Annotated in this window: 44 protein-coding genes and 1 tRNA gene (2 of these 45 only partly in view); 16 read left to right on the top strand and 29 right to left on the bottom strand. The window is 57.0% G+C overall.

Annotated features, from left to right (window positions below):
• The 3 genes from Z948_RS0113750 to Z948_RS0113740 form a co-directional block, all read left to right on the top strand.
• Nucleotides 1-388, top strand: partial view of a capsule biosynthesis protein gene (locus Z948_RS0113750; RefSeq protein WP_025060134.1) — the end only. Its footprint begins 905 nt before the window's first position; 388 of the gene's 1293 nt are visible here — the last part of the coding sequence; its start codon lies beyond the left edge, outside the window; the stop codon is at nt 386-388.
• A gap of 191 nt (nt 389-579) precedes the next feature.
• Entirely contained in the window at nt 580-1710 is a 1131-nt protein-coding gene (locus tag Z948_RS0113745; RefSeq protein ID WP_025060133.1) for a polysaccharide biosynthesis/export family protein, read from the top strand.
• A gap of 2 nt (nt 1711-1712) precedes the next feature.
• Nucleotides 1713-3737, top strand: coding sequence for a capsular polysaccharide biosynthesis protein (locus Z948_RS0113740; protein ID WP_025060132.1), 2025 nt, complete (start codon nt 1713-1715; stop codon nt 3735-3737).
• Between the two features lie 6 nt (nt 3738-3743).
• Here the strand turns inward: Z948_RS0113740 and ribD are convergent, their stop codons facing one another.
• From ribD to Z948_RS0113725, 3 genes are all read right to left on the bottom strand, one after another.
• Complete coding sequence (gene ribD, locus Z948_RS0113735) at nt 3744-4838, bottom strand: bifunctional diaminohydroxyphosphoribosylaminopyrimidine deaminase/5-amino-6-(5-phosphoribosylamino)uracil reductase RibD (protein WP_025060131.1); 1095 nt, start codon at nt 4836-4838, stop codon at nt 3744-3746.
• Between the two features lie 7 nt (nt 4839-4845).
• Complete coding sequence (nrdR, locus tag Z948_RS0113730) at nt 4846-5313, bottom strand: transcriptional regulator NrdR (protein ID WP_025060130.1); 468 nt, start codon at nt 5311-5313, stop codon at nt 4846-4848.
• A 217-nt stretch (nt 5314-5530) separates the two neighbouring features.
• The gene (locus Z948_RS0113725) at nt 5531-5941 is read right to left on the bottom strand and encodes a hypothetical protein (protein ID WP_025060129.1); all 411 of its coding nucleotides are present in this window, start codon (nt 5939-5941) and stop codon (nt 5531-5533) included.
• A 330-nt stretch (nt 5942-6271) separates the two neighbouring features.
• On the opposite strand from Z948_RS0113725, the gene Z948_RS18965 reads away from it, so the two are divergent.
• A complete protein-coding gene (locus Z948_RS18965) occupies nt 6272-6439 on the top strand; it encodes a hypothetical protein (protein ID WP_156023507.1) in 168 nt (55 codons plus the stop codon).
• Nucleotides 6440-6572: 133 nt separating this feature from the next.
• Here Z948_RS18965 and rpoD read toward each other — a convergent pair whose 3' ends face one another.
• The 10 genes from rpoD to Z948_RS0113670 form a co-directional block, all read right to left on the bottom strand.
• The gene (gene rpoD / locus Z948_RS0113715) at nt 6573-8561 is read right to left on the bottom strand and encodes an RNA polymerase sigma factor RpoD (RefSeq protein ID WP_025060127.1); all 1989 of its coding nucleotides are present in this window, start codon (nt 8559-8561) and stop codon (nt 6573-6575) included.
• A gap of 171 nt (nt 8562-8732) precedes the next feature.
• A complete protein-coding gene (gene dnaG, locus Z948_RS0113710) occupies nt 8733-10715 on the bottom strand; it encodes a DNA primase (RefSeq protein WP_025060126.1) in 1983 nt (660 codons plus the stop codon).
• Between the two features lie 61 nt (nt 10716-10776).
• Complete coding sequence (locus tag Z948_RS0113705; RefSeq protein WP_025060125.1) at nt 10777-11079, bottom strand: hypothetical protein; 303 nt, start codon at nt 11077-11079, stop codon at nt 10777-10779.
• A 31-nt stretch (nt 11080-11110) separates the two neighbouring features.
• On the bottom strand, nt 11111-11647 hold the full coding sequence (locus Z948_RS0113700) for a sarcosine oxidase subunit gamma (RefSeq protein WP_025060124.1): 537 nt from the start codon (nt 11645-11647) through the stop codon (nt 11111-11113).
• A complete protein-coding gene (locus Z948_RS0113695; RefSeq protein ID WP_025060123.1) occupies nt 11640-14561 on the bottom strand; it encodes a sarcosine oxidase subunit alpha family protein in 2922 nt (973 codons plus the stop codon). Before Z948_RS0113695 ends, Z948_RS0113700 begins: the two co-directional genes overlap by 8 nt.
• Entirely contained in the window at nt 14558-14827 is a 270-nt protein-coding gene (locus Z948_RS0113690; protein WP_025060122.1) for a sarcosine oxidase subunit delta, read from the bottom strand. Before Z948_RS0113690 ends, Z948_RS0113695 begins: the two co-directional genes overlap by 4 nt.
• Before the next feature lie 84 nt (nt 14828-14911).
• Nucleotides 14912-16165 carry a sarcosine oxidase subunit beta family protein gene (locus Z948_RS0113685; protein ID WP_025060121.1) on the bottom strand — a complete coding sequence of 418 codons (1254 nt, stop codon included), beginning with the start codon at nt 16163-16165 and terminating at the stop codon, nt 14912-14914.
• A gap of 118 nt (nt 16166-16283) precedes the next feature.
• Nucleotides 16284-16421, bottom strand: a complete 138-nt coding sequence (locus Z948_RS18960; protein ID WP_156023506.1) for a hypothetical protein — start codon at nt 16419-16421, stop codon at nt 16284-16286.
• Between the two features lie 5 nt (nt 16422-16426).
• Complete coding sequence (locus Z948_RS0113675) at nt 16427-16819, bottom strand: SH3 domain-containing protein (protein WP_025060120.1); 393 nt, start codon at nt 16817-16819, stop codon at nt 16427-16429.
• A 1-nt stretch (nt 16820) separates the two neighbouring features.
• On the bottom strand, nt 16821-18254 hold the full coding sequence (locus tag Z948_RS0113670; protein WP_025060119.1) for a Glu/Leu/Phe/Val family dehydrogenase: 1434 nt from the start codon (nt 18252-18254) through the stop codon (nt 16821-16823).
• 624 nt (nt 18255-18878) lie between these two features.
• Between Z948_RS0113670 and Z948_RS0113660 the strand changes: the two genes are divergently transcribed.
• From Z948_RS0113660 to Z948_RS0113650, 3 genes are read left to right on the top strand one after another with little or no spacing between them, the layout of a single operon-like run.
• Complete coding sequence (locus tag Z948_RS0113660) at nt 18879-20306, top strand: TadE/TadG family type IV pilus assembly protein (RefSeq protein ID WP_025060118.1); 1428 nt, start codon at nt 18879-18881, stop codon at nt 20304-20306.
• Nucleotides 20303-20839: a TadE/TadG family type IV pilus assembly protein gene (locus Z948_RS0113655; RefSeq protein WP_025060117.1), complete on the top strand. Its 537-nt coding sequence runs from the start codon at nt 20303-20305 to the stop codon at nt 20837-20839. The genes Z948_RS0113660 and Z948_RS0113655 overlap by 4 nt, the downstream gene beginning before the upstream one ends.
• A complete protein-coding gene (locus Z948_RS0113650; protein WP_052033117.1) occupies nt 20839-21432 on the top strand; it encodes a TadE/TadG family type IV pilus assembly protein in 594 nt (197 codons plus the stop codon). The genes Z948_RS0113655 and Z948_RS0113650 overlap by 1 nt, the downstream gene beginning before the upstream one ends.
• A gap of 52 nt (nt 21433-21484) precedes the next feature.
• On the opposite strand, the gene Z948_RS0113645 is transcribed toward Z948_RS0113650, so the two are convergent.
• The 3 genes from Z948_RS0113645 to Z948_RS0113630 form a co-directional block, all read right to left on the bottom strand.
• On the bottom strand, nt 21485-21994 hold the full coding sequence (locus tag Z948_RS0113645) for a hypothetical protein (protein ID WP_037951898.1): 510 nt from the start codon (nt 21992-21994) through the stop codon (nt 21485-21487).
• A gap of 152 nt (nt 21995-22146) precedes the next feature.
• Complete coding sequence (locus Z948_RS0113635; RefSeq protein ID WP_025060114.1) at nt 22147-23100, bottom strand: NAD(P)-dependent oxidoreductase; 954 nt, start codon at nt 23098-23100, stop codon at nt 22147-22149.
• A 200-nt stretch (nt 23101-23300) separates the two neighbouring features.
• Entirely contained in the window at nt 23301-23882 is a 582-nt protein-coding gene (locus Z948_RS0113630; RefSeq protein WP_025060113.1) for a TetR/AcrR family transcriptional regulator, read from the bottom strand.
• A gap of 101 nt (nt 23883-23983) precedes the next feature.
• Between Z948_RS0113630 and Z948_RS0113625 the strand changes: the two genes are divergently transcribed.
• From Z948_RS0113625 to Z948_RS0113590, 7 genes are all read left to right on the top strand, one after another.
• Nucleotides 23984-24280 (top strand): hypothetical protein, encoded by a 297-nt coding sequence (locus Z948_RS0113625; RefSeq protein ID WP_025060112.1) that lies wholly within the window; start codon nt 23984-23986, stop codon nt 24278-24280.
• A gap of 80 nt (nt 24281-24360) precedes the next feature.
• Complete coding sequence (locus Z948_RS0113620; protein WP_025060111.1) at nt 24361-25647, top strand: homoserine dehydrogenase; 1287 nt, start codon at nt 24361-24363, stop codon at nt 25645-25647.
• Nucleotides 25648-25675: 28 nt separating this feature from the next.
• Nucleotides 25676-27427, top strand: coding sequence for a single-stranded-DNA-specific exonuclease RecJ (recJ, locus tag Z948_RS0113615; protein ID WP_025060110.1), 1752 nt, complete (start codon nt 25676-25678; stop codon nt 27425-27427).
• A gap of 81 nt (nt 27428-27508) precedes the next feature.
• Nucleotides 27509-27583 (top strand) — tRNA-Glu (locus tag Z948_RS0113610).
• 351 nt (nt 27584-27934) lie between these two features.
• Nucleotides 27935-28681, top strand: coding sequence for a sugar transferase (locus Z948_RS18145; protein WP_025060109.1), 747 nt, complete (start codon nt 27935-27937; stop codon nt 28679-28681).
• A gap of 78 nt (nt 28682-28759) precedes the next feature.
• Nucleotides 28760-29677: a CpsD/CapB family tyrosine-protein kinase gene (locus Z948_RS0113595; RefSeq protein ID WP_025060108.1), complete on the top strand. Its 918-nt coding sequence runs from the start codon at nt 28760-28762 to the stop codon at nt 29675-29677.
• A gap of 178 nt (nt 29678-29855) precedes the next feature.
• Nucleotides 29856-31115: a GumC domain-containing protein gene (locus tag Z948_RS0113590; RefSeq protein WP_245604580.1), complete on the top strand. Its 1260-nt coding sequence runs from the start codon at nt 29856-29858 to the stop codon at nt 31113-31115.
• On the opposite strand, the gene Z948_RS0113585 is transcribed toward Z948_RS0113590, so the two are convergent.
• A complete protein-coding gene (locus Z948_RS0113585; RefSeq protein WP_052033115.1) occupies nt 31116-32471 on the bottom strand; it encodes an oligosaccharide flippase family protein in 1356 nt (451 codons plus the stop codon).
• Nucleotides 32472-32573: 102 nt separating this feature from the next.
• Between Z948_RS0113585 and Z948_RS0113580 the strand changes: the two genes are divergently transcribed.
• A complete protein-coding gene (locus Z948_RS0113580) occupies nt 32574-33770 on the top strand; it encodes a glycosyltransferase (RefSeq protein WP_025060105.1) in 1197 nt (398 codons plus the stop codon).
• Here the strand turns inward: Z948_RS0113580 and Z948_RS0113575 are convergent.
• The 7 genes from Z948_RS0113575 to Z948_RS0113545 form a co-directional block, all read right to left on the bottom strand.
• Complete coding sequence (locus Z948_RS0113575) at nt 33767-34603, bottom strand: glycosyltransferase family 2 protein (protein WP_025060104.1); 837 nt, start codon at nt 34601-34603, stop codon at nt 33767-33769. The genes Z948_RS0113580 and Z948_RS0113575 overlap by 4 nt on opposite strands.
• On the bottom strand, nt 34600-37143 hold the full coding sequence (locus Z948_RS0113570; RefSeq protein WP_025060103.1) for a hypothetical protein: 2544 nt from the start codon (nt 37141-37143) through the stop codon (nt 34600-34602). The genes Z948_RS0113575 and Z948_RS0113570 overlap by 4 nt, the downstream gene beginning before the upstream one ends.
• An 83-nt stretch (nt 37144-37226) precedes the next feature.
• On the bottom strand, nt 37227-37937 hold the full coding sequence (locus Z948_RS18140) for a 4'-phosphopantetheinyl transferase family protein (protein ID WP_025060102.1): 711 nt from the start codon (nt 37935-37937) through the stop codon (nt 37227-37229).
• A gap of 5 nt (nt 37938-37942) precedes the next feature.
• A complete protein-coding gene (locus tag Z948_RS0113560; protein WP_025060101.1) occupies nt 37943-42427 on the bottom strand; it encodes a MupA/Atu3671 family FMN-dependent luciferase-like monooxygenase in 4485 nt (1494 codons plus the stop codon).
• Nucleotides 42424-43398: a glycosyltransferase family 2 protein gene (locus tag Z948_RS0113555; RefSeq protein WP_025060100.1), complete on the bottom strand. Its 975-nt coding sequence runs from the start codon at nt 43396-43398 to the stop codon at nt 42424-42426. The genes Z948_RS0113560 and Z948_RS0113555 overlap by 4 nt, the downstream gene beginning before the upstream one ends.
• Nucleotides 43399-43404: 6 nt before the next feature.
• Nucleotides 43405-49812, bottom strand: a complete 6408-nt coding sequence (locus Z948_RS0113550) for a type I polyketide synthase (RefSeq protein WP_025060099.1) — start codon at nt 49810-49812, stop codon at nt 43405-43407.
• 270 nt (nt 49813-50082) lie between these two features.
• Complete coding sequence (locus Z948_RS0113545; RefSeq protein WP_025060098.1) at nt 50083-51540, bottom strand: membrane protein; 1458 nt, start codon at nt 51538-51540, stop codon at nt 50083-50085.
• A 196-nt stretch (nt 51541-51736) separates the two neighbouring features.
• Between Z948_RS0113545 and Z948_RS0113540 the strand changes: the two genes are divergently transcribed.
• On the top strand, nt 51737-52483 hold the full coding sequence (locus Z948_RS0113540) for a WecB/TagA/CpsF family glycosyltransferase (RefSeq protein ID WP_025060097.1): 747 nt from the start codon (nt 51737-51739) through the stop codon (nt 52481-52483).
• A gap of 1 nt (nt 52484) precedes the next feature.
• Here Z948_RS0113540 and Z948_RS0113535 read toward each other — a convergent pair whose 3' ends face one another.
• The 5 genes from Z948_RS0113535 to Z948_RS0113510 all read right to left on the bottom strand — a co-directional run.
• Nucleotides 52485-53426, bottom strand: coding sequence for a glycosyltransferase family 2 protein (locus Z948_RS0113535; protein WP_025060096.1), 942 nt, complete (start codon nt 53424-53426; stop codon nt 52485-52487).
• A complete protein-coding gene (locus tag Z948_RS0113530; RefSeq protein ID WP_025060095.1) occupies nt 53423-54463 on the bottom strand; it encodes a glycosyltransferase family 2 protein in 1041 nt (346 codons plus the stop codon). Before Z948_RS0113530 ends, Z948_RS0113535 begins: the two co-directional genes overlap by 4 nt.
• A gap of 35 nt (nt 54464-54498) precedes the next feature.
• Nucleotides 54499-55836: an NAD(P)/FAD-dependent oxidoreductase gene (locus Z948_RS0113525; RefSeq protein ID WP_025060094.1), complete on the bottom strand. Its 1338-nt coding sequence runs from the start codon at nt 55834-55836 to the stop codon at nt 54499-54501.
• Between the two features lie 115 nt (nt 55837-55951).
• Entirely contained in the window at nt 55952-57451 is a 1500-nt protein-coding gene (locus Z948_RS0113515) for an aldehyde dehydrogenase (RefSeq protein ID WP_025060093.1), read from the bottom strand.
• A protein-coding gene (locus Z948_RS0113510; RefSeq protein ID WP_025060092.1) for a dihydrodipicolinate synthase family protein crosses the window boundary here: on the bottom strand, nt 57451-57671 show its 3' portion. Its footprint extends 700 nt past the window's final position; 221 of the gene's 921 nt are visible here — the last part of the coding sequence; its start codon lies beyond the right edge, outside the window — the gene reads right to left on this strand; the stop codon is at nt 57451-57453. The genes Z948_RS0113515 and Z948_RS0113510 overlap by 1 nt, the downstream gene beginning before the upstream one ends.

The raw sequence follows: 57671 nt of genomic DNA, 5'->3' as shown, positions 1-57671 counted from the left end.
CTTTGTGCGCGGTGGCAAGCTAGCCCAGCTGCTAAACGATGCCCGAACAGCCGTGACCGTGAACTCAACCGCTGGGCAGCAGGTGTTGTGGCGTGGCATCCCGCTAAAGGTTTTTGGCGCAGCTGTTTACGCCAAACCGGAGTTCGTTTCGAATCAACCCCTACCCGAGTTTTTTCAAAACGCTTCGCGCCCCGACAACCGCGCCTACAAAGATTTCCGCCGCTACCTGCTAGAGACCAGCCAGCTTCCCGGTGGGTTTTATTCGGCCCGTGGCCGCCGCCAGTTGATGCGCCAAGTCGTCGATATGATGCTTGGGCCTGATGATCCCTACCAAGCACTGGATTCAGGCACAGCTCCGCCGCGCCAGCAATTGCGCCTTGTGAACTAAGCGCCACAACCCCTTGTGGTTGCTCACAAAGCCAAAGCCATTTCGCGGCAGCAAAGCCACACATTTCCGCCCTCTCGAAATTTAAATCCATCGCCCGAGTAGATTTTGGCGGGCAACTGGGCTACGACTGGAAACAATACGTCGAAATAATCGGCGATTTGAGGCAGAAAATAGGTCGAGGAGACCGGGCAGTGAAAACCCTTAGCATCCGGTGGGCGCACCCCATCGCAGTCGTTGCGGCTTGTGCCGTGTTGAGTTCTTGCGGATTGCCGCAGGTTGGCCCGAACAAACGCCAGATTTATTCCGGCTCTGTTCAACGCGAAGGCGACGCCTTTATTGTAGCAGTGAATGATCGTGTCACACGCGCAACCGCTGTTGTGCCTGCTCTTGGCTTTTCATCGGCGTTCAAAAATGCTGGCACGTTGGGGTCAGATACCATTCGCGCAGGCGATGTTCTGGGCATTACGATTTACGAAAACGTTGATGACAGCCTGCTGGGTACCGAAGGTGCCCCTGCCACCTTAGAAGAAGTTCAGGTTGATGGCGCTGGCTTTATCTTCATTCCATACGCTGGCCGGATTAAGGCCGCTGGAAACTCTCCCGAGGCGATCCGCCGTATCATTACCAACAAACTGGCCGATCAAACGCCGGATCCGCAGGTCGAAGTCCGCCGCGCGGCTGGTGATGGCTCAACCGTTTCGCTTGTTGGTGCTGTTGGCGGCCAAGGTGTTTACCCGATCGAACGCCCGACCCGTTCGCTTGCGACCATGCTTGCACGTTCTGGCGGCATTACCATTTCCCCAGAGATTGCGCAGATCACCGTGATCCGTGGCAAAGCCCGTGGCAAAATCTGGTTCGAGGACCTTTATAAGCACCCAGAGCTAGACATTGCCCTACGGGGTGGTGACAAAATTCTGGTTGAACAAGACACACGCGCCTTCACGGCTCTTGGTGCAACGGGATCACAGGCACGGGTTCCGTTTGAGACCCAAAACCTTTCCGCTATTGAGGCCATCGCCCAAGTGGGCGGCCTTCTGTCCTCTTCTGCTGACCCGACAGGCGTCTTTGTGATGCGCAACGAACCAGAAGATGTAGCCGAGCAAGTCTTGGGGCGTAACGACCTAGAGGGCGCTCAGCGTCTGGTCTATGTGCTGAACCTGACCGAGCCAAACGGCATGTTTATGGCGCGTGATTTTGTCATCCGTGACGGCGATACCCTTTACGTGACCGAAGCACCGTTCACCCAGTGGAGCAAAGTAATCAGCGCCATTACAGGCACGGCTTCTTCCGCCTCTAGCCTAACCTCGCTTACCGACGGCTAATCATGGGCTTTGGTCCCGAAATCTATAACACTCCCGCCGCCGGCCCTGAAAAGGACCGGCGGCTTTTTGTCTATAACGGTGGTTTTCTCACTCAGGGTCGCATCCGCCGCATTTTGCAACTGGCGGGGTATTCGATCCACATTGGCCTCCCGTCCGAGGACGGTGATGCCGTGGCCGTTTGGGGCAATTCGCCCACAGCGCACCGCGGTGAAGGTGTCGCGCAAAAGCGTGATGCGCCTGTGGTGCGGGTTGAAGATGCCTTGCTGCGCTCACTCTTTCCCGGTCGATCAGGCGAACCGCCCCTAGGGCTGGTTGTGGATCACAAAGGGGTTCACTTTGATCCCTCACAGCCTTCCGACCTTGAGACGCTGCTTGCCACGCACCCGTTGGATGACACCGCCCTGCTGAACAGGGCCCGCATCTGCATCGAGCGTTTGAAAGAGGCCCACCTTAGCAAATATGCGGCAATCCCGCTCGATACGCCCCCTCCCGCTGCGGGATATGTGGTGGTGATTGACCAAACCGAAGGGGATGCGTCGGTCACCGCTTCGGGCGCGGATCGTTCGCGGTTCCTTGAGATGCTATACTATGCCCAAGAAGAGCACCCAGGCGCCCGTATCCTGATCAAGACACACCCAGAAACAGAAGCAGGCCATCGCAAAGGCTATTTTCGGGACGAAGATCTAAACGAGCGCATAGAGTTTCTGACCGATCCGATCAGCCCCTACATGTTGTTTGAAGGGGCCATTGGCGTTTACACGGTTTCCTCGGGCCTTGGGTTCGAGGCGATATTTGCGGGGCACAAGCCACGTGTCTTTGGCCAGCCGTTTTACGCGGGATGGGGGCTGACCTCGGACGCGTTTGAGGTCCAACGCCGCCAGCGCAGCCTAACCCGCGCGCAGTTATTCGCGGCCGCGATGATCCTGTACCCCAAATGGTACGACCCATACCGCGACACACTTTGCACATTGGAAACCGTGATCGACACGCTAGAGGCACAAGCCCGCAGCTGGCGCGAAGACCGCCATGGCTGGGCCGCCGCAGGGATGAGCCTTTGGAAACGCCCGCATTTGCAGAAATTCTACGGCAGTTTCGAACCCGTGATGTTCAACGACGCGCCTTTGGATATTTCCGACCGTCCACAAATGATCTGGGCAGGCAAAACCGATATCGACACCCCGAACCTCACGCGGGTTGAGGATGGCTTTCTGCGGTCACGCGGTTTGGGCGCGGAACTGGTGCCACCGCTTTCTCTCGCGGCTGATGATCTGGGCATATATTATGACCCCTCCCGCCCCTCTCGTTTGGAGAAATGGATCGAGGCACGGGCAACCCTGCGGCTGGATCAAGAGCTGCGTGCAGGCCGCCTGATCCGCGCGCTGACAGATGCAGGGCTCAGCAAATACAACACGGGTACCGCGCCCGCCTCCCTGCCTGAAGGCCACCGTATTTTGGTATGCGGGCAGGTCGGCGATGACGCCTCAATCCGCACGGGCACCAGCGATATTAGCAGCAACCAAGCTTTGCTAGATGCCGTGCGCGCCGCCAATCCTGACGCGATGATCCTGTTCAAACCTCATCCCGATGTAGAGGCTGGTTTGCGTGACGGGGCCTTAACAAATCCGGATATCGCAGATCACATCGTTACCAAAACCGATCCTGCCGCCCTTTTGGCGCAAGTAAACGAAGTGCACACAATGACCTCTTTGATGGGGTTCGAGGCGTTGATACGGGGTTTACCCGTCACCACCTATGGTGCGCCATTCTATGCGGGCTGGGGATTAACTACAGATCGCTCAGACGTACCACCCCGCCGCCGCGCCACGCCAACCCTCGAAGGATTGGTTCACGCCGCGTTGATTGATTACCCTCGCTACCTTGATCCAAAGACGGGGCTGCCCTGCCCCGTCGAAGTCGCGCTGGAGCGCCTGTCACAGGGCGATATCCCCGCCCCCGGAACGGCAAACCGCCTGCTGTCAAAGCTTCAAGGGTTATTGGCCAGCAAGGCCCATCTGTGGCGCAGATAGCGCGGCCTAGGTTCTGACCCGCCGCCAGCGGTGCATGACATCAGGACCAACGGCTTGCGTGTCCATCAGCTCAAATCGGGGGGCGCGGGCCAGTTGCGATACGCCTAACGCCCCGATACCGGGCAAGCCCTCGGCGCCGATCACAACGCCTGCGGAAAACCCGATAAGGTGATCCACCAGATCGGCCTGTAGCAGGCTGGCCGCAACCGCAGAACCACCCTCCGAGAAAACCCGCGTCAGGCCAAGTGCCCCAAGCTGTTGCAACACATCGACCATATCCAGATGCCCCGCACGGGTGCCACAGGCGACCAGCTGCGCGCCGATCCCTTCCCAAGCTTGCACCAGCGCATCGGGCGCATTCTGCCCGTGGCACAGGATCAGAGGCACCTCACCAGCAGTTTGGGCAAGCTTACCGCTGAGCGGTAGATCAAGTTGGCGCGACAGGACAATTCGGGCAGGTTGTTGGCGCACGCCCATATCGCGCACTGTAAGCGAGGGATCATCCGCGCGCGCGGTTCCTCCGCCCACCATCACCGCGTCATGGTTGGCGCGCATGGCATGGACAAGTCGGCGCGCGGGGGATTGAGTGATCCACTGGCTTTCGCCTGTCGCCGTTGCGATGCGCCCATCAAATGAATTTGCCATCTTGAGGGTGATCATCGGGCGGCCCATCTCGACCTTGCTGAGGAACCCTTTTAGGTCTTCGCGTGCTTCTGCCTCGCAAACACCGGTATCGACCTGAATACCCGCCGCACGCAGCATCTCAAGCCCTCGGCCGCTGACGCGTTCGTCGCTATCGCCCGTGGCAACAACAACCCGCGCCACACCAGCATCAATCAACGCCTGCGCACAGGGGGGCGTCTTCCCCCAATGGGAACAGGGCTCTAACGTTACATAAACATCAGCCCCCCGCGCTGCCTCTCCCGCTTGGGCCAAGGCCTGAGGTTCAGCATGCGGGCGCCCTGACGGCGCGGTCCAGCCGCGCCCGACAATCCGCCCCTCTTTTACAATCACACAGCCCACTGCAGGGTTGGGCCATGTGTTGCCCAACCCGCGCCGCCCTAAAGACAGCGCAAGGGCCATGTAGCGGGTATCACTCATGTCACGCTTAGATATCTGAAGGCGTGTCTGGGCGCAGCTCTTGGACGAATTTGTCGAAATCATCCGCCGCTTGGAAGTTTTTGTACACGCTTGCAAACCGCACATAGGCGACCGTATCAATCCGCGCCAAAGCTTCCATTGCGATTTCGCCGATATGCTTGGAGCTAATATCGGTCTCGCCCATGCTTTCCAAACGCCGCACCAGACCGCTGATCATCTGATCAATGCGCTCGGGTTCAATCGGGCGTTTTTGCAATGAGATGCGAATGGAGCGTTCCAGCTTGTCGCGATCAAAATCTTCGCGTTTGCCATTTGATTTGATCACCACAAGGTCCCGCAATTGCACGCGTTCATAGGTGGTAAAGCGCCCGCCACAGGCAGGGCAAAAACGGCGACGGCGGATAGATACGTGATCCTCCGCTGGCCGGCTGTCTTTTACTTGGGTGTCGATATTTCCGCAAAACGGGCAGCGCATTGGCCAGTCCCCTTATTCTTGATCCGCCTCTATTGTGGGATCACCGCCCCACTTATCCACAGGTATACCCTAACCCCTAGGTTTTGGGTAGTGCAGAATTGCACCGCTAGATGATGCGGTACTGGGCGGCCCAGAACCCCTTCTGCCCCCTTGCTTTCAAACGAAAACATCTGTGAAAAGACGCCGCCCTAGGCAAGTTTCAGGGCGAAAGCGCGTACTAGCCTCGGCCCCCGCGGGTCAATTTATGATCGGCACAAAAGCCAATCGCATGCCCCACACTAAGGTTCGCGCCCTTTTGCCTTAGAGACGCGCCAAGGATGCTGGCGCTTACGGGCGTAAGACCTTGGGGGTTTAGCGTAAATGTGATCGGATCACGCTGGCCCAACCCCGGCTTGCGCGGTTTTGAGATATAGAGACGCTGCGCGTTACGCGCGCGTTCGTTCCTAAGCGCGTAATCAGCGGCGGCGCACCAGATACCGCGCGCCCCAAATCCACCATCACCCGTTACTGAAAATCCGTTGCCCGCAGGCCTGACAATGACCCCGTTTGTCGCTTTGAACGATTGGGCCGCAGCTGGTCCAGCCATCAACATCGCCGCGAAAACCCCTATGGAAATCTTGTTCATCATCTTCAGTTCCTCCGTAATTTGCGTTCGGAAAGTTCAAATTCGTCTTTGCGACAGAATTGTATGGCATGGTTAACGGGCAAGCCGATTCCGGTTTGCGATGTCGTTAGCGAATGCGATTGGCGTGGCCCATTGGGCAGGCGCCCAGCATCCGTTGTAAAGATCACAGACTTTCGCCCTGAGACCCTTTGCGAGGGGGCATTGGCCTTGAGAATGTAAATGCGCCCTCTCGCGCCCAAACGTTTCTTTGCAAACTCTGCACCAGCACACCAGAGCCCTCTTGGCCCTTCCCCGCGTGATTGAATCACCTCAAAAGCAGACTGCCCAAGCGGAATGACCGTCAGCTTATTCACCGACTTAAAGTTCTGGGCGCTTGCCGCCAATGGCAGGGTCGCTGCAACAAAGGTGGCAAATAGGATTGAGCGCATGATATTTCTCCTGCTGCAGCTACTTCTTGTGGATATGCCTTTTCGCACTCACTGGAAAATCAAAGCGCTGTGAACGGCTAAATACCGCTGCCAGACATTGGGATTTAGGATAGCGCGCACAATCAACCCGCCCTTGAGTTACATCAAACGAAAAAGGCCCACCCCGCATTTCTGCAGGATGGGCCCAAAGACGGTTTGTTTCGCTCTTATTGATCCAAGAAGCTGCGAAGCTTGCGCGACCGCGACGGGTGCTTGAGCTTGCGCAGTGCTTTGGCCTCAATCTGGCGAATACGTTCACGCGTAACGCTGAACTGTTGGCCCACTTCCTCTAGGGTGTGGTCGGTGTTCATGCCGATACCGAAACGCATGCGCAAAACACGCTCTTCGCGTGGTGTGAGGCTGGCCAAGACGCGGGTTGTGGTTTCTTTGAGGTTTTCCTGAATGGCGCTGTCCAGTGGCAGCACGGCATTCTTATCCTCGATGAAATCGCCCAACTGGCTGTCTTCCTCGTCGCCAATTGGGGTTTCAAGGCTGATTGGCTCTTTGGCGATCTTCATCACCTTGCGCACTTTTTCCAGTGGCATTTGCAGCTTTTCGGCCAGTTCTTCTGGCGTTGGTTCGCGGCCGATCTCATGCAGCATCTGGCGGCCTGTGCGGACCAATTTGTTGATCGTTTCGATCATGTGCACAGGAATACGGATGGTGCGCGCCTGATCCGCGATGGAACGGGTGATCGCCTGACGGATCCACCATGTTGCATAGGTCGAGAATTTATAGCCGCGGCGGTATTCGAATTTATCAACCGCCTTCATCAGGCCGATGTTACCTTCCTGAATAAGGTCAAGGAACTGCAAGCCACGGTTTGTGTATTTCTTGGCAATCGAGATAACCAAACGCAGGTTCGCTTCGACCATTTCCTTCTTGGCCTGACGGGCCTCTTTTTCGCCCTTTTGAACCTGTTGAACGATACGGCGGAATTCCGAGATATCCAGACCCACATATTGACCAACCTGCGCCATATCCGAGCGCAGCTCATCCACCTTGTCGGACGAGCGCTCGATGAACATCTGCCAGCCGCGGCCAGCTTTCTCTGCCATCCGCTCCATCCAGTTCGGGTCCAGCTCATAGCCACGGTAGGCATCAACGAACTCTTTGCGGTTGATACGCGCTTGGTCAGCAAGCTTTACCATGGCGCTGTCGATCTGCATGATGCGGCGGTTGATGCCGTACAGCTGGTCAATCAACGCTTCGATACGGTTGTTATGCAGGTGCAAATCATTCACCAGCGCAACGATTTCCGCGCGTAGCTTTTGATAGGTATCTTCGTCTTTTTTGGTAAAGGAGCCATCTTCGTTCAGCGTTGCGGAAATACGGCTGTCCTGCATTTCGCTCAGCTTGACGTAGTCATCAGCAATCAGGTCAAGCGCCTCTAGAACCTGCGGCTTTAGCGCAGCTTCCATGGCCGCAAGCGACATGTTGGCCTGTTCGTCTTCGTCATCATCGTCATCGTCATTCGAGATGGGGTTACCGTCAGCGTCCAGCTCTTGCTGGCCCTCTGCCTTTGCAGCTCCCGCTGCAGGTACGCCACCTGCGGGCACAACGGGCGTTGTCTCTTCTTCTTCGCCCATTGTGTTGCCGAATGTCGCCTCTAGGTCGATCACATCGCGCAGCAAAATGTCTTCGGACAACAATTCGTCGCGCCAGATCGTGATCGCCTGAAAGGTCAGTGGGCTTTCACAAAGGCCCGCAATCATCGTGTTGCGGCCCGCCTCGATCCGTTTGGCAATCGCGATCTCGCCCTCACGCGACAGCAGCTCAACGCTGCCCATTTCGCGCAGGTACATGCGAACGGGATCATCCGTGCGGTCCAGTTTCTCGGATGTGCCAGAGCCCAGAGTGATCTCTTTCGGGCCATCCGCGACAGCAATATCTGTGCTGCCTTTTTCTTCTTCTTCGGCTTCTTCGTCCTCGATGATGTTGATGCCCATTTCAGACAACATCGACATCACGTCTTCGATTTGCTCGGAAGAGACCTGATCAGGCGGCAGAACCGTGTTCAGCTGATCGTAGGTGATATAACCCTTTTCGCGCGCTTCGCCGATCATCTTTTTCACGGCAGCTTGGGACATATCCAGCGAGTGACCGGAATCCTGATCGTCGCGCTTGGCGTCTTCGTTCGTATCTTTGGCAGCCATCAAGAATTCCTCTACGTCCCTAAGCGAATCACCCAGAAGTGATTCGGTTTTGCGAATCATGCGGGGTTTGAGATGATTCTTAAACCCAGCTTCCTTATTTTTCCGCTAAATGCGGACAATTTGGTAACTACAGGGCCACAGCCCCATAATCCCTACCCCCAGCGCCAACAGTCAGTGGCTTTTCTTCCCCCCTTTGGAGAAGTCGATTTTCTCAAAGAAGTCCCTGCTTTTGCTGACTTCTTCGCGATCCAAACGCGCCCCATTATCAGCAATCACATACTCGGCCCTGTCTTCCTGCCCTGATCGCTGAGCAAGGTCGGCAGCACGGGCCGCTTCGGCCAAACGCCATGTAACCCCCTCATCCGCCTCGCCCGTCAAATCATCCGCCGCATCGCTGACTTCATCCAGCAATCCACGCACGGCTGTCAGCTTTGCCAGTTCTTCAGTGATCGTCATTGTTGTGATTTCAACATCGCCAGGTTTGCGGATACACGGCGTGATTGCTACGTGGCGTTGAGACATCAGATTTTCAAGGGTGTCATACCCCATCATATCGTCAATATTGCTGCGCAACACCTCTGCCCCTTCATGGGCATGGCGTAAAATCAGGTCCCGCAGGCGCGCATGGGCGTTATCCACACAGGCCATGCTTTCCAATCCGCTGTCAAAATGCTCGACCACCTCGGGGCAACTGATACAGGCCGCAAGGATGACCGCTTCGCGCAGGTGATCCGTTGCGCTATCGCTCCCTGCCTGTGCCAAAACGGATGATTTCGCGCCAGCTGATGGCCCTTGCGGAGCCTTATTGCCCCACGGCTTGGCGTTGCCACGCCTCTGAAACTGCGCCGCTCCCTTGCCCGCGGCAGGGCGCGAACGGAACAACTCCCACCGCAGGTCCTTGATTGCTTGTCCGTAATGGCTGCGAATACTTGGATCTTTGATCAACATGATCTTTTCGCGCAGCGCCTTGTCCAAGGCCGCCTTGCGTTCGGGGCTGTCAAAAACCTTGCCTTCGGTTTCACGCTGCCACAGCAGGTTTACCATAGGCACCGCAGCGTCGAGCAGGCTTTGCACGGCCCCTGCGCCAGAGGATTTCAGCAGATCATCAGGGTCTTGCCCCTCGGGCATCATGGCAAAGCGCAGGCTGCGCCCTGCCTCAAGCAGTGGCAAGGACAGATCAATCAAACGCAGCGCCGCCCGCTGGCCCGCCGCATCTCCATCAAGGGTGATGATCGGCTCATCGCTGATGCGCCACAACATCGCCAATTGGTTTTCGGTGATCGCAGTGCCCAGCGGCGCAACCGCCGCCTCAAACCCTGCTTCGCTCAGCGCGATGACGTCCATATAGCCCTCCGCAACGAGTAAAGGTTTCCCCTTGCCCGCCGCGACACGTGCGTCTTTGACGTTGTAAAGGCTGCGCCCCTTATCAAACAGCTCGGTCTCGGGCGAGTTCAGGTATTTCGCCTTGTCGTCGGGGTCCATCGCGCGACCCCCAAAGGCAATCGCACGCCCCCGCGCATCGCGGATCGGATACATGATCCGGCCACGGAAGGTATCATAGGGCTTGCCGCCTTTGGTTGATGGCTTGGCCAGCCCAGCGCCAAGGATCAGCTCATCAGGGATGTTTTTGCCCTTCAACGCATCCCACAGCCCCTGCCAGCTATCAGGCGCAAAGCCGATTTCCCAACGGTCGCAAACCTTTTGCGGCAATCCGCGGCGGTCCAGATAATCCCGCGCAGCGGATGCTGCACCAGTTCGCAATTGCAGGCGGAACCATTTGACCGCCAGCTCCATCACATCGGCCAGTTCGGTCCGTTTATCCGCCTTTTGCTGAGCACGCGGATCGCGTTCGGGCATCGGCATACCAGCCTCACGGGCCAGAATCTCAACCGCTTCCATAAAGCTGACATTCTCGGTTTCGCGCACAAATGAAATCGCATCCCCTTTGGCGTGGCAGCCAAAGCAGTAATAAAACCCTTTGCTATCATCGACATGAAAGCTGGCAGATTTTTCCTGATGGAAGGGGCACGGCGCCCACATGTCGCCTTTACCCTGATTAGACTTGCGCGCATCCCACATGACTTTGCGCCCGACAACCTGTGACAGGCTGGAGCGTGTACGTAGTTCATCAAGGAAACCGGGTGGCAGACTCATATCTATTCAATATGGGCAGCGCTTGGGCAGAGTCCAGTAAGCCGCCCAATTACCCGCGCAATTATTGCGTCAGGCACAGCTCTTTCCATGCCGCGGCAAGGTCGGCGGATTTCACTTCGGCCATTTTCATGCCGTACACCCAAGGGGCAACCAAAGGCACGATAGCGTTATATTTTTCAGGCCATTCAGGAGAGGTCTCGGCGATATGGGCCGCCAGCTTTTTTTCGCCAACACGTTCAATCCGCGCCGCCTGCACCGAGGCAACAACATCACCTTGGTACCCACAGTCCTTTTCTTTGGCCGTTTCTGCAACGGCAGGAACAGACAACAGGCCGAAAAGGGCAATACTCAAAACACGGATCATAACACACTCCACAAAACGTTTCGCGCCGATCTTACCCGCGCGCGGCGACAGCTTCCAGCGCCAGACGCAAATCGTGAACCAAGGTTGCCGCCATTGAGCGGAAAACCGCGATCAAATAGGTATCTTCAGCCACGCGCGTGATGCTTGCGCTCATATGACCAAGCTGGGTGCGCACCGTCGCATCAACCCCAAAGGCGCTGAGCCGCATGTCCACAGGCACCAACCGCGCCAACGCTTCGGCGCCGCCTTCCCCGCTGAGGGTCACAGTGGCCCAAGCATCAGATTGATCCACAACCGCTGCAAAATCCGCAAGCGCAGGATTAGGCGCGGCACCTGTCAGCAATGCTTCGCCCTGCCCCGCCCAAATACAGCGCGCTTTGCCTGCTGTTATCGTCTGGTTTGGCGCAGGGAACCCCATGCCCAACGCCTTAACAAAGCGCTTGTCAGCGGCATCCCCAAACGGCGCAATAGATGTGATCGCCCCAAGATCGACTTCCGTGACCGTCAAGGCGCCGATGGTCAGCGGCAACAGGCCCGCACATGGGGTGGTTGGCTTTAACTCATCCACGGACACGCCCTCCTTCTGGATCAACAAAGACGGGATCGCATATTTCCACCTCAACCGTCAGGTCACGCACGTGATCGCGAACAACCATACGTTCGCCCATTCGATCAGGGCCACCTTTGACAAAGCCAAGGCCAATCATGCAGCCCAATGTGGGCGAAAAACAAACCGACGTGACATAGCCCTGATCGTTTTCATGCACATGCGCAGCCCCTACATCAAAGATGTGCGCGCCCGCGGTCAGTTGTTTTACTACCCCGACAGGGCGCAGGCCGACCATACGTTCGCGATTGGCTTCAACCAACCCTTCGCGTTCTGACATGACTTTGCCCATACTATCCTTTTTGGCCGAGACCATCCGCCCCATGCCAATGTCATAGGCGGTCACACGGCCATGAATTTCGGCGTGGGTGATATGGCCCTTTTCGATCCGCAGCACGTTCAGGGCCTCCATCCCATAGGCGCCGCCGCCCATCTGCTCGGCCCGTTTCACCAGCGCCGCAAATAGCGCGGCACCATAGCGCGCGGGAACAGCAACCTCATAGGCATGCTCGCCCGAGAAGGAGATGCGGAACAAGCGCCCTGCAATGCCCATCACGCCAATCTCTCCACAGGACATAAACGGCCAGCTGTCATTGTCGATCGGCGCATCTAGAATGTCGTTCAGCAAGTCACGCGATTTTGGCCCCGCAACCGCAAACTGCGCCCATTGTTCGGTGACCGAAGTGAAGGCGACAGACCATTCAGGGTGCAACGCCTGCGTGACAAACTCCAGATGGCGCATCACCTCGCCTGCGGCGGCGGTGGTGGTGGTCATCACATAGTGGTTCGCCCCCATCCGCGCACAGGTGCCATCATCCATGACATAGCCATCTTCGCGCAGCATCAGCCCATAGCGCACACGCCCCTCTTTCAGGGTCGAGAACATGTTGGAATAGACAAAATCCAGCAGCTTGGCCGCGTCAGGGCCTTGAATATCAATTTTGCCCAGCGTGCTGACATCACACACGCCTACATCGTTTCGAACATAGCCCACTTCGCGATCACAAGATTGACGCCAGTTGGTTTCCCCCTCGCGCGGGAAATAGCTGGGGCGATACCATAGGCCTGCCTCGATCATTGGCGCGGCCATTTCAAGGCTTTGGCTGTGAGAGGTTGTAAACCGTTCAGGCGCAAACCCTTTGCCCTGCGCAACGCCCCCCATCGCGGCAATCGCCACAGGCGAGTACGGAGGCCTAAACGTAGTCACGCCCGTTTCCGGAATACCCCGCCCCGTTGCATCAGCCAGCACGGCCAAGGCCCCAACGTTTGAGTTTTTGCCTTGATCCGTCGCCATCCCCTGCGTGGTATAGCGCTTCATATGCTCAACCGAGCGGAAATTTTCGACCGCCGCTTGCTTGACGTCCTTGACGCTCACGTCGTTCTGGAAATCCAGCCACGCGCGCCCCTTTCCTGCAACCGCCCACAGCGGAGATATTCGATAGGCTGCATCCTCTGCTTTGGGCAGTACGCAATCCGCGGCCTTCTGGCCCAGCGCCTCAGCCGCGCGGTTCGCCGCTGCGGCCCCTTCGGCCAGACACGCCGCTGTTGAGAAGGTGCCGTTGCACGCGCCTGCGGCCTCCAACGTCGGGATCGTGCCCTCAGTGGGAACAAAGGCTGCAATATCCTCGCGCCACTGTGGGCGGCCGTTCATGTGGCAGGTCAGATGAACCGTTGGGTTCCAGCCACCAGACACCGCAAGGCAATCCGCCTCGATCTCTTGCACATCGCCACCTTTGCGCATCTTGATACTGCGCAGCGCCAACCTGCCGGACGAGCCGCAAACCTCGGCCCCCAAGTGCACGGGATATGGCACATCGCCAACTTCGGCATCTGGGCGGGAGTCGATCAAGGCACTTACCGTCACGCCTGCCGCGTGCAGATCGCGGGCTGTGCGATGGGCGCTATTGTTATTGCCAAACACAGCGACCGTGCTGCCTGCGCTCACGCCCCAGCGGTTTAAATAGCTGCGCACCGCGCCCGCCGTCATAATGCCAGGGCGGTCGTTGTTCTCAAATGCGATGGGGCGTTCTAACGCGCCTGCACATAGGACGGTGCGCTGCGCTGCGATCCGCCAGAAACATTCCAGCGGCGCGGTGCTGCGCGGAAGGTGATGGGTGACCCGCTCTAACGCGCCAAAGATGCCGCCATCATAGGCGCCTGTAACCGTAGTGCGCGTCATCAGCCGCACATTTGGCAAGGCTTGCAAATGCGCAACCTGCTGTGCGGCCCAGTCAGCCGCTGGCATACCGTCGACATCTTCGACCTCGGACAGCAACCGCCCGCCCATGGTGAAATCTTCGTCGCATAGGATCACATCCAGCCCCGCCTTGGCGGCAGTCGTAGCAGCCATCAAGCCCGCAGGCCCAGCGCCCACAACCAGCACATCGCAAAAGGCAAAAGCGCGGTCATAAGTGTCTGGGTTATGCTCTCCGCTTAACCGCCCCAACCCCGCAGCGCGGCGGATGACCGGCTCATACAGTTTTTCCCAAAACGCCTTGGGCCACATGAAGGTCTTGTAATAAAACCCTGCGCCCAAAAACGGCGCCGCCAGATCGTTCACGGCCATTGCATCGAACTTGAGCGAGGGCCACGCCGATTGCGAGAAAACCTCGAGCCCGTCAAATATCTCTTGAACGGTGGCGCGGATGTTTGGTTCTGATCCAGCCCCCTTGCCGACCGTGATCAAGGCGTTTGGCTCTTCAGAGCCCGCACTCAGCACGCCGCGCGGGCGGTGGTATTTGAACGAGCGCCCCATCAGGCGCACACCATTGGCCAGCAGCGCCGAAGCGACGGTATCACCAGCGCGCCCTGTGTATTCAGCACCGTCAAAACAGAAACGCACGGGCTGACCTGTTGTGCTGTCGGAGACCCTCATGTGTTTTCCCCCAGCTTAACGTCTGCGGCCAAAGCTGTATCAAGAACCGTGTGGGTCACTGTATCGCGCGTCACAACCAGCCATGCGCCGCATCCGCCCTCGTGATGCCAATACTCTTGCGTTGGCCCTGCGGGGTTATCACGCAGGTGCAGATAATCGTCCCATGCCTCTGGTCCTGCATCAGGATTTGGGCGTTCTAAAACAGCCCCTTTGTAATAGAACTCTCGTTGGTCACGCAGACCACAAATCGGGCACTGTAACCTCACAACGCCTCTCCTTGCCTGCTAAAGTCCTGATCCATCTGCACGGTGCATATACCCATGTCGTAAACGCGCGTCATCACATGCCCCTTAATGCAAATTATGCTGAGAGCCGGTGCCCTCTTCATCCATCAACCCGCGCCCTGTACGGAAACGATCCAGACGGAATTTTTCAGCGGGTTTATGGTGGTTCCCTGTCGCCATCAGATGCGCAAAGGAGTTCCCCGATCCTGGCACAGCCTTGAACCCGCCATAACACCAGCCACAGTTCAGAAAGAGCCCTTCAATCGGGGATTTATCGATAATCGGAGAACCATCTGGCGTCATATCCATGATCCCGCCCCATGATCGCAGTACCTTTGCCTTGCCGATCATCGGCATCAGGGTCATGCCCGCCTCCATCACATGTTCTTTTGCAGGAAGGTTCCCGCGCGCGGCGTATGAAGCGTAGTAATCAAGGTCGCCGCCAAAGACCAAGCCGCCCTTGTCAGACTGGCTGATATAAAAGTGCCCCATGCCAAAGCTGATTACGGAATCGATGACGGGCTTTAGCCCCTCGGTGACAAAGGCCTGCAAAACATGGCTTTCGATTGGCAAACGCAACCCCGCCATCGCGGCCACCTGCGAAGAACGCCCCGCCGTGACAATGCCAACCTTTTTGGCGCGGATCGGCCCCCGCGTGGTTTGCACACCGCGCACGACCCCGTTTTCAACATCAATGCCTGTCACCTCACACTGCTGGATCAGGTCCACACCGCGCTGGCTAGCCCCGCGTGCATAACCCCAAGCCACGGCATCATGACGGGCCGTGCCCGCGCGGCGCTGCATCAGCCCCCCGTAAATCGGGAAGCGCGTGTTCTCGAAATCAAGGAAGGGCGCAATTTTGCGCACCCCTTCAACGTCCAGCAGCTCGGCATCGTCGCCCTGCCCCACGATCGAGTTCCCCCGACGCGCATAGGCATCGCGCTGCCCATCCGAATGGCACAGCATCAGCTGGCCACGCTGGGACAGCATGACGTTATAGTTCAGCTCTTGCTCTAGGTTTTCCCACAGCTTGAGTGAGTGAGAGTAAAACTGTGAATTCCCATCAAGAAAGTAGTTGGCCCGTACAATCGTGGTATTACGCCCGACATTACCACCGCCAAGGTATCCTTTTTCCAATACCGCGATGTTGGTTAGCCCATGTTCTTTTGCGAGGTAATAGGCCGTCGAAAGGCCATGCCCCCCGCCGCCGATGATGATCGCGTCATATTCCGCCTTTGGCTCTGCATCGCGCCAATGGGGTTGCCAGCCCTTATTGCCCCGCAACCCTTCGCGCAGAACGCGCCAACCTGAAAACCGCATAAGGCCCCCTCTGTCCACTTCTGCCTACTGTGGCGAAGCTGGTCAGCCCTAGCAATCATCAAAACGCACAAAACAACATCCAGCCCTTCAGAAAAGGGCCAACGCCACTTGTTTAACCTTAGCGATACGCCACCTCAGGCTGGGCCTGAGCCGCCCGCCCATCACTGGCCGCATCATCACCTTTGGAATCAAACATCATGGCGACAGCCAAGCCAACGCCGCCATGATGCCCGCCCCCTGAGGGGCGTTTATTCAACAGTGCTAGTGAATAAAGCCGCACAGATAGCCATCATGCGCCCAGCCCTGCACCGACAAGGTTTTGAACGGGATGCCCTGCCCTTCAGGCGTTACCTCGCGATAGGCATCCACCACCCGAACCCACCGGCCACGCCGCTCAGTTGCATCGACGACAACGATCGCCAGCCGCTTTAATTTGCGCACAGCCTTAAAGTCGCTGCCCGGTCCGCTGCGGATGCTGAGAAAGCCATCAGGACCATTCACATTACAGACCATCGTGTTGTGGGTTTCGAATGTCGGGTTTAGCGGCCAGTCTTGCTTGGCCAACCCCGAGAGGTAGACCTCTCCGTAGGTTTTGTTTTCTGCGGCGCCTGTTGCCGCCCAAAAAACCATAAGAAGTATAGCAAGGATGCGCATATTAAAGCCCTTTAGCCTGATAGCTTGCTGCGACCTTGCCAATAGACACCAAATAAGCGGCTGTTCGCAGGTCTGTTACGTCGTCACGACCATGCCAGACGTTCGCCATCGATTCATATGCAATGCGCATCGTGTCATCCAGCCCCGAGCGCACCAGCTCTAACTCGCCAGCGCCGCGCAGGTATTTGTCTTTAAAGTCGGGAGACAAAGTCCAGTTAATAGAAGCATCTTGGCTGATCCGGTCCAATTCATCAACGATCAACTGGTGGCGGCTTTCTTCTTGGCGGCGGCCCATTCGGCCAAAACGGATATGGCTTAGGTTTTTAACCCACTCAAAATAGCTGACCGTCACACCGCCTGCGTTGGCATACATGTCAGGGATAATCACTGTCCCCTTATCGCGCAGGATTTCATCCGCGCCTGCGGTTACTGGGCCATTTGCAGCCTCGATAATCAGGTTGGCCTGAATGTTGCGCGCATTGCGCAAGTTGATCACCCCCTCCAAAGCGGCAGGGATCAGGATGTCACAATCCGTTTCCAACAGGCTGGCGCCATCTTCGATAAACTCGCCCCCAGCAAAGCCCTTGGGGGAACCTTCGGCAGTGATATGCGCCTTGAGCGCCTCAATATCGATGCCGTCTTTGTTGAAAATCGCACCATTATATTCAATCACACCGATCACAGGCGCGCCATCTTCTTCGCTCAGGAATTTTGCGGCGTGATACCCCACGTTGCCCAGCCCCTGAACAATCACGCGTTTGCCGTCCAGCTTGCCCGACAGCCCTGCTTTTTTCACGCCCTCGCTATCGCGGAAAAATGCACGCAGCGCATATTGCACACCGCGGCCAGTTGCTTCGGTGCGGCCCTGAATGCCACCAGCATTCGTCGGCTTGCCTGTCACACAGGCTGCGCTGTTAATGTCGGTCGTGTGCATACGCTTATATTGATCCGCGATCCACGCCATCTCGCGTTCGCCTGTTCCCATGTCAGGCGCGGGTACGTTTTGGCTGGGGTTGATCAGATCGCGCTTGATCAGCTCATAGGCAAAACGGCGGGTGATCAATTCCATCTCATGTTCGTCGTATTCGCGCGGGTCCACGCATAGCCCGCCTTTCGATCCCCCGAACGGCGCTTCGACCAAGGCACATTTGAAAGTCATAAGAGCCGCGAGCGCCTCAACTTCATCTTGGTTCACGCCCATAGAAAAGCGGATACCGCCCTTTACCGGCTCCATATGTTCGGAATGAACCGAACGGTAGCCCGTGAAGGTTTTAATGTCGCCCCGCAGGCGAACGCCAAAACGCACAGTATAGGTTGCGTTGCAGACACGGATTTTTTCGACGAGACCGGGCTTGAGATCCATGAGGTTAACCGCGCGGTTAAACATCATGTCCACGCTTTCGCGAAAGCTCGGCTCGTTTGTGTTTTGGGTCATGGGGATGGTCACTTTTCCTGGTGAGTTGATGAACAAAAACCGGCAGAGAGATTCTCAATGCCTTAGGGGCAGCTTATTCACTCCCGCGACAATCTGCCACTTTTTTAATCTGTTTGAAAACTTTTATAGTGCGCCGCCCAAAACAGGCGCGCAGGCAAATCAGCGAGGCCATTGGCAGTAACGCCCCCTTCGGACATCGTTCAGATCAGCCAACGTATATCCACCAGACCTTAAGGAAGCATCAAACGGTTTGGTGATGTTGATGGTGCCTCTGAAACCCTATCTGAAATTTCACCCACGGCTTCGGTTGCCGCAGCTGGGGGGGGGTGATTTTCGATCACGGATAAAAGGCCGCAAAAATGCTTCACCTTTGAATCACTTCTAGGACAACTAAAACGACTCACTTTTAGAAAAACACTTCGGAACCCCGCTTATTGGCGCGCACTGTTCACGGTCAGGAAACACTCCTCCCATTTGGCGCTGATTGACCCCCAAACCCCTTTAAAATATGGATTTTCGGCACTTCTTTGCCCCAATTTGGCCATGTTCATTCGCCATAAGGAACTCTGAATTTAGCCACAGACACGGTCACTGTGACAGGTCCAGGCTCGAAAGGTGACGATGATGAAAAATCTATTTTCGACGACGCGCATCCCGGTCTGCTCGGGATTTAAACAGTCTCCTCTGTTGCGCCACTTTAAGCAGGGCGAAGACGGCAACGTGACAGTTCTGTCACTTGCGCTAATCGCGATCCTAGGCATTTTGGCGAGTGTCGCATGGGACATGAACGGTAACGAATTCCACCGTGTTAGAATGCAAAACACAGCCGACCGCGCGGTACTTGCTGCTGCGGATCTGGATCAGACGCTCAGCCCAGATGAGGTTGTGCGCGATTACTTTGACAAAGCGGGCTATCCCACACTGGTTACAGGTGTGAACATTAGCGAAGGCCTGAACTTTCGCACGGTTTCGGTATCATCCGCCGGCATCATGGAAACCGACTTTATCAAAGGTCAAGGCGGCGAACGTGAGATGCTTGTAAACGTTTTCTCCGAAGCTGAAGAACGCGTCAACAACGTTGAAATCTCGATGGTTCTCGATATCTCGGGTTCGATGAGCGAAGGCTCAAAAATGTCCAACCTACGGGACGCTGCGAGCACCTTTGTTGACACCGTTATCACCGAAGAAACGAAAGACCTCGTATCGCTTTCGGTTGTGCCCTACTCCGAACACGTGAGTGCAGGCCCCGAAATCATGAGCAAATTCAACGTGGATTGGGATCACTCCTACAGCCACTGTATGGAATTCAGTGAAGCCGACTTTGATCGTAGTGATCTGCGTCGTGATAAAACCTATGATCAGGTCCAACACTTCCAATGGGGCTATAACGGTTACAACAATGACCGAAGCACCCCTGTTTGCCCAATTGGCGCAGATGAAGATGTTGTGGCCTTCAGCCAAAACGCATCCGATCTGAAATATAAGATTGGCCGTCTTGTGCCGCGCGGCAGTACCTCGATCTTTGCAGGTATGAAATGGGCTACCGGCCTATTGGACCCTGATTTCCGCACGATCAACCAGCAGCTCATCCAAGATGGCGATGCCGATCCTGCATTTTCTGCGCGTCCTGCCGCATTTGATGACCACGAAACGCTGAAAACCGTGATTTTGATGACCGACGGTCAGAACCACTATTCTTACCGTATCGATGATCGCTATTACGCAAACTCCAGCCATGTTGCGCACTGGAACCGGTACAACCTGAACTGGTACCTCAGCCGCTACGTGAGCAGCCGCTACCACGACAACTTCAAATACGTGAAGTACTGGCCTGATTATGGCGACACCCTTTTGGACAAGGTCTGTGACGCGGCAAAAGAGAAAAACATCGTTATCTGGTCAATTGGCTTTGAAGTCTCCGATCACGGTGCCGACGTAATGCGCAACTGTGCGTCTTCTCCCAGCCACTTCTTCCGGGTTGAAGGTGTCGAAATCAAAGAGGCGTTCAAAGCGATTGCGCGTCAAATCAACCAGCTGAGGCTCACACAATGATTATTCGTCTCAAAAACCGCCTAACCCAGTTCCGCAAAGAAGAATCCGGTGCGACAAACACACTTGAATTCGCTTTCATGGTACCGCTCGTATTTATCGCGTTCGCCTTTGGTGTAGAACTGACAACCCACTCGAACCGCCAGTTCCAGTTGGACCGCGGCGTGGAAGTAACGACACGGATCATCCGCCTGAATACTTCTGCTCAGTATACGCATGAGATCCTGAAGCAGGCGATCTGTGACAATACGGGAGGTTTGGACGATTGTTCTGAAAACCTGCGCCTAGAATTGTTGCCGATGGATCCACGTGACTATACTGGCCTTGACGCTTCGCCTTATTGCTCGGACAGCGCACAACCCGTCGATCCGGAAAGTGGTGTTTCCCTTGGCCAGCAACACGAATTGATGCTGATCCGCGCGTGTTACAGGTTCGTACCGTTCATGGGCTCTTTGGGTCTGGGTAAATTACTAGCAGGTCCCGACGGTTACGGGAAAATGGTCACAATGAGTGCCTTCGTACAGGAGCCAAGATAATGACTTTTCGTAAATTCAAAACCCTAATGCAGGCCGAGTTTGCTCGGGATGAAAAAGGCAGCGCCTCTATCGAAGCGGTCATCATGATCCCACTGATGTTCTTTGTGATGATCTGCGTTGTGACGCTTCTCGACCTGACGCGTTTGCATGGCATGCACCAAAAAGCAGCCTATACAATCAGCGATATGATCTCGCGTGAGACTCTTGCGATTGACGCAGACTATCTGGCCGGTTCGCATGCATTGCTAAACACGCTCACACGCGATCCTCAGGATAGCACCGTGCGGGTATCGGTCGTGCGCTATGATGCGACCAACAATATCTTCAAGCTGGATTGGTCAAAGACCAGCGGTTACGCAACACCTGTATCAAACCACGATGTACGTAACTGGACGACCAAACTGCCAAAGATGGTGCACAACGAGCGTATGATCGTCGTCGAAACCAACGCGATCTACCAGCCGCCATTCCAGATCGGACTGGGTAACCAAGAGATTGATAACTTCATCTTCACGCGCCCACGTTACGCCCCACAAGTTTTGTGGACTGACGAACCAAGTTCTGAAGAATACGAAGGCGACAACTACTCTTAAAACGAATTCACCCCCGGACGGTTATCCGCCCGGGGGTTTTCTTTTGACTGGACTATAGTTTCAAATCCCGCTGCGCCATGATCGCGGCAATGATTTCAGACATGAATTTGGTTTGGCTTGCGGGTGTCATCCCCCCCACACCAATCCGACGCCCCATGCGCCACCACAAACCCGGGCGCCATTCATTTTCCGCTTTTTCTTTTGTACGCAGCAAAAAACCGTTGGAAGGTTTGAACGCGAAAAAGCCCCGATCCATCCCGTCGATATCTGCGATCAACGCAATCCGCGTGCCATCACTATCGCGCAGCTCGGTTTCGGTTAGTTCGATCTGCGACCCCGTCGAGCGCCGCATTTTATCCGCCATCCAAAGGGTCGCGACCCCAAGGATAAGCAAAAACAGGCGCCATTCCAGCGCAGGCGATTGAACAATTGCGATGTAGATCAGCAAAATCCCCAGTAATCCCAAAGACCCCATTCCGATCATACGCCGCCCCATTCCAGCTTCTGCCGTGGCAAGAACCTCATTGGGATCCGTTGGAATTTTCTCAATTTCTTCGGTCATGGCAAATCTCCTTTGCCTGACCCCTAGTGGTAGATGCGACAACGGGCAAGCATGTCACATCATGCCTGCCCGCTTTAGCGCCCACCAGAAACAGGTTAGCTCCTTGTTTTTGAAACACTTAAGCGATCCGCAAGAAACCGCCTTTGGTTTGATTATTTAGCCAACCGCTTTGGGCGCACCTCATAGCCGCGCTCTTCGGGCTCATCATCAACCAGCTCTTGCGGGAACCCCTCTGCCAAAATCTCCAGCCCTGTCGCCTCTTCCAAACGTTCGATCATACGATCCGATTGGGCCCGTTCACCATATCGCTTCTGACCATCCGTCATCATCTCGATAATCAAAGGTGAGATTTCCAGCGGCACGCCTGAATCATCCGCCAACTTTTGGAACAGCCCGATGTCCTTTTGGATAAGGTCCATTGTAAAATTCACATCGCGAGAGCCGGATAGGATCAACTGGCTTTCCGTTTCATGGACAAAGCTGTTCCCCGAGGACATCGCCATCGCCTCATAGGTCATGCCAAGGTCCATGCCTTGCGCCTTCATCACGGTCAGGGCTTCGCAAATCGTCAATAGATTGGCCGTCGCCAGATAATTTGTCATGACTTTGAGAATGCTGGCATTGCCCAAATCACCAACGTGCAAAATGCGCCGCCCCATATGGGTGAGGATGGGCAGCACCTTTTCAAAGGTGTCGCGATCACATCCCGCATAAATGCTGATGTTGCCCGTATCGGCGCGGTGGCACCCGCCTGATACAGGGCAATCCACGGCCGCGCCACCTGCCCCTTGCACCAACGCACCCAAGCGTTTGATTTCATTGGCATCCGTGGTCGACATTTCGATCCATGTCTTGCCTGCACCAACTTCTGGCAGCATTTGTTCGACCACCGCAGCACTGGCCGCGGGGCTGGGTAGACAGGTGATAACCGCATCACAGTCGCGCATCATTTGCGCAGGGCTGCCCCCCGCTGTTGCCCCCGCTGCCACTTTGGCCGCTACCAAATCTGCATCCAGATCATGGACATATAAATCCACCCCGTTGCGCAGCAAACTCCCCGAGAGTTTCCCCCCGACATTTCCCAGACCGATAAAACCGATTTTCATACTCATCTTTCCCTATCATTTTCACCAACCTTGCCGCGCGATGCGACGCCGTCCAGTTCAAAACCGACGCCAAGCAAAGTTTGTGACGTTTTAGGACAATCGGCATAGCTCGGGCTGCAAGATACTTGCCCCCTCTTCGTTGGATCAAACGACGCTTTTGATTTACCAGATGGCGGCGGCCAAAAGGCCTGCGCGCCAGCCTAAGTTACTGCGCGGCGCACCATTTCCCAATATTGCGCTGTGACTTCTTCTAAAGACAGCCTGCCCCCTGCGCGAAACCACGTATTCACCCCCGTCAGCATCGCGATGATGGCCAGCGTAGCAATCTTTGTATCGACGATCTGGAATTCCTTGGCGGCCACCCCATCGCGCAAAATCCGTTCTAATCCGCCCTCATACTGGCCGCGCAACGCCTCGATCCGCTTAAAGTTGTCGTCGGTCAGGTTGCGAAGCTCCATATAGGCGATAAAAACCGCATCGGGGCGCGCATGGTGGAATCGGATGTGAAAGGCGACAAACTCTTGCAGGCGCGCGGTTGCAGACCCAGACAGGTCATCTTGCACAGCTGCCAGCAGGTCGCTCATGTGACCTTCCATCAAATCAAATAGCAGGCTCTGCTTGTCTGGCGTGTAATTGTACAGGGCCCCCACTTGCACCCCGACTTCGGCTGCAATTGCGCGCATGGAAACAGCCGCATAGCCCCCCCTTGCAAACAGCTTTAGCGCCGCTTCGCGCACCTTTGGGCCGGTGATGTCTGAATGTGATCCTGCGGTTCGTGCCATGGCGGGACTATCTGAACGTGCGTTCAAAAAGTAAACCCTTTCCCGCTCAGATAATCCTAGCCACTTGCACAAGACCTCCCTGCTGGTGCAAACAATTCCCTATGAAACCTGTGAAGTTCTCCTTTGCCCTTTGGGCCAGTGTTGCCCTTTTGGGCGCGTGCACCCAATTTCCCGCATTGGATCACACAATATCGCCCGAACTCGCCAATGCTGACTATCCAGAGTTGGTTCCCCTCCAGCCCGTTTTGGCGGCTGCCCAAAATTCACGCGTAGAACCTGTGCAGGCAGGCGCCGCGATTGACGGGCGTGTTGCCGCTCTAAAAGCAAGGGCTGCGCGGCTGCGCGGATCGGTTTTGACCGGTGCAGAACGACAGCGGTTGGCAAAGGGCTTGCGATAAGCACGCCGAGGTGCGTTGCACGGGCGCTGCGTTCGGGCTACATGCACGCAAAGAGCATTCATCTAAAAGGAACAACCGCCATGGCACAGCCTCTTCGTCTTGGGATTGCTGGATTGGGTACGGTCGGTGCTGGTGTTGTGCAAATCCTGCGCAAACAAGCAGCGATGTTAGAGGCGCGCACAGGCCGCCAATTGGTTATATCCGCCGTTTCGGCGCGCAGCCGCACCAAAGATCGCGGCGTGAACCTGTCGTCTTATGCATGGGAAGATGATCCCGTTGCCTTGGCCAAACGCGATGATGTTGATGTTTTCGTCGAACTCATGGGCGGCGAAGACGGCCCTGCAAAAGCCGCAACCGAGGCCGCAATTGCCCTTGGAAAAGATGTAGTTACCGCCAACAAGGCGATGTTGGCGATGCACGGGCAGTCACTCGCCGAAGCTGCCGAAGCGCAAAACTGTGTCATCAAATACGAAGCCGCCGTTGCGGGCGGCATCCCCGTCGTCAAAGCATTGGGCGAAGGCCTAGCCGGAAACGAGATCACCCGCGTCATGGGCGTGATGAACGGCACCTGCAACTATATCCTCACCCAGATGGAGGCAACCGGCCAAGGCTATAACGCCCTTTTCGCCGAGGCAGACAAACTCGGCTACCTCGAAGCAGACCCGAATCTGGATGTGGGCGGCATTGATGCGGGACACAAGCTGGCGATCCTGTCGTCGCTGTCCTTCGGCACTCAGGTGAATTTTGATGGGATCGAGCTGGAAGGCATTCAGCGCGTTACTTTGGACGATATCACCGCCGCAGCCGACATGGGCTATAAAATCAAACTGCTTGGCGTGGCGCAGATGACAGGCCGTGGGCTGGAACAGCGCATGCAGCCTTGCCTTGTGCCCGCGACCTCACCTTTGGGGCAGCTGGAAGGTGGCACAAACATGGTTGTGCTGGAAGGTGATGCCGTTGGCCAAATCGTTCTGCGCGGAGCAGGTGCTGGTGCTGGCCCAACCGCCAGCGCAGTTCTGTCTGATATCTGCGATGTCGCGCGCGGCTATCGCAGCCCCGTCTTTGGCCAACCTGCCGAAACACTAAAAGTCGCGACGCCCGCGCTTAGCCAGCGCCCTGCCGCTTATTACCTGCGCCTATCCCTCAAGGATAAACCAGGTGCATTGGCCAAAGTCGCAACCGTTTTGGGCGAAGCAGGTGTCTCGATTGATCGCATGCGCCAATACGGCCACGAAGATGACAGTGCCCCTGTCCTGATCGTGACCCATAAAACCACCCGCGCAGATATCGACCACGCATTAGACGCCTTTGAATCCACTTCCGTAATGGCTGGTGATCCAGTCGCCCTGCGGATCGAGGAAGTTTAACCCCAAGGCGCAATTTCAAGGATAAGACATGGACCAAGCGGCGGCATTTCTGGGGGTTGAGACCTCTTTAACAGGGCGGCGCTGGGTTGGTCCGGGTGTCGAAGCGGTGCGCGCCTCAGAGGCTTTGCACCAGCAAACAGGCCTGCCCATGGCGGTTTGTCAGGTTTTGGCCCGCCGCGGCGTTCCCGCGGCCGAGGCCGAGGCCTTCCTTGCCCCTGCCCTGCGCGATTTGTTGCCCGATCCGCGCAGCCTGCGGGATATGGAGATCGCCGCCAAAAGGTTCCTCCAAGCCGTCAAAACACGGCAGAAAATCGCTATCTTTGCAGATTACGATGTGGACGGTGGCGGCTCGGCTGCGCTGCTGCTGGTCTGGCTGCGCCAAATGGGGCGCGAGGCGACGCTTTATGTCCCTGATCGCATCGACGAAGGCTATGGCCCGAATGACGAGGCGATGGCCGATCTGGCCTCAAAACATGATCTAATCATCTGCGTTGATTGCGGAACCCTGTCCCATGGTCCGATTGCCGCTGCCGTTGGGGCAGATGTGATCGTGCTGGATCACCACTTGGGCGGTGAAACCCTGCCCGAATGTGTGGCAGTGGTGAACCCCAACCGCCAAGACGAAGACGGCGCGCTGGCCCATCTTTGCGCCGCTGGTGTTGTGTTTTTGATGCTGGTCGAAGCAGGTAGACAGTTGCGCGAAGTCGAGGTCAAAGGCCCCGACCTAATGGCCCTGCTGGATCTGGTCGCCTTGGCCACGGTCGCCGATGTTGCCCCGCTGATTGGGGTAAACCGTGCCTTTGTGCGCCAAGGGCTAAAAGTGATGGCACGGCGCGAACGTGTAGGCATCTCGGCGCTGTCTGATGTTGCGCGGATGGATACAGCCCCCGCCGCCTATCACCTTGGCTTTATGCTGGGGCCACGGATCAACGCGGGCGGCCGCGTGGGCAAAGCAGATTTGGGCGCGCGCCTTTTGGCCACCGATGACCCGCATGAAGCCGCCGCCCTCTCCGAAAAGCTGGATGCGCTCAACACCGAACGCCGCGATGTGGAAAACGCCGTTCGCGCCGCCGCATTGGCCCAAGCAGAAGAGCGCGGAACCGATGGGGCGCTTGTCTGGGCCGCTGGCGCGGGCTGGCACCCTGGCGTGGTTGGCATCGTGGCCTCGCGCCTGAAAGAGGCCACAGGCCGCCCCGCCGTGGTCATTGGCCTTGATGAGGGAATCGGTAAAGGCTCTGGCCGCTCGGTTTCTGGTATCGACCTTGGCGCAAGTATCCAAAAATTGGCGATGCAGGGCGTTTTGCAAAAAGGCGGCGGTCACAAAATGGCCGCTGGCCTAACGGTGGAAGAGGGCAAACTGGAAGAAGCCATGACACAGCTTAGCGCTTTGTTGGAAAAACAGGGCGCGCACCTGTTGGGGCCCTCCGATTTGCGTCTGGAAGGGATGCTGATGCCTGGCGCTGCGAGTGTTGAATTAACCGAAGCGGTCGAATCAGCAGGCCCATTTGGCGCGGGCGCCTCTGCCCCACGTTATGTTTTTGCAGATATGCGCATTTTTTCAGCACGCCGAGTCGGCGAGTCTCATTTAAAAGTCAGCTTTGGCGACGGATTAGGCACCCGTTTGGATGCAATTTGCTTTGGCGCATATGATTCACCCCTTGGCCCTGCCCTCGAAGCGCATGGCGGCGCGCATTTTCACCTCGCTGGAAGGCTTGATATTAACACATGGCAAGGCCGCCAAACCGTGCAATTAAGGCTCGAAGACGCCGCCCGCGTATAATCCTGCAAAAAACTGCATCATTTCTCACATTTCCGCTTGCGCCATTCACAGCTATTGCTTAGAGAACGGCTCACCAAGTGTGGCCCGTTCGTCTATCGGTTAGGACGTCAGGTTTTCAACCTGAAAAGAGGGGTTCGATTCCCCTACGGGCTGCCACATACTTCCCTGTTATTATTAGCGTTATTTTGATCCAGCGGGACTCTCGTTTGATTAGCATCTCTAAGCGAGAAACAGATTGTTTCGAAAATTCCCCATCAAATATGTCTAAAATCTGTTATCTAGGTGTCAGTGGTCTGGCGCAGCTGAATCACAGGCTGCTGTATTGCCAGCCGACAGACCAACCTCGGGCCTTTAAATGCTCGGGAACCGAGACGCCACCACGGGCCAAACCCGATTCTGCCAATTCGGCAAAGCACGTGATCGGCAGATCGAAACGAAAGACACGATACGCCGAATGGCTCGGCGCATCACTGAAGACGACCTAATGACCCTGGGGGGTTTTGGACTATGAAGAAATTTGACGCTGATCAACCGGGCTACGGCCTTGGGCGCCTTGCGACTGCAGGCGGCGACGTTGATGCGCGCGTATCCATCATGCGCTCCCATGCTTTCAAGTTCCAGCGTCAGGTCGCGCCGAAAAAGCCCGCGCCCTACCGCAACGGCGGTAAGCGTCTGTTGGAAACAGTGCTGATCGTTCTCAGCTTGCCGTTCTTCTTGCCCATTGTTGCGCTTTGCGCTGTTGCGTTGTGGATCGAAGGCGGCAATCCGTTCTATCGCCAGATCCGCCTTGGACAAAACGGCAAACGATTCTCGATTCTTAAATTGCGGACGATGGTTCGGGATGCTGACGCGGTTCTCGAAGACTACCTTGCCCGCGATCCCGAAATGCGCCGCGAATGGAATGAAAAGCAAAAGCTGATCAATGATCCTCGTGTGACACGCGTTGGCGCTTTCTTGCGCTCGACCTCACTGGATGAACTGCCACAGCTTTGGAATGTTCTAACCGGCGACATGAGCCTGATTGGCCCGCGTCCTATGATGCCTGAGCAGCTGACCATGTATGGTGATCCAGCCCATTATTTCGCCCTGCGCCCTGGGATCACGGGCTTGTGGCAAATCTCGGCGCGGAACGAAAACCGCTTTTCTTTCCGCAATGAAGTCGACGCGACCTATAACAAGCAGATGAGCATGAAAGGCGACATCGCCATCATCTTTAAAACGATCGGCGTGATGCTGCGCCGTACTGGTCACTGAGACGCCGACAAGAACCCTTTTATTTAGCAATACATGCAGTATGTTGAGCGCATGTCCAAACCCCGAAAGCCTGATCCTATGAAGGATACATTTGCATCCTCGCCTGCAACTGCAGTGCGCCCTCGTGGCGACCTTATGGTCCCTGCAAAAGGTAGCTTTACGCGCCCTCGGCGGTTTGATGACGCGGCTCAGGATCTGGTGGACGAGGCGGAAATCGTCATGGAAGAAAAAGCCCCCAAGCTGCCATCCTCTTACCCCGAGGAAACCAACCTCGCGGCGGCACCGCGCGATCTTTGGGCGCTGCTTCACACTCAGGAACCTGGCAAAGACCAGCATATCCTAGAGGGCAGCCAAGCAGCAGAAGATTTCCGAGCCACGGATGTTTCGCGCGCCTTTGATTTGCTACGCACCCGTCTGCGCCAAACCGTCAAGCAGCACGGCTGGGTGAACATCGCCGTTGCCTCGCCCACAACAGGCTGTGGCAATACTTTCACCGCGGCCAACCTCGCGGCAAGCCTTGCTAGGGTCCCCTCCTCACGGACCGTTCTGATGGATTTCAACATGCGCTCGCCTGGTTTGGCAAAGACACTGGACATGGACGCAAGCCAGACAGGCGATTTGCGTGACTTCCTAGCGGGTGATGTGGCGATCAGCGATTATATCCTACGTGCAAGTGATACGCTGGCAGTGGGCCTTGGATCTTCTGCGCAGGCAGACGCCGCCGAGATCATGCAAGACCCCGCAACAGCTGCCAGCCTTGCCGAAATGCGCGCAGCCCTGCGCCCTGACATCGTTCTCTATGACATGCCACCGCTTTTGTCCCATGACGACACATCTGCCTTCCTGCCGCAGCTGGACGGCGTGTTGTTGGTTTCTGACGGGACCCAGACCATGGCAAAGCATATCGCTGAATGTGAACGCATTCTGGACGGTCAGGTTCCCCTGCTGGGGGTTATCCTGAACCGCGCCCGCGCCTCGAGTATTGAGCGTTTCTAAGCCAGCGGCGCTGCAACAGCTTTTAGAAGCTGTAACAAAGTCATATAATCGCCAAAATCTAATTCTATTACAGGTGAAACGCCGTCCCTTAGGGGCGGTCCTTCCGGTTTAGGCTGGCAAAACAGGTTCGAGTGAGGCAAACATGGGTCCGATCTATACATGGCAGGATTTCCTGGACATGACCCGACGACGGTTGGGTGTGATTTCCTTTGTGATTATCCTTGGCTGCGTTGCATCCTTGTATTGGGCGCTTAGCCATGTACATCTGTATTCTTCCTCCGAAGTTATTCAGGTGGAACAGCCCAAGATTAACGATGAATTGGCCCGTTCAACCGTAGAAGGGTCATCTGCGCGCCGCTTGCAACTGATCCAACAGCAGTTGATGGCGCGGGCCAGCCTGCAAGATATCATCGAAAAATATGACATCTACGCAAACCTCGAAGCGTTAAAGCCCAGCGAAAAGGTAAACCTGCTGCGCCAATCCGTAACCATTAATGGCGTTGCAGCCGCGCGCGAAGGCTTTGCCGATGACGGAACCATCTCTGTCCTGACCATCACCGCCCAGATGGAACAAGCCCAGCTTGCCCGTGACGTGGCCCATGAATTCGCAGAACAAACCCGCAATCTGATGGCCGCCCAACGCCGCGAGCAAACCGAACAGACCCTCACATTCTTTCAGCAGCAAGAAACAGTTGTCCTCGCGAACATTGCTGATCTTGAAGCCGAATTAGAGGTCTACCGCCGTGAAAACGACCTGACGGGCGAAGGAGGGGTGGAATTCCGCCTCGCCGAAATCGCGCAACTGAACGAAGCCATCCTTGGGCTGGATCGCGAGATCATCACGGCCCAACTGGCCCGCACACAGATTGATCGCAGCGCGCGCGCCTCGACTGTCCAGCGCGAGGAACGCGCCCTTGATGCGCAGCTGCAAACCCTGACCCAACAACGATCCTTGTTGGATCAACGCAGAACCGCGCTGCGCGAAACCATCCAAGGATCGCCTGAAATCCAGCGCAGTCTGGCCGATTTTGATCGCCGGATGGAACAGCTGCGCAACCAGCTGGAAGAGATCGCAACACGGCGCAACGAGGCGCAGGTTGGCTTTAATCTGGAAACCGCCGCACAAGGCGAGCGCCTGAAAACCATCGAAGAGGCTCAGGTACCCGATTACCCGATCACCATGAGCAAAAAGAAACGGGCGATTATGGGCGCTGCTGCTTCTGTCGTCTTGGCCTTTGCCATCGCTTGGTTGCTAGAGCTTCGCCGCCCTGTGATCCGTTCTGCACGGCAGATGAAGCGTGAAACAGGGGTGATGCCTGTTGTCTCGATCCCTGAGCTGGCGCCGAAATACCAGAATTCAAAATGGCGCAAAGCCCGCGAAAAACGCCGCGCCGCAGGCAAAGCTGGACGCGCCTCACGGTTGGCACGCCATTCCTGATCAGGTCAGCACAGCCAGCGCCTTGATCGCATCCCAGTGAAGCCATATCGCAGCCGCGCCAATGCTCCCTGCCCCGACAGCGCAGATGATATCATGGCGGGCATCCCATGCCTCATGGATGCGCGCCAACCAGATCATGACGGGATGGGTCAGCAGATGCGCCAGCCCCATGCCCACAATCGCGCCGATGATGCCAAACTGGCTGACCCCGATGATCAAAAAGGTGATTTGAAACACCGCACGGCTGGCTGAGACAACAAAGAACCGTTGTGAATCCCCCGCTGCCAGCGCGGCCTGATCATAGCTCATCCCGATCACCTGCGGGATTTGCGCCACCGCCAGCAAGGTTACAATCGCCCCGCCCAGTGCATAGCGCGGATCATACAGCACCCCCACCAGCCACGGCCCTACCAACGCCATCAGCAGCAACAGCCCCAAGGTCACGCCGCTGATCGCAAACCGCAGTTTGGCGATCTTGGCGACCTCGTGTTTTGCGTCACGGTACACAGGGATCATCACGCGCCCTGTTACAGCTGTGCCCAGTTGCATTGCGAAACTGGCCAGAAAAAAGGCGATATTATAGATGCCAAGGCTCTCAAGGCTCAGGAATTTCCCCAAAACCGCGCGGTCGCCTTGCGAGGCAAAGAACCAAAACGCGGTGCTGAGGAAAATCCACTTGCCGAATTTGACCAGCTCATGCACCGCAGCGCGCTCCCAGCGAAACCTGTTCGCCTCCCCCGGCAGGAACGCCCATGTCAGCGCCAGCTTGGCCACCGCGCCAACAACGCCCCCAACCACCAGCGCGATGACGGATTGCAACCACCACGCCAGCACAACCATCACCACAATACCGATCAATTGCGATGTTAGATCAAGGATCGTAAGCCGCCCCATCAGCAAATGCCGATGCGCCGTTTCAATGCGCGTGGGGTTAAACCCCGTTATCAGCAGCGTCAGCGCTGCAATTGGCAGATAAGTCGCCAGTTCAGGCGCGTTATAAAATCCGGCCAAAGGCAGCGCCAAGGCACTTGCGATCAGCCACAAGATCACACCGCGCATGACCTGAATGCTCCATGCGGTGTTCAGGAAATCGGGGTCATCGCCTCGTTTGCTTTGTGCAATCGACGGCGCAATGCCCACATCCGAAAACAACATTAACCCAACAGTCACCAAACTGATCAACGCCATAAGGCCAAAGGCCTCGGGGAATAGAATGCGCGTCAGGATCAGGTTCGAAGCAAGGCGCAGCCCCTGACTGCCGCCATACCCCAGCAAAATCCACGATGTACTGCGTGCCACCCGCGCCATAAGGCGACCACCCCGCATCTGCTGGAAAAGACCACCCATTTGCCTCATTCATCCCCGCTTTGGCTGTTAAGTATTGGTAACGCCCAACAGCCCCTTGTGCCAGAGCCAAGCGGCCTTGTAGGACTATATGAGACACGAAGGACGCATCAGTTGAACATCGCCTATATCCTCAACAGCTACCCCCAGCCCTCGCACAGCTTTATCCGCCGCGAAATTCGCGCGCTAGAGGCGCAGGGCCACAGCGTGACCCGCCTTGCCATGCGTGCCGGAAATGCGCCGCTGGTGGATGCGCAGGATCTGGAAGAAGCCGCAGCAACCCACTATGTCCTGCGCGCAGGCGCCCTGAACCTGCTACGCGCAACCCTTGGAAACCTCACCGCCTCTCCCAAACGCTTTTTGAACGCGGCCCGCCTTGCGATCCGCTGCGGTCGCCGCTCAGAAGTGGGGGTGATCAAACATCTGATCTATCTGGTCGAAGCTGCCTATGCCGCGCAGGTCTGCACCGCGGGTGAGATCACCCATGCCCACGCGCATTTCGGCACCAACGCCAGTACAGTTGCGATGCTGTGCCATGCGCTTGGCGGTCCTGAGTACAGCTTCACCGTTCATGGCCCAGAAGAATATGACGCCCCGCGCGCTCTGTCACTCGGCGAAAAGATTGCCCGATCCAAATTCACCGTGGCGATCACCAGCTATGGGCGTAGCCAACTCAGCCGTTGGGCGGGGCCGACCCATTGGGGCAAGATCAAAGTCGTCCATTGCGGCATCGAGCCAAGCCATTTCCCCCAGCCGCTTCCCCTGCCCTCTGGTGCGCTTCGGTTTGTGGCCATCGGGCGTTTCGTTGAGCAAAAGGGCCAGCTGCTGGCCCTTGATGCACTGGCAAAGCTGAATGAAACGACAAAGGGCGCGCATCTGACCCTTATCGGTGATGGTGAAATGCGACCCGAGATCGAGGCGCGGATCGCCACCCTAGGGCTAAGCGATCAGGTCACCCTAACCGGTTGGGTGGACGAAGCCCGCATCCTGCAAGAACTCCAAAACGCCCACGCCCTCCTTATGCCCAGCTTTGCCGAAGGCCTGCCCATGGTGATTATGGAGGCCATGGCCGCAGGGCGTTTGGTGATCGCCACCTATATCGCGGGCATTCCCGAACTTGTTAAAACAGGCGAAACAGGGTGGCTGGTCCCTGCTGGTGATGCCGATGCTTTGGCAGATGCGATGCAAGCAATGGCCCAAACGCCGCAAGAGGCGCGTGAAGCGATGGCACAGGCCAGCCGTGAACGTGTGCTATCGCGCCATGACGTGGCGTTAGAGGCAGAAAAGCTCGCCCAGCACATAGGCAGCTAGCGGCCACGCGCCCAACGCTCGCCCTTGCGGTGGGGCAAGCGCACGGCAATCGCCACCAACGCAAAAGCGGCAAATCCAATCGGATCGCGCAGCGCCCGCCGCCAGATCGGTGGCGCATCGGCTGGTATCGGGTCGTGATTCTGCCAAAGCTGCGGAAACAGCTCTTTTACCTCGGCCACACCGATATCCTGCCGTCTGCGCACCCGCACCAACGGGGCAGCCCCTTCGATCATCGGCCACGAATACTGTGCAGGCACCCGAAACCGCTCATCAGGGGTAAAGTTGAGCCGCACAAATGTATCATCGGAGATGATGTCAGGGAATTCGCCCCACCGCGCACGTGCTGGCGCATTCACCGCAAAAACGCCAAAACCAGGAACACCATGGGTGCAAAATGGCAGGCTGGCCCAAAACCGCGCATAAACCCGCGTAAACCAGCTGCCCGACGCCGCCACAATCGGGTCACCTCCTGCATAGCGCGGCGCATCGGTGTCCAACACTTCGGCCAGTTGCGCAATCAGTGGCGGTGTCACAACCACATCCGCGTCCACATAGATCCGCGCCCCATAGCGCGCGGCAGCATCGCCCGCATTCAGGGCGCCCATTTTGCCGCCCTCGGGGATATCAAGAACAGTCAGCAGCCAGCCTTTGCGCGCAAAGGCATCTTGGTAGGTCTGGGCCACCTGAACGGTTGCATCACTGCACCCGTTTGCCATGACGATCACCTCAACCGCCGCCCCTGTTTCATCACTTGCCAGCAACGCTTCCAAGCAGGGTTCGATATAGCCCACCTCGTTATGGGCAGGGATCAGGATGCTAGAGGGGGTGCTCATCTTGTCGCCACCAAAGCGTCCCAACGCGGGTTGCTGTCATCCAGATGACGCAATGCGCCCCAGCTGCCCCATTTTGTTGGAACATAAACATCTGCATAAGCGTTAAACATGTGCCCTCCTGCGGTGGCCCACCCGTCGATCAATGCATCATATAGCGCGCCCATCTGCGTAGAGTAATTCAAATGCTGGAAGAACGCCGTAAGCCGCGCATCATCCACCTGCGCGCCAATCCCTACAATATGCGTGCCGCCCTCATACATGATCAGGTCTAGTCCCGCGTCCGAGGCCACTTTTGCATGATAGGGCCAGACCCGATCACGCAGATCACTTACCGTGTCCACATTCTGGCCACTCACCGAACCGTCTGTCAGCTCTTGCGCGGCCAAGGCCACCGCATAATCGTATTTGCTGCGCTCTAATGCTTCTTGCCGCGCAGTTCCGCTAAGCCCTTCGGCTTTGGCCGCGTCATTTGCCCGCGCCAGACTTTCATCCAACCACGCAGTAACCATATCACGCCGTGCCTCCAGCCCTAGAATGCCGCCGAAATACCCCGTAACCGCATAAGCATCAAAAGCCTCAACCGGTTTTGCGCCGCCTTCGGCCACGACCAAAGGCGCGGCAAGGATGTTTTCCTCAAGCCCGAGCCAGCCCGTTTGGGACGAGATCACATTGACCAGCTGTTCTTCCGCTCCCCTAAACATCTTTGACCATATGCGCGCCACTTCGGCGGCACGCATTGCGTAAAACTGCGTTCCCACGTCATCCTTGCCCCATCTCGCCTTGGCCTGTTCATCCGCCCAACGTGTCTGGGCAAACTGAAAATTCCAAACCTCGTTAGAATATTCCACATAGACCTTTTGCGTAGGGCTCAGCCCCTCACGAACTGTCTGGGCAAAGTTGCGGACATAGGTGTCATCGGCCAAATGCGGGATATTGATCCAGATGTCTTTGCCCAGCTCACCCGCCAACCCCATCATAACCTCAAGCGGCACACCATGATGCGCCCAGCTTGCGTCCTGTTTGAGGGGGCGCAGCTCCCATTTTGACTGGGCTGAATTATTCGTCTCCATCCAATCCATAAACCGCAACGTATCAAAGGGGGCCAAACGCGCGGTCCAATCGGGGTTAAAGATCGCCCCGCCTTCCCACAGGGCCAGCCGATCTTCGCGCACAACCGAGATATTGCGAACGGGGTTGCTGGCATTTGTCCGCTGAATGCGAATTTCAACACTGCCCGGACCTGGCGTGTAATCAAACCTGACCTCGCCGCGGCCATAGCGGATATTTGTGGCACGGCCCTTTGCCTCGACCACGCCTGCCCCGTCAAAACGCAGAACATAACGCCCCTTTAAAGACGCTTCGGCCGCCGCAGGTAAATCCGTCAGGATCAACGTCCCAACAGACCCAGCATCACGCGGCAGGCTGCGCACCCATCCGTCTTGGTCAATATGCCCTGCTTCGACCAATTCATTATACTCAATCCCGCCGAACTGATTGGGCAAATGGCCAAGCCACGGGCGCGCAGTTTTCATGATGTCCAAAAACGGCTGCTGTGCGGCCCAATCGGTAACGGGCGCAAGGCCAATGGCCATCCCATGGCCACCCTCCCCCCCGCCACCAGCGTTAACCGCGACAGGCTCTTTTTTTTTAGGAATGGCCGCCTCTTGCGTCGGAGGCTGGGGTGGCGAAACAGGATCAGCCGCCTCGGCGACCACCACCACGTTTTGCGCCTTGGCGATTTTGATCCCTTGGTAGGCCTCAACCGCCTCACGCGCGACCCGTTGAAGAACCGCAGCCAATTCTGCATCGGGCGTTTCAAAGGCGTTGCCGTATCGGTCCTTTACACGGTGGGGCAAACCTTCGGGGCTGGCACCCGTCAGAACCGCATATTGCACCATCGAAACAAAGTAGTGGCCAAAAGTGCTAAGATGCACATCATCGTCAAAGAACACATCAATCTTGCTGATGCCCGGCACATTGCCATCCGCGATCTCATCATAGAGCCGCCCCATGGCTTGGCCTGCGGGGATGAGGTGGATGCGCTCGGCGTCATGGCCCGCGCTTAGCATCTCAACGATGCTCTCCCAATCCTCCAGATCCTCCTGAAGGCGCACGCGCCATGGGATGTGGCCGTTATTGTCGTATTCGACTTTTACACCTGTGCCGCTTTTCAGGCTGTGCCAAGTCTCTTGCAGGAAAACGCGCGAGTCTGCTTTTGCGGCCAGCGCAAGGCTGGCAAAGGCATGGCCATAAATCTCGGGTTCGCTCCACCTGAGCTGGTTCTCCAGCGGGATTGCTTCGGTCAGGATCAGGTCAGTTGTTGTGCCTTGCGGCAGCACAACGCGGGCATCAATGCCTTGGGCGTCATCCGAATGTTCCCAGTTGTATTTCAACGGAGCGCCATCGGTGATTTGCGCCTGCACCTGAACGTCATTGCTTGTGGCGCTTAATGCGGCCTGCAACATATCAGGCCCCTTGGGGCCAAAGAGGCTATGGCCAACCATCACGATGGAAAAAACCGCGCTCGCCAGATCACTCATTTAGAAACTCCACAACGAGTTAAAGCGTTAAATCAGATCGTTAGAAACCAGTGGCGACGGCAAACCAGCCCCCCGCATTTCCACTAAGCCCCTAACAGCTGTTCTCTTTCAGATTGCCTAACTGTAACGCCAGTGACAAGCAGGCCAGCCGCATAAACATAAGAACCGGCAAGAATTGACCCAGCGGGAATACCCCCCTGAGCCGTTAGGAAAACCGCCTGAAAACGGCTTTCATCGCGATCAATCACAAGCTCGAGCGTCTGAAAGCCAAACAATGAACCGGTGATAGAATATTGCGCCTTATAAGCTGCTTCTTTTGCAGAAAAGATCAGTTTCGCCAGTAGGTTCCGTTCTGAAGCTGGCTGTGTTCCCAACCAAATTTGTTCTGACTTTGTGCAGATCTCGGCCACCAGCAGTGGGTCTAGGCCTGTCGCCTCTTCGAGGTCAACGCCAATGCCTGCCCAATCGCGGATTTCACCAACAGCAGCAACACAAGCCCCTTCAGAATGCGAAATACTGCCAGTCAGACCATCCGGCCAGATCGGAGCACGATCCGGCCCCATCGGAACAGGACGGGGGGGAAGCCCCAACCCCACCATTGCCGAACGCGCAGCAGCGCGGCCTGCGTGAAACTCGGACAGACGGCTCGGCACCGCGCCCTTAACCGCAACACTTTCCTGTGGCTCGGTCGCCATTGGCATTTGTCGCGGGTTGCGCGCGGCAACCGACAGCCCTTTGGGAAGGACTGATTCAGTCAACCCTTTGACAAGTTCTGGATCGAAATGTTCTGTCACGTGTTTTACCTACTCCGCCCAGCGCGCATTGCGCGCCGTTTAGACATGGTTTCGGCTTTTGCGGGTGCATCTGCCTGCGGCGTTGGCGCGGCTTGGGCTTCGGGTTTCGCGTTACCCTTGTCCAAATGCGCAGCCAAACCTTCCAATGTCGGAAAGCGGAAAATGTCCGTGATCCCCAGCTTGCTGATCCCAAGTGAGGCCTTGATGTCGCGGTGCGCTTGCACAGCCAGCAAGGAATGCCCGCCCAGCGCAAAGAAGTTATCCGATGGTCGAATATTTCCAACCCCAAGGATCGCGCTCCAAACGGCGGCGATGGCGGCCTGCGTGCTATCTTCGGGGGCGGCCTGCGCTACAGGATTGGCGTCCACCTTGGCCTCGGGCGCGGGCAGCGCCTTGCGGTCAATTTTCTTGTTTGGGGTCAGCGGCATGCGGGCGATTTCGACAATACGCGCAGGCACCATGATATCGGGCAAACGTGCCCCCAATGCGCGGCGCAAGGCCTCTTCGTTCACGGCGGTTCCTGTGACATACCCAACCAGTTGATCGCCACCAGCCGCTTTGCGCGCCACGACAACCGCCTGAGTGATCCCCTCCAAAGCTGCCAAGGCGCTTTCGATTTCGCCCAGCTCAATCCGGTGGCCGCGAATTTTCACTTGATCATCCGCGCGCCCCATAAAGCCTAGGCTGCCATCCCCCCGCCAAGCGGCCAGATCGCCTGTGCGATACATCCGCCCTGCTCCAAACGGGTTGGGCACAAAACGCTCGGCTGTCATCTCTTCACGGTTCCAATAACCGTGGGTGACCCCATCCCCCGCGATATACAGCTCGCCCGCAGCGCCAACAGGCCGAGGGGCCAAAGCATCATCCAGAACGTAAACTTGGGTGTTTGCGATGGGTGTACCGATCGCGGCGGTTGCTTCGGCCTGCTCAACCATCTGGGTTGTAGACCAAATCGTCGTTTCCGTTGGGCCATACATGTTTTGCACGCGCCCCCCGCAGGCTTTGATCAGCTCAGCGGCCAAGGCACCAGGCAAGGCTTCGCCCCCCACCATCAGCTCTTTTACGCCAGACAAAGCGTGGCGCGTTTCATCGTTGGTGACCAGCATCTGCGCCATGGACGGGGTGCACTGCATATGGCTCACCTTGTGGCGCATCAACTGTGCCGCAAGCGAGAAGTCATCGGCCTCCAACGCCGCCCCTGCATTGCTGCGCTTTAGAACTTCGGCCAATGGCTTTAGCCCTTCCAAGACCGTGTCAGGCGCAATGCCATAATCAATCAGGCAGGCAATCTCGCCAACACCGATCCGCTTTAGCTCTTCTGCGCGCTCAAGCCCGTCTTCGATCGTGCCAAACAGGCCGCTGTCGTTAAAATACCGCTGGAAAGCAAATTCGAGGATCGCTTCCATTTCCTCTTCGCCCAGCCCAGACAAATCCACCTCAAACGGGTTGCTAACCCCTTTTGGCTTTTTGAATGCGGGAAAGGCCCATGCGTATTGTTTGATCAACCCAGCCGCGGAACGCAGATAGTCCTTCATCGGCTCGCGCGCGATTTCCTCGGACAGCTCGCGGGTTTCCGCCAGATAGGTGTGCAGCATCACGGTGACCGTAAAATCAGCCGGATCATGGCCCGCGCCCCGCAGGGCCGTGTGGTAGATTTTGATCTTATCCGCGACCTCGGCCACCGACTGGCCCAAAAGGTGGGTCAAAACATTGGCGCCGATCTCACCCGCTTCTTTCCACGTCTCGGGGTTCCCCGCCGTGGTGACCCAGACAGGCAGCTCGGCCGAAACCGGACGTGGCTGGGTAACGACGGCAAAGGGTGTGCCGTCTTTGGTCGGGAATTCAACCGCATCGCCGCGCCAAAGGCTGCGCAATTGGTCAATTATGGTATACATCGCCGGTTTGTTGTTGGGCGGCGTGTTTTCGGGGCGCAGAACAAAATCATCTGGCTGCCAGCCACTGGCAATCGCCAGCCCGACACGCCCGTTGGTCAGATTATCGATCACCGCCCACTCTTCGGCGATACGGGCCGGATGGTGCAACGGCGCCACGCAAGAGCCCGCGCGGATATCTAGATTTTTAGTTACCGCGGCCGCAGCAGCGCCCGTGACCGAAGGGTTCGGGTAAGGACCACCAAAGGCGTGAAAGTGTCGCTCGGGCGTCCAGATCGCATTAAAGCCGTTGGCATCGGCAAATTTCGCGCCTTCTAACAGCAGGCGATATTTTTCACGCCCGACGCCACCGTCATTACCCCAGTAATACAGGTTAAAGTCGATCTTTTGATCGGAAACCGTGATCGGCCCACGGCTCAGCTCGGTACGGCTATCATCCCCAGCCAGAACCAGTTTAAAGCCACGGCTAAGCGTCCAGAACAGCTCTAGCACCGAGATGTCAAACGACAGGCTTGTCACGGCGAGCCAAGCATCACCATCAGAATAGCTGATCCGCTGATCCATCCCTGCAAAGAAGTTCGCAACATTGCCATGCCTGACCATCACACCCTTTGGCGTCCCCGTCGAACCTGAGGTATAGATCAGATAAGCCAGCGTTTCGGGGCTGGCGCCTGCGTTGGGGTTACTCTGCGCGGCAGTGGCCAACTCGGCATCTGTGTCCAGCACCAATAGTTTGGCCTCACCGCTTGGCAGGCTCTGCGCCAAAGCGGATTGCGTCACGATAACGGGCGCGCCACTGTCGGAGATATAGTGTTTGATCCGGTCCGCCGGATAGGCGGGATCAAGCGGCACATAGGCACCGCCAGCTTTGAGAATCCCCAATGCGCCGATCAACAGATCCGGCCCACGAGATGTGGCAAGGCCAACAGGTGTTCCTGTCTCAACCCCCATCGCAATTAGCCGATGGGCCAGTTTATTGGCCGCTACGTTCAGCTGCTCATAGCTATAGGTCTGATCCTCAAATACCAAGGCAGTTGCCGTCGGTGTCTTTTCGACCTGCGCCTCAAACCCGCTGTGAATAGGCTGGGCAAGGTAATCCGTGTCGGTGTCATTCCACGTGCTCAACAACAAATCACGCTCGACGCTTGGCAATCCAGCATCGCCCGCCAAAGCGCCCTCGATGCGCGCGGCCAGAATATCCATCGCCCCATCCGACAGCAGCCCCGCATCCCCCTGCAGCGTGATTGTCTGCTCAGTGATCGAAAGGGTCAAAGCGCTGCCAGATACTGGCTCATCCGCGATCATGATCTTTGGTGTCTCTACCTCGATTGCTGGATCGCGCAGGGCTAAGTCACAGGCGAAACCACGGGTTTGCGCAATCCGCGCCAGTTGTTTTGCGATTGCAGCATCACTGCGCAAGGGAACCCACGAAGAGGCAAAGGGGTCAGCGGCGCCGCTGACCGCATAACCGATATCGCCAGCATCCTGCCCTGCGCCAAATGCCATCGCTGAGACAACCGCCTCAACCGCATCCTCAGTGGTTTTTCCCGCGTCAAGGGAGATGGTTTTTACCTTCCATTCCCCCTTTGCGGCTCCATGGGCCAGCGGGATTGGCATCACGTCTATGGCGGCCAGTTTGCTGCGCCAATATGGTTCATCCTTGAGCAGCTGGTCCTGCAAGGCGGCCAATGGCGCGTCTGCAACCAACAGCGATGCTCCAACTGCTGGCAGCTTGAACAACCCGCCGAGCGGCTTAACACCTTTGAGGTTTACCGCACCGCCCGCACAGCCCACGACGATATGATCCGCACCGGTTTCAAGAACCGCCCCCTCTGGCCCAGCCATTGAGGATGCTTCAGCCGCCTCGACGGAATAAACAACACCCTCAGCCGCGATTTTGGCCACGCCCAATGGGTTCCAGTAGCCGGCAAAATCCAACCCGCGCAGTAACGCAGAAATTTGTTCTGATGTTTGCGAGAAATCGATCAATCCCATGACGCTGGGCCGTTGGTTCAGGCCAAAATAGCTGCGCTGGGACAAATCCTGCGGCGCGCGTTCCAATGCCCCGCTTTCCAACTGGCCCAAGACACGGCCAAAGCTTTCCATGCCCGCCGCATAACATTTCGAGTTCAGGCTAAACGCCGTTTCATCAGGCGCGATGTCCAGCAATTCTTGGGCGAGGAGATCCCCCTCATCCACGCCGCCTTCGATCATGTGCCAGCTGACGCCGTGCTGCGTTTCGCCATTGATGATCGCCCATGCAGGGGTGTTCAGACCAGCGTAACGGGGCAGCGGCCCATCGTGAAAGTTAACAGCACCTATGCCAGCCAGCGCTAATGCAGCGTCAGGAATAATGCGCAAGTTTGCAATGCTCAGCATCCAGTCGAAACCAGAAACCTCACCCGAAACTAGATCAGCAGGCTTTGCTAATACCTTGATCCCGTTGGTATCTGCCCATGCGCACACGTCTTTATCCGTGCTGACCATCGCAACCACATTATGGCCACCAGCCACGATCATTTCCGCACAAGCAATCGTCAACGACTGATCACCAAGAATGACACAGGAGAAAGCAGAAGCGTTAAAGGGAGCAGTCATGATAAGTCCTCCGGGGACGTGCGGTAAGGTGTAACCGCATGGGATAGTAAATCAGTCAAAAACCACTTTGGATCTTGGGGGCGGCGCCCTGCCAACCCCACACGCAAGCGGTGCAAAAGCCCCCCCGCAAGATGCGCCAACAAAGCGGCAAGCGCATAAACACGACCATGGTTTTTGATAAAATAGTGGCGGCGGGAATCGTACCAATAGGACGGCATGCGCCGTTTGGTCTTCATCCCTGTTGAAACCGATCCAATGTGAACAACGCGGCTGTCAGGCACGTACCAACATGACCAGCCAGCGCGTCCAGCCCGCAAACACAAATCAGTTTCTTCGAAATACAAAAAGAAGGTTTCGTCAAATGTCCCGATCTCATCCAGCATGGATTTGCGGATCATCATGGACGCGCCAGCGCTCCAATCCACCCGACAGGTTTCATGGGGCTGCGCCATCGGCACCGAGGCCTTTGGCAACAGCTTTTCGATAACCCCCAGACGGGCAGCGTCAACGAATTCACCCGCGATGCTGGGAAAGCGAAAGGCCGTCGTGTGAACAACATCGTCTTCGCCGCGAATATGGCTACAGGCAAAACCCGCCTTTGGATCGGCCTCTAGCTGGTTCACCAGCGCTGCAATGCAGCCCGCGTCGGGAAAGGCATCCGAGTTCAGAACATAATAATAATCAGGGGCTTGCCCGTCACTGCGCACCATCGATAGGCCGATGTTGTTTCCAGCGCCAAAGCCGCCATTCACCGCAGAGGGTACAACCCGCACCAAACCGCCCTCACCCCAGCCACGCGCGGCGACTTCGTTTGAGATCATCTCGAATGAACCATCCCCAGAGGCGTTATCAACAATGATCAATTCGCCCCCCAAAGGGTGCAAATCCGCCAATGCCGCCTCGGCTGCGCGTAGGGTCATTTCGGGCGTGCGAAAGTTTAACAAAACGCACAATACGGTCGGATGGGTCATGTCTAATTACTCCGCCGCGGTGGCCTGCTGGGGCAAATCTGCCGCCAGCGCATCAGCAATGATTTCACGCAACTCGGACGCCATCACAACAACGTTGGGCGAAAGAACCATGCTATCGTGATCCCCAGGCACCTCGATCACGGTGACCTTTGGCGCATATTGGGTCCACTCATTGTCAGCAAAAACATACTCACGGGCGTCGCTGACCCAGTTACCACCTGATACTTTGAATTTGCGATCCAACACAGGACGCAGCAGTGTCATTTCCCCCTGCCAATCAGGTGTCTGGTACTGGCCAACTGCATTTAGGAAAGCCGCTTCGATCTTGGTGTTGTTAAACTGCGCGCCGACTGGTTCTTCGGCTTTTCCAGCCCGCTTGGATTTTTCCCATGCGATACGGTTCTGTACCCACTCAACCAAATAGCGCGGCCCTTTCTGGCGGAACTCTGCTATCTTTATCAAGGCCTTGTCCAGCTTTCCAAGGCTAGGACGTACCGGCAGCGGCGTATCCAGCAGCGCCAGCACCGCAACCGTTTCACCATCAGCCTTTAGCTGACGGGCCATCTCATAAGCCGTGATTCCGCCGCCAGAGAAACCGGACAAAAGGTAGGGGCCATGCGGCTGAACCTGCCGAATTTCAGCAATGTAATCAGCTGCGGCTTCCTCGATCGTTTCATGCGGTTCGCTGTCGCCAATCAGCCCACGCGCCTGCAACCCAAACACCGCCCGCGTATCAGCAAATTGAAGCGCTAGATGGCGTAGGTTCAAGACATTGCCAAACATTCCCGCTACCACAAACAATGGCGAAGCGCCTGACGGGTTAACCCCGTTCAGCGGCACAAGATGGGTAAACCCAGCTGGCTGGTCCTTGGTATTTTCGTTGCCCGAAACCGGAACCTCGCCAGTCTGCGCCGTGATCCGTGCTGCAATATCGGCAATTGTGGGGGCTTCAAACAAAACAGAAATCGGGAACTCGACCCCGAATTCACGTTTAACGGCAGCAAACAACCGCACCGCGATCAATGAATGCCCCCCCAGATCAAAGAAACTGTCATCAGCACCAACAGGCGAGACCCCCAGCAAGGTTGACCACATCTGCGCCAGTTCAATCTGGACAGGCCCCTGCGGTTCCACAAACCCTTCAAGGTCCGTCCGCTCAAAGCTTTGGCCCTTGGGCAGCTCACGCGGCGGCGTATCCGCCTGCTCGATCAATGCTTGCAAGGGCAAAGATGAAACATAGACCTGCGGCACATCCGCAGCCAATGCGCGCGCCAAGGCTTTTGGCCCTTCGGCCGCAGTGATCCCTTGGGAAACCATATAAGCCAGCCGCTCTTCGGCTTCGCTTTGCGTTGTTGGCTCGGCGTTCGGCTCTGCGTCAAAGGAAACCTCTGCCGCACTAAGCGGGGCAGATTGCGCCGCGAACCCACCCGCCAGACGGGTCATCGCAAAATCGCGAACTTCGACCAAAACCTTACCCGAAGCATCGCAAATCGTTACATCGAAACGGGCGTTATCTTCGCCTGATGCCGAAAGTTTGACCAAGCTGTAAATCTCTGTCGGCAGCGCCTCATAGACGGTGATTTCACCGTAAGACATCGGCACCCAAAGGTCCGCCCCGTCATATCCCGAAGCCAGTTCAACCGCCCAACCTGTCGCGAGATCCATCAAACCAGGGTGCAGAATTTGCCCAGCCTCTACCGGAGCCTCCAGCATCAAACGCGCCAAACCTTGCCCGTCACCTAACTGCCGCGCCCGCAAAACCTGCCATTGCGGACCAAAGTTCAGATGGGCCTCTTGCGGCGTTGGCATATGCGCGCCATCGTGTTCCTGAACGGCACCTAGCTTTGATGAAATCGCTTCAAGATCAATAGATTGCGCGTCACTCTTAACATTTGAGATTAAGGTTTCGGCATGAATTTGCCACCCGAGCTGTCCCTCGAAAACGCAATCGCTTAGCAAGCTGGCGCTAAAGCCCTCAGCCTGACGTTCCAGCGACAGGCGCATGGTCCGTGGTGCCCCCTCTGGCGCTTCAAAGGCGCGCAGGAAATACAGATCGCGCAAAGCAAACGGCGCATCCAATCCCGCGTTTCGTGCCGCTTGGGCAAAGGCTTCGACCATGCCCGTTCCAGGCATGACCGCCGTGCCATCCGCCATGCGGTGCTGATCCAGAACCCAATCGGATTTCGCGTGCAACGTCGTCGCAAAGCGTGTCTCACCTTCCAGCACTTCGATTGTGTCCAACAAGGGCGCATCCAGCTTGCGTGGTGGCAGGCTCTCAACCGGTGCGTGGCCGACGGCCTCGGCAGCCATACCAACATCCGCCCAAACGCCCCAGTTCACCGCAACAACGCGCGTGTCACCCGCAGCGCGGCTTTTGGCAAAAGCGTTCAAATATTCATTGGCGGCAACATAATCGACCTGCCCTGCGGCACGTGTCGCCGTCGAGGTCGAGGCGAACAGAACCATCAGATCAACGGTCCCATCGGGTAGCAATTGGTCCAATACCCGCAGACCTTGGACTTTTGGCGCGAGCACAGCATCAACCTGCGCTTGCGTTTTCCCCAGCAGCGGCGCGTCATCCAACACACCTGCCGCATGGATCACCCCGTCGATTGGCCCCTGCGATAGCAACCCGTCAATCACCTTGCGCATCTGTGCAACGTTCACCACATCGCCAGCGGCCACCTCAACGCGGCCACCCAAAGCCTCAAGCGATTGAACAGCACGGATACGACGCGCGGTCGCGTCCCCCGCATGGGTCGTGGCCAATACGCGATCCCAATCTTTGCGCGCAGGCAAGGCACTGCGGCTCAGCAAGATAACGCGGGCCCCGTAGGATGCTAACAAATCCGCGGCAATGGTCTGGCCGATCCCGCCAAAACCACCAGTTATCAGATAGGTACCGCCTTGCTTGAAGGAGGGAGCCTCAGGCGTCGCCAACTTTTGGCTGCGGAAACTTTGAACAAAGCGGCGGCCATCGCGTAGCGCCACAACCGCATTCTCTGGTGTGGCCAGCAATTCCTCAAGGACAGGCCCTGTAACGTCGATCTGAACCTCAGGTGCAGCCCGACGTGCGAACACCCCTTTCGGCTCTGCGAGCTCAGGCAGCACCAGATCAATGGTCGATACCGTCAGATCGCTGATCTCATGTGGCATCACCCCTGCAGGGCCGCTAATCATCGCCTTTTCAGGATAAGGGAGCGGTTCGGACGCAACCTGCGTTGCACCGTTGGTGAACACGCTCAGATGGATTGGCGCGGGCGCCTCCAGCTCGGCCAGCGTTTGGCCAAGCCATAGAAGGCTGTAAAACCCCTGCTCCAACATACGATCATAAAAACTGCTGCCAGGGCGATGGGTTTGCTCGCGTGTAACCCCCCAGAAATGAGCGATACGCGTCGGGGTACGCTCGGCCGCGACCAAGGCCGCCATCAGCGCGTCATAGCCTTCACGACCCTGCTCAGGGGCCAAAGTGAACTGACCATCCCCCATATCCGCAAAGCTGTCAGCCGCCTGAACAACGCTCACTTGGGCACCAGTTGCGCGCAGGCGCTCAATCGCGGGCTGCGCAACGCCGTCTGCATCGGCAAAGATCAACCAGATATCATTCTTTGCAGATGTCAGAGCCGCCTCAATATCCGCATCAACATCGGCGTATTTTGCACGCCAGCTGGGAACCGCGCCCCATTCAGAAACATCATCGATGCGCGCGATTTCTGGCGCACGTTCGGCCACGGCCTGTTCGCTTGGCTCAATGAAATAGGGGCTGCGTTGGAATTGATAGGTTGGTAGCACCACACGGTTGCGGCGTGCCTCACCCCAGATCTGATCCCAATCGGCCTCAACACCGCAGGCCCAGAGCCTGCCGATGATGCCCATGAAATACATATCATCCGCGATATCCTGATCCGGATGGCGCAAAGAGCTGAGCACTTGGGCGGGTTTCACCGCCGGACACATCTGCGCAAGAGAGGACAGCGCCTTTCCCGGTCCAACCTCTAGGAAAACCCGACCTTCTTCTTGGCTGAGCGTATCGATGCAATCTGCAAAATTCACTGTATTGCGCAGCTGTTCCACCCAATAATCGGGGCTTGTCGCTTGCGCGGGGGTGATGGCCACGCCTGTGCGGTTGGACATAAACGCCATGCTGGGCGCTTTGAGGTCCAGCCCCCTCAGGAAGGTGCGGTAATCATTCAGGATCGGCTCCAGCATGCGGCTGTGGGCGGCGATATCAATGGCAATGCGCTGGCTTTCCACGTCATCCGCCGCCAGCCGCTCTGCCAACGCTTGCAGCGCAGCGTCAGGGCCAGAAACAGCGGTGAGTTCGGGGCCATTAACACTGGCAATGTCCAGATCATCACCCAAATACCCCTTGGTCGCCTCCAGCGACAAAGGCACGCTAAGCATCCCACCCGCTGGCACGGTATCAAACAGGCGCCCCCGCAGCAGCACCAGATCAATCAGGTTTTCAAACGTCATCACGCCAGCCAAACAGGCGGCTACGTTTTCGCCCATCGAATGGCCAACCATCGCAGCAGGCTTCACGCCCCAGCTCATCCACAGCTGCGCCAGCGCGTATTCTACAATCGCGATGAGCGGCAGTTGCGCAGACGGTTTTTTGAGCGTTTCCGCTGCCGCCTCTTTATCACCCTCAGGCAACCACAAGGCACGAATATCGTAATCCAGTTGCGGCGCGAGGTGATCCAAACCGCGATCCATCGCCTCGGCAAAGGCTGGCTCGGTCTCGTATAGGTCGCGGGCCATATCGGGGTATTGCGCCCCGCCACCAGGGAACATGAACACAACCTCAGGCGCAACGCCAAGGACTTGGTGGGTAAAGACGCGGCGGGTATCGCCCGCCTCTAGCAGGGTTGCGGCCTCTTCATGTGTTTCGGCGACCACAACGCGACGGCGTTCAAACCCGCGCCGCCCGTTTTTCAACGTATGGGCAACATCGGCCAAATCCTGTTCAGGGTGCGCCCGCAGATGGGCGGCAAGGGCTGCGGTATTTGCATCTAGTGCCGCTTTGGAGCGGCCCGAAATGCACAGCGCATGAAAGGGAAAATCGCTTTCTTCCGATGGGGTTTGCAGGGGCGCCTCACCCAAAATCGCATGGGCATTTGTCCCCCCAACGCCAAGCGCATTGATCGCCGCATAACGTGGCGTTGCGCGGCGCGGCCACGGTGTGAGCTTGTCATTCACAGAGAACGGGCTGCCTTCAAATCCAATTGCAGGGTTTGGCGCCTCAAACCCCAACGACGCAGGCATCGCATCATTGTGCAGCGCCAGCGTGGCCTTAACTAGCCCAGCAACACCCGCTGCCGTGTCGAGGTGACCAATGTTGGTTTTCACCGACCCAATGCGCGCGTAATCTTCTTTGTCGGTCTGTGTGCGGTAGGCCTCGGTCAGGGCGGCAACCTCAATCGGGTCCCCCAGATAGGTGCCTGTGCCGTGGCATTCGACCAGCTCGATCTGATCCGCTGCAACGCCAGATGCATCAAGCGCCTTGCCAATGGCTTCGGCCTGCCCGTCAACGGAAGGTGCCAGATATCCAGCCTTGGCCGCGCCATCATTGTTGATGGCCGACCCTTTGATAACGGCCCAAATATGGTCTCCGTCAGCTTGGGCATCCGACAGACGCTTTAGCGCAACACAGCCCGCGCCTGATCCAAACACAGTGCCTTGGGCACGGTGATCAAATGCGTGGCATTCGCCGTCAGGTGACAGGATTTCATTTTCTTTAAACACATAACCACGGCCCTGAGGCAGCTCAATCGTCACGCCACCCGCCAGCGCCATATCCACCTCGCCCGCGCGCAACGCAGCAGCGGCATAGTGGATCGCAACCAAGGATGTGGAACAGGCCGTCTGAAGGTTGATCGACGGGCCCTTCAGGTCAAACACATGGCTCACACGGGTTGAGAGGAAATCCTTGTCATTGCCCGTATGGCGCAACAGGAACATCCCGACATCATCAACCAGATCAGGGTTTGAGCAGATGTTGAAATAGAAATAGCTGCCCATACCGCAGCCTGCATAAACACCAATGGGGCCAGCGACATTTTCAGGAACATGCCCTGCCTGCTCCATCGCTTCCCATGCGACTTCTAGAAACTTGCGGTGCTGGGGGTCCAGAATGGCCGCGTCTTTGGGGGAGAAGCCAAAGAAATCGGCGTCAAACGTCTCAAACCCTTTCAGGTCAGCGGCCGCGCGCACATAATTCTTACGGGCGATGTTTTGCGGAGTCTCACCAGCTGCCAACAGTTCTTCCTCTGTCAGCTTGCGAATGGAGGACACCCCATCGCGCAAGTTATCCCAGAAAGCCGCAACAGTCTGCGCCCCTGGAACATTTACGGCCATGCCAACGATGGCGATATCTTCGCCATGCACTGAAATATTGTGACTCTGCTCAGTCATATAGTCTCACCCTTCGGGCCGCTTTTGACAGTGAGATGTTCCCACGTAATTTGATTAAAAAGCGGACCATTTACAGAGACGAAAACACTTCGTCCGGACACGTTTGTACGTGTTGATAGTGTCTATTTCATGGCGTATTGCGAAATTTCAACCACCCCACGAGGGGAGAATACCACAGGAAATCCCCTCATTATAGCCAGTTTGGAAACAATAAGGGCAGCTATGTGGCGCAATAGAGGTTATTGGGCAAATGCCCAAAAAGAATAGCTATTACAATAGGCTTTGCGACTCGGCCCGCTTTTCACGGTCCATGATTGGTCTGTTTCGCAACGCATAGCGCGGCACATGGGCACGGCGCGGATTTAACCGCTCGGCGTAGCCAAGGATCGCGCCAGCGGTCAGCCATGTGAACGCCGTGAGGGTCGCATTCAGCAACATATCCATCAAGGTAATCCCAAGGATCAGCGCCACAGCGCCAATATAAGGCGATAGCTCGGCCTGCCTGTTGCGCAGCGCATATACCCCCAGCAACAACAGCGGCAAGGACAGCAGGCCAAACTCGGCGATATAGCCAAGCCAGCCAAAGCTGCCGAAAACAATGATCCAGCGGCCATCAGGAATGGTCAGGATCTCTCCGCTCTCGGAATCGCGCACAAGACTGCGCCCCCAACCGCTCCACCCAAAAGCGGGTTTGACGGCAGCGCGATCCAGCAATTGCTCTTCGTTGTCGAAACGATACCCCAGCGATTGCGCGCGGTTCGGGTTCACTTCGGCGACTTTGGCCACAATCGCATCGGTCGGGATCACCCCGACATTGCGCAACATCGGATAGGTAACTGCGATCAGTGCAAACAAGGTTGCCAGCAATATCAGCCACCTACGCGGCGCAAAATAGATAAGCGGCACCAGCAGCATGCCATAAGCAATCGAAGCCGCGCTTTTGCAGGCCAGCAAAAACAACATCAGATAAACGACCCAAAGCACCGCTTTCCATCGGCTCAACTTGGGCCAGACCCGCGCCAAAGCGGCCGCCGCCATGGCCCCGTTACAAACGAACAACGCCAGCCAAAGCCCGTGCGGCAGAAACACAATCGGGCGATAGCCCCCTGCCCGAATGGTTTGTTCAAAACTGTGCTGAAAGAACCCGTAAACCCAAACGTTCATCTGCGGAGAAACACGTATTTCGACAAAGGAAGGAACCGAATAGGCAATCGCGCCGATCATCAGGGCCAGCAAAAGCTCCTTTAGGCCGGTCTCGGTGCTGAGAAACTGGCGCGCCACCAAAAACGGCACAATGGTCAGGATTTGCCCGATCAGAACAGAGCCGATGTCGCGCACCGACTGGCCGGGTAATGCGTCAATCAAAAACAGGATCGGATCCGCATTGCTAAGGACTTCAAACAGGATGGGTTCGCGGTTCGTCAGAACCGTCGGGATCGCGCTAAACACCAGTAGGAACACCAAAATGCGGGCAATCCGCCCCTCGGGCAGTAGGTTGACCTTGTGGGCCGTGGCGAAAACCAGAATGGCCAACACGCTCAGGCTGGGGATCGAAACCTTATCCATTGCGGGCACCAAAGGCAGGTTAAACTCGGCCAAGGGCGGCAGTAAAAGATACCCGCCAAGGATCGACCAAACGATCGCCCGTTCAACCGATTGCGTGCGAAACAACACAAGGCAAGCGAACGGCCAGATCAGCAGCATCAGATATGCAATTCCGTTTGGCATGTCGCTCCTGATTACGGCGTTGTTTGATAGGGTGCTTCATTTACACTCTAGGCAGGCCCCTGTCATCAAGGTAGTTTACGCCGCAATACGATATCCACAGCAGGCAAAACCTGCATTCCTTTGAAAAAGCTATATTTTTAGCATTCATCCACATCCAAGACCACAGGCTGCTGTGGCAAGCATGCACAGGTCCACTATGAAATTTGGCACAGGGCGTTCAGCGGTAGAGGTCAATATCCCCACACGCGCTATATTGTTTCAGGCGGTTCGCGAAAAATTTGCAAAAGGGGATGGATTCGCTCTTGCGACGCTGAACCTCGATCACCTGACGAAACTGCCCAGTGAAGAAACCTTTGCCGAAGCGTACCGTGCGCAGGATTTAGTGGTCGCAGATGGGCGGCCGGTGGTTTGGCTGTCAAAGCTTGCCCAGCAGCCGCTAGAGCTGATGCCCGGCTCTGATCTGGTAATCCCTTTGTGTGAGCTCGCAGCCGAAATGCAGATGCCTGTCGCCTTGATGGGCAGCTCGGACGAGGCGCTGGCCGGTGCAAAGGCTGCGTTAGAACAGCGGGTAGAAAGCCTGAACATCTGTCTGACCCACGCCCCCGCCTATGGGTTTGATCCCTCCGGCCCAGCCGCAGAAGAGATTTGCACGATGCTAAACGACAGCGGCGCCCGCCTTTGCTTTATCGCTCTTGGCGCGCCCAAACAGGAGCTTTTTGCCGCCTTCGCCCGCAGCAAATGCCCCGCAGTCGGTTTTGCCTCCATCGGGGCTGGCCTTGATTTCCTGTCAGGCCATCAGGTCCGCGCCCCCAAATTCATGCGCGCGCTTGCGCTGGAATGGTTGTGGCGCGCGCTACAAAGCCCGAAACGCATGGTACCGCGCTATGCTAAATGCTTTGCCATTTTGCCCCGCCTTACACTTGACGCATGGCGCCAGCGCTAGGTTATTTATATTCGATCAGGCGCTTTTTGCCGCCGCTTAACTGGCGCCAGTAATAGCTGATCGCGCCGCGCGCCTCGGCGAATTTGCCTAGAACGCTGAACAGCGCCCAGCGCCAACCGCTTTGGCGCGATAGCCGCACCACCTGAAGCGGATAGATCAGCCCAAGCCAAAATGCCCCCGCGCCAAAGATGAGCGCCAAGGCAATGATTACCAAAGGAATACCAAGCCCCCAAAGCAAGGCGCGGCGGGTTTCGGCGACCCAGTGCCGCTCGGGCGGGCTACCGTGAAGCGCGGCCCCCTCTGCAAAGGCATGGCCCGCCCGTTTGCTACGCTTCCACCATTGTGAAAAATACAGGATTTGCGCATCATGGGCTGTCATCTCGGCGCCTAACCGCCAGATCCGCCCCCCCGCCTGCCGCAGGCGCAGACAAAGCTCTGGTTCTTCTCCCGCGATCAAATCGTCACGGTACCCCCCAACGGCGCGCAAGGCCTCTACGCGCATCAGGGCATCGCCTCCGCAGGCCTTAGCCTCGCCTATGGGTGTATCCCATTCTGCGTCGATAAGCGCATTGTAAACAGAGGCTTGCGGATAGATTTCGCGGCGGCGGCCACAGACAACGGCAACATCGGGATGTTGGTCCAAAAATGCTTTGGCCTGATCCAGCCAGCCGTCATGCACAATACAATCCCCATCCAGAAACTGAACCAATTCCACGCCCTGCGGCACCTTGCCCAGCCCCGCATTCCGCGCCCGCGCTGCTGTAAACGGCTGTGTCATATCCAATGCAACCACCTGCGCCCCACGCGCCTGCGCCGCCTCAACCGACCCATCGGTCGAGCCACTATCGACATAGATCACCGGATCAAACCCTACGAGCGCGTCGAGGCAGGCGATCAGGCGATCCCCCTCATTTCGGCCAATGACAATTGCTGCAATGTTCATGTGGGCCGCTTTGCTAAGAAATCGCGATAGGATTGGGACGCATTCAGGAATTCAGCCTTATACAATGGTTCGATCCCCTCCCATTTATGGGCGTCTTTTGAATGTAATGTCAGTTGCGACTGCGCCGAAAGCACCTTTAGGCGTGCCTCATCCTCACCATGGGCCAGATCGCCGCTGCCTGCACTTTCGGCGTCGCGTGCCGCGATGTTGCCTGCGAATTTATAGTGCCGAATAACGCCTGTGATGTCAGATACTTTTACGTTCTGTGACAAATGCGGATGCGGCGCGGGTACCACCTCTGGGCGGTTAAAGATCAACGGGTGTTTTGTCAGGCAGCAGTCCTCGCCGAACACTTTGTGTCGCACACCGCCAAATTTGAATTGCAGCGCGTCAGTCGCCACCTGATTGCCGCGCAACAGGGCTTCGAACGGGATTTCGCGCGCGTGATAGTCAAAGCAGCTCACCGTGCTGATATCGTAATAGTCAAAACACGCCAGCGCCTCAGCAAAGCTTTGGTCCTGAACCTCGGCCAGCGGAGCGTTCGGAAACATCTCTAACATCTGCGCCATCATTGCCGTCTTGCCACGGCTTTCCAGATATTGGATCAGCGCGGGCAGCCCGTGGGCTTCACGCCCCTCAAAATCAAACTGCTCGTCCATATCCACATAAAGGCACCACCGGTTCTGGCCATAGGTCTGGGCAGGATAGGCGCGGATCAGGTCTTCGTATTGGGCCAAAGGCAACACGGCGCGGTCAACCACACAGCCTTCCTCAGCGCGCAGGCGGGCAAGCGTTTCGTCGGTTGAGCCATTGTCGATAAAGGCGAAATGGCGGATGCCCAACTTGCGGTAATAATCAAAGAAGGCATCAAGGTAATAGGCCCCGTCACGCACCAGCACAATGGCCAGAACCTCCCCCTCGGGTACGGCAAAGCCATCGCCGTGCACATGCTCTAGCGCATTGGCAAAGCGGCGTTTTCTAAGGAACTGCGCCAGCCGTTTTTGCAGGCGGGAAACGATGGAAGCACGATGTGTCATACCCTGTCTTTACGCCAGCGTTTCGGGGCGGTCTACTATTCCAACCCCGCGCGATGCTCTTTCCAGCGCAGGTATGCATTTGCGCCCCATGTTGCAAAGGGTTGCGGGGGCAGCTTTTTCGGCTCGGCCTCGGCTTGAAAGTAGCGCGTGATCGCGCTGCTATGGCCCAACGCCCGTTCCGCAGCGGCAATACCCGTTAGCGTCCCCCGCGCCGTGCCAAGGCCGTTTTGAACCGCCCCAACAAACACGCCTTCGTCGATTTCATCGGTGCAGGCCACCCCATTCAGGCTGAGGCAAAGATGCCCCGCCCATTCATATTCCATCTTGATACCGGATAGCTGCGCAAAACGCGCCGCGAACTTGCCCCGCTGCACAGCCGAGGCACGGGCGACATCGCGGGGGCTGGCCTCCATATCAGGGCGAAGCACGGCGCAGGTCCGCGTGATGATCCGGTTGCCACCCTGCGCGGTGTCGATCCTGCGCATGGTGGTGCCCATTGGATCAGACGGGGTAACCCCCCAACGCGCAGCGCCCCCCAAGGCTTGCAACTGCTCGGCATCCAGCTCGGGCGTCATCGAGGCAAACAGGAACAGTTGCATCAACCGCCCCCGAGCGATGCCAAAGCTTTCGATATGTCCATTGGTCGCTAGGATAATCTTATCCGTTGAAATATGCCCCTCTTTGGTCTCGACCCGCCATGCTGCGCCTTCGCGTTTAAAGGCCGTCACCGCAGATTGAGGGTGTATAGCAACGCCGTGACGCGCCAAACCATCAGCAAGCCCGCGGATGTATCCTGCGGGCTGCAACATCAACGTTCCTGGCGTATACAGGCCCGAGACATAGTGCTTGCTGCCCGTCAGTTCCTGCATAGCCTGCGCATCCAGATGCTCGGATGTTTCGCCCAAAGAGGTCAGGTGTTTTGCATAGGTTCGGTTATGCGCATCAGCAACAGGCGACGCGGCCCCGTTCACCTTGCCCGCCGGATCAACATAGGCTGGATGGATGCCGTATTCCTCGGCCCCTGCCTGCGCAAAAGCAATGGCTTGTCGGTTCAACCCGATCAAAGCGGCCTCATCTCCACCGCCAGCATAATCTTCGGAGGCCAGATCATGGGGTAAATCAATCATAAACCCCGAGTTCCGGCCCGCCGTTCCCTCAGCAATATTGAGCGCATCAAGGACCGTGATCCGCAATTGGGGGTCCAACTGTGTGAGCCGCCGCGCCGCTGAAAGCCCAGCAAAACCAGCCCCCACAATCACAACATCAGCACGCCGAGCGCCCTGCAAGGGGGCATAGTTCACCCCCGCGCCCAAAATATCTGCCCATGCTGCACCCGTGGCAAAACGGGGCAAGCGCATTGCACTTCGGCTCATACCCTTAGGCGGGTTTCAAGGCCGCCGCCCCCTTCAAACGAGGCGACAGCCATGAGCCACACAAACACGGTGCCAGCGGCAGCAATCTCACCCGCTCTGACAAACCCGACGCGCATTAGCTAACGCCTTCATCCGCATCATCACTTAGGTCTAGCCAGATGGTTTTTAGCTGCGTGTATTGATCATGGGCGTGAACGCTATTGTCACGGCCCCCAAAACCCGATTGCTTGTATCCGCCAAATGGGGTTGCGATATCACCCTCGCCATAGCTGTTTACGGTCACGGTTCCTGCGCGCAGCATCCGCGCCCCGCGCAAGGCGCGTTTGGCGTTGGCTGTAAACAGGCTGGCGCACAGGCCATAATCGGTATCATTGGCCACCGCGATCGCCTCATCAAACGAGGCGACCTCGATCACGCTAAGGACAGGGCCAAAGATTTCCTCGCGTGCGAGACGGTGATCATTTGAGGGCAGCTCGACCATCGTCGCCTCAACAAAAACACCCTCTGACGTCGCGCCGCCAACCCGTGCCTCTGGCGCATCCTCGAGATAGCTGGCAACCTTGTCGAAATGCGCCTTGCTCACCATGGCGCCCAAACGGGTTTCAGGGTCTAGGGGATCGCCCATAGGCCATTCGCGCATATGCGCCTCGATCCGGTCCAACAGCTCTGATTTGACGTCACGATGAACGACCAAACGGCTAATCGCCGAGCAGTTTTCGCCCATGTTCCACAATGCCCCATTGGCGATATGAGCGGCAACAAGGTCAAGATTTTCTGCGTCATCCATCACAATGCAAGGGTTCTTGCCGCCCATTTCCAGAACGACCTCTTTGGCGTTGCTTTCCCCCGAATAGCCAAGGAACCGTTTGCCAGTAACGGTGGAACCGGTAAAGCTGACCATATCCACATCCATATGGCGGCCCAGCGGCTCTCCTACTTCGGGGCCAGAGCCTGGCAAAACACTCAGCACCCCACGCGGCACACCCGCCTCATGGGCCAGCTCGGCCACCCGCAGCGCGGTGAGCGAGGTTTCCTCGGCTGGTTTCACAATTACCGAGCAGCCAGACGCCAAGGCAGGCCCGATTTTCCACGCCAGCATAAGCAAGGGAAAGTTCCACGGCAAAACCAACCCGACAACGCCAATCGGTTCGCGCACAACTATGGCGAGGTGATCATCTGATGCAGGCGCGACCTGATCATAAATCTTGTCGATCGCTTCAGCGTGCCACTTAATACAAGAGATGGCCTCTGGCACATCGACCGTTTCACAATCAAAGATGGTTTTACCTGCATCAAGGCTTTCCATTACGGCCAGTTCGCGGGCGTTTCTGGTCAGCAGCTTGGCAAAGCGGATCAGCACATCCTTGCGCGCGCTGGGGTGCAAGCGCGACCAGCGGCCATCCTCAAATGCTTCGCGGGCTTTGGAGACCGCAAAATCCACATCCTCTGGACCACAGGCCGCAACCTGCGCCAGTTCTTCACCTGTTGCAGGGTTTATCGTGGCAAATGTTTTTCCCGAAGCCGCAGGGCGATAGCCACCATCCACAAAAGCCTGAGTGGCAAAGCCCATGTCGGCGGCCAATGCGCCATATTCTTCGCGTGTCAGCAGTCCCATCAGTTTGTCTCCTTCACGATTGCAGCGACAGTGGATTTCAGAACCTTCACCACCTGCTCTAGCTCGCGTTTATCATCTTTGTTCAGTGGCTTGAGCGGCGGCATCATGCCCCCTGTATCAATACCTGCCATGGTGACACCGTGTTTGACGCATTGCACAAACTTGCCCCCCTGTTCGAGCACCCGCATCAGCGGCATCATCGCCGACATGATCCGCCGCC

The sequence above is a fragment of the Sulfitobacter donghicola DSW-25 = KCTC 12864 = JCM 14565 genome, from assembly GCF_000622405.1.
In the GTDB taxonomy this organism is placed as follows: Bacteria; Pseudomonadota; Alphaproteobacteria; order Rhodobacterales; family Rhodobacteraceae; genus Sulfitobacter; species Sulfitobacter donghicola.
The sequence above is the reverse complement of the archived record's forward strand: the minus strand, read 5'-3'. Positions and strand labels throughout refer to the sequence as shown.

Bases quoted from the DNA above. Each gene is read 5' to 3' on its own strand.
- Z948_RS0113740 (WP_025060132.1), top strand. From the start codon at position 1,713: ATGGGCTTTGGTCCCGAAATCTATAACACTCCCGCCGCCGGCCCTGAA.
- ribD (WP_025060131.1), bottom strand. From the start codon at position 4,838: ATGAGTGATACCCGCTACATGGCCCTTGCGCTGTCTTTAGGGCGGCGC.
- nrdR (WP_025060130.1), bottom strand. From the start codon at position 5,313: ATGCGCTGCCCGTTTTGCGGAAATATCGACACCCAAGTAAAAGACAGC.
- Z948_RS0113725 (WP_025060129.1), bottom strand. From the start codon at position 5,941: ATGATGAACAAGATTTCCATAGGGGTTTTCGCGGCGATGTTGATGGCT.
- Z948_RS18965 (WP_156023507.1), top strand. From the start codon at position 6,272: ATGACCGTCAGCTTATTCACCGACTTAAAGTTCTGGGCGCTTGCCGCC.
- rpoD (WP_025060127.1), bottom strand. From the start codon at position 8,561: ATGGCTGCCAAAGATACGAACGAAGACGCCAAGCGCGACGATCAGGAT.
- dnaG (WP_025060126.1), bottom strand. From the start codon at position 10,715: ATGAGTCTGCCACCCGGTTTCCTTGATGAACTACGTACACGCTCCAGC.
- Z948_RS0113705 (WP_025060125.1), bottom strand. From the start codon at position 11,079: ATGATCCGTGTTTTGAGTATTGCCCTTTTCGGCCTGTTGTCTGTTCCT.
- Z948_RS0113695 (WP_025060123.1), bottom strand. From the start codon at position 14,561: ATGAGGGTCTCCGACAGCACAACAGGTCAGCCCGTGCGTTTCTGTTTT.
- Z948_RS0113685 (WP_025060121.1), bottom strand. From the start codon at position 16,165: ATGCGGTTTTCAGGTTGGCGCGTTCTGCGCGAAGGGTTGCGGGGCAAT.
- Z948_RS0113675 (WP_025060120.1), bottom strand. From the start codon at position 16,819: ATGCGCATCCTTGCTATACTTCTTATGGTTTTTTGGGCGGCAACAGGC.
- Z948_RS0113670 (WP_025060119.1), bottom strand. From the start codon at position 18,254: ATGACCCAAAACACAAACGAGCCGAGCTTTCGCGAAAGCGTGGACATG.
- Z948_RS0113660 (WP_025060118.1), top strand. From the start codon at position 18,879: ATGAAAAATCTATTTTCGACGACGCGCATCCCGGTCTGCTCGGGATTT.
- Z948_RS0113655 (WP_025060117.1), top strand. From the start codon at position 20,303: ATGATTATTCGTCTCAAAAACCGCCTAACCCAGTTCCGCAAAGAAGAA.
- Z948_RS0113650 (WP_052033117.1), top strand. From the start codon at position 20,839: ATGACTTTTCGTAAATTCAAAACCCTAATGCAGGCCGAGTTTGCTCGG.
- Z948_RS0113645 (WP_037951898.1), bottom strand. From the start codon at position 21,994: ATGACCGAAGAAATTGAGAAAATTCCAACGGATCCCAATGAGGTTCTT.
- Z948_RS0113635 (WP_025060114.1), bottom strand. From the start codon at position 23,100: ATGAAAATCGGTTTTATCGGTCTGGGAAATGTCGGGGGGAAACTCTCG.
- Z948_RS0113630 (WP_025060113.1), bottom strand. From the start codon at position 23,882: ATGGCACGAACCGCAGGATCACATTCAGACATCACCGGCCCAAAGGTG.
- Z948_RS0113625 (WP_025060112.1), top strand. From the start codon at position 23,984: ATGAAACCTGTGAAGTTCTCCTTTGCCCTTTGGGCCAGTGTTGCCCTT.
- Z948_RS0113620 (WP_025060111.1), top strand. From the start codon at position 24,361: ATGGCACAGCCTCTTCGTCTTGGGATTGCTGGATTGGGTACGGTCGGT.
- recJ (WP_025060110.1), top strand. From the start codon at position 25,676: ATGGACCAAGCGGCGGCATTTCTGGGGGTTGAGACCTCTTTAACAGGG.
- Z948_RS18145 (WP_025060109.1), top strand. From the start codon at position 27,935: ATGAAGAAATTTGACGCTGATCAACCGGGCTACGGCCTTGGGCGCCTT.
- Z948_RS0113595 (WP_025060108.1), top strand. From the start codon at position 28,760: ATGAAGGATACATTTGCATCCTCGCCTGCAACTGCAGTGCGCCCTCGT.
- Z948_RS0113590 (WP_245604580.1), top strand. From the start codon at position 29,856: ATGACCCGACGACGGTTGGGTGTGATTTCCTTTGTGATTATCCTTGGC.
- Z948_RS0113585 (WP_052033115.1), bottom strand. From the start codon at position 32,471: ATGAGGCAAATGGGTGGTCTTTTCCAGCAGATGCGGGGTGGTCGCCTT.
- Z948_RS0113575 (WP_025060104.1), bottom strand. From the start codon at position 34,603: ATGAGCACCCCCTCTAGCATCCTGATCCCTGCCCATAACGAGGTGGGC.
- Z948_RS0113570 (WP_025060103.1), bottom strand. From the start codon at position 37,143: ATGAGTGATCTGGCGAGCGCGGTTTTTTCCATCGTGATGGTTGGCCAT.
- Z948_RS0113560 (WP_025060101.1), bottom strand. From the start codon at position 42,427: ATGACTGCTCCCTTTAACGCTTCTGCTTTCTCCTGTGTCATTCTTGGT.
- Z948_RS0113555 (WP_025060100.1), bottom strand. From the start codon at position 43,398: ATGACCCATCCGACCGTATTGTGCGTTTTGTTAAACTTTCGCACGCCC.
- Z948_RS0113550 (WP_025060099.1), bottom strand. From the start codon at position 49,812: ATGACTGAGCAGAGTCACAATATTTCAGTGCATGGCGAAGATATCGCC.
- Z948_RS0113545 (WP_025060098.1), bottom strand. From the start codon at position 51,540: ATGCCAAACGGAATTGCATATCTGATGCTGCTGATCTGGCCGTTCGCT.
- Z948_RS0113540 (WP_025060097.1), top strand. From the start codon at position 51,737: ATGAAATTTGGCACAGGGCGTTCAGCGGTAGAGGTCAATATCCCCACA.
- Z948_RS0113535 (WP_025060096.1), bottom strand. From the start codon at position 53,426: ATGAACATTGCAGCAATTGTCATTGGCCGAAATGAGGGGGATCGCCTG.
- Z948_RS0113530 (WP_025060095.1), bottom strand. From the start codon at position 54,463: ATGACACATCGTGCTTCCATCGTTTCCCGCCTGCAAAAACGGCTGGCG.
- Z948_RS0113525 (WP_025060094.1), bottom strand. From the start codon at position 55,836: ATGAGCCGAAGTGCAATGCGCTTGCCCCGTTTTGCCACGGGTGCAGCA.
- Z948_RS0113515 (WP_025060093.1), bottom strand. From the start codon at position 57,451: ATGGGACTGCTGACACGCGAAGAATATGGCGCATTGGCCGCCGACATG.